The organism is Paenarthrobacter sp. NPDC090520 (assembly GCF_044769205.1).
GTDB lineage: Bacteria > Actinomycetota > Actinomycetes > Actinomycetales > Micrococcaceae > Arthrobacter.
This window is the reverse complement of the sequence record NZ_JBIVXM010000014.1, coordinates 56,334-114,004: the sequence shown is the minus strand read 5'-3', so window position 1 is coordinate 114,004 and position 57,671 is coordinate 56,334. Positions and strand designations below refer to the sequence as shown.

Genomic DNA, 57,671 nt, shown 5'->3' with positions numbered 1-57,671 from the left:
GTCACAAATGCAAGAGAACTTAGGTGCTGGCATAATCACGGCAGAACAAGTTCCAAAGACCCGATGACACGCAGTCCCGTGTCATCATTCACGCGAGGGAGCGTTTTAGTGGCCGATCAGGCAACTGCGCAAGAATTCGACATCCTGGTACTCGGTGGCGGCAGCGGCGGCTACGCCACGGCTTTGCGGGCCGTACAGCTGGGGTTCACCGTTGGCCTTGTGGAAAAGGCAAAGCTCGGCGGAACCTGCCTCCACAACGGCTGTATCCCCACCAAGGCACTCCTGCACTCGGCCGAACTGGCCGACCATGCACGCGATTCCGCCAAGTACGGCGTGAACGTGACCCTGGACAGCATCGACATGTCCGCTGTGAACGCCTACAAGGACGGCATCATCGCCGGTAAGTTCAAGGGACTCCAGGGACTCATCAAGTCCAAGGGCATCACCGTGATCGAAGGTGAAGGCAAGCTCCAGGGCAACAACACCGTCGTGGTGAACGGAACGGCCTACACCGGCAAGAACATCGTCCTGGCCACGGGCTCCTACTCGCGCTCGCTTCCCGGACTGGAAATCGGCGGCAAGGTCATCACCTCGGACCAGGCCCTCACCATGGACTACATCCCCAAGAGCGCGATCGTGCTCGGCGGCGGCGTGATCGGCGTCGAATTCGCTTCCGTGTGGAAGTCCTTCGGCGTGGATGTCACCATCATCGAAGGCCTCCCTTCCTTGGTTCCCAACGAAGACGCCTCGATCGTCAAGAACCTCGAGCGTGCCTTCAAGAAGCGCGGCATCAAGTTCAGCACCGGCATCTTCTTCCAGGGCGTTGAGCAGGACGAGAACGGCGTCAAGGTCACCTTGGTCGACGGACAGACGTTCGAAGCCGACCTCCTTCTTGTCGCCGTTGGCCGTGGCCCCGTCACCGCCAACCTGGGCTACGAAGAAGCAGGCATCACCATCGACCGTGGCTTCGTCATCACCAACGAGCGCCTCCACACCGGCGTCGGCAACATCTACGCCGTCGGCGACATCGTCCCCGGCGTGCAGCTTGCCCACCGTGGCTACCAGCAAGGCATCTTCGTTGCCGAGGAAATCGCAGGTCTGAACCCCGCGATCGTCGAGGACATCAACATCCCCAAGGTCACCTACTGCGAGCCTGAAATCGCAACCGTGGGCTACACCGAGAAGCTCGCCAAGGAAAAGTTCGGCGACGACCAGGTGCAGACCCAGGAGTACAACCTGGCTGGCAACGGCAAGAGCTCCATCCTGGGCACGGGCGGCATCGTCAAGCTCGTCCGCCAGAAGGATGGCCCGGTGGTTGGCATCCACATGATCGGCTCGCGCATTGGTGAGCAGATCGGCGAAGCCCAGCTGATCGTGAACTGGGAAGCCTACCCGGAAGACGTGGCCCAGTTGGTCCACGCCCACCCCACGCAGAACGAAGCTCTGGGCGAAGCCCACCTCGCCCTCGCGGGCAAGCCGCTCCACGGCTAAGTCTTTACCCAAGACAAACGGGCCGGGTGCACGCGGCAGAATCTGCAGCGTGCACCCGCCCGGACCAGCAGCATTCATCCGCACAAAAGATCAATAAGGAGAACGGGGACGACATGTCTGAATCCGTTAACTTGCCCGCCCTCGGTGAGAGTGTCACCGAAGGAACCGTCACCCGCTGGCTCAAGCAGGTTGGTGACCGGGTAGAGATCGACGAGCCGTTGCTCGAGGTTTCCACCGACAAAGTAGACACCGAAATCCCTTCTCCGATCGCAGGCGTCATCGAAGAAATCCTCGTCGCCGAAGACGAGACCGCTGAAGTTGGCGCTCCCCTGGTTCGCATCGGCGATGGTTCCGGCTCCGCCGCTCCGGCCGACGAAGAAGCACCTGCTCCGGCTGCCGAGGCTCCCGCTGAGCAGGCTGCACCGGCACAGGAAGCCCCCGCTGCTGAGGCTCCTGCAGCCCCCGCTACAGAAGCTCCAGCCGCTTCGGGCGGCGAAGGCCACGAAGTAACCCTGCCCGCGCTTGGCGAGAGCGTTACCGAGGGTACCGTGACGCGTTGGCTCAAGGCGATCGGCGACACCGTCGAGGTAGATGAGCCGCTGCTCGAGGTCTCCACGGACAAGGTTGACACCGAGATCCCCTCTCCGGTGGCCGGAACCCTGCAGGAAATCCGGGTCAGCGAAGACGAGACCGCCGAAGTTGGCTCTGTCCTCGCCGTGATCGGATCCGGCGCAGCTGCTCCGGCTGCAGCTCCGGCACCGGCCGCACCCGCAGCGGAAGCACCCGCACCCGCCGCAGCACCCGCACCCGCCGCAGCACCCGCACCCGCCGCAGCACCCGCACCCGCCGCAGCACCCGCTCCTGCGGCAGCACCGGCAGCCGCTGCTCCGGCGGCGGCTCCCGCGGAGACCACCGGTTCCTCCGAGTCCGGCTACGTCACTCCCTTGGTCCGCAAACTCGCCAACCAGCACGGAGTGGACATCTCCGCTGTATCGGGCACCGGTGTTGGCGGCCGCATCCGCAAGCAGGACGTCCTTGCTGCGGCCGAGGCCAAGAAGGCTGCCGCAGCTCCGGCTCCGGCAGCTGCTCCTGCCGCCAAGGCAGCCGCACCCGTAGTTGCTTCCTCGCTCCGTGGAACCACGGAAAAGGCGCCCCGTATCCGTCAGGTCATCGCCCGCCGCATGCGCGAATCCCTTGAGGTCTCCACGCAGCTCACGCAGGTGCACGAAGTGGACATGACCAAGATCGCCAAGCTCCGCCTCAAGGCCAAGAACAATTTCCAGGCCCAGAACGGCGTCAAGCTGACCTTCCTGCCGTTCATCGCCAAGGCTGTTGCCGAGGCACTCAAGCAGCACCCCAAGCTGAACGCTGCCTACGACGAGTCCAAGCAGGAAATCACCTACCACAACGCCGAACACCTGGCGATTGCCGTGGACACCGACAAGGGACTGTTGGTTCCGGTCATCTCCGACGCCGGCAACCTCAACCTTGCCGGCCTTGCCGGCAAGATCGCCGACGTGGCTGGCCGCACACGCGACGGCAAGATCGGCCCGGACGAGCTCTCCGGCGGTACGTTCAGCATCACCAACATTGGATCCGTCGGCGCCCTGTTCGACACCCCGATCATCAACCAGCCGCAGGTGGGCATCCTGGGCACCGGCGCGATCGTCAAGCGCGCCGTGGTTGTTGCAGACGAAAACGGCGACGATTCCATCGCGATCCGCTCCATGATGTACCTGTCGCTGACGTACGACCACCGTTTGGTGGACGGCGCGGACGCCGGACGCTTCCTGCAGACGCTCAAGGCCCGCCTTGAAGAGGGCGCCTTCGAAGCGGACCTGGGTCTCTAGGTTCTTCAAGCAGCCTCTGCTGATAAAGGCGGGGAAGGATTCCGGAAATTGCCGGAATCCTTCCCCGCCTTTCGTCTTGTGTGCGCGCCTTTGCTACGACACGTAGAAACAACTGGATAAGCTGTGTCCATGAGTATTCTCTTCAGCATCCTGGTGTTCTTGCACATCGTCGGCGCAGCCATGATTGTGGGCTACTGGATCGCCACCATCAAGGAACCCACGGTGCACCCGCGCCAGCGTGACGGCGCCTTCCTGCAGCTGCTCACGGGCATCGCCATGATGGGTGTTCTTCCCCTGATGCCCGACGCAGACCCCAACTACTTCAAGCTCGGCATCAAGTTCGCCATCGGTGTGGCCGTGGCCGTCCTTGCCGTGATCGGATCCCGCAAAGTCAAGAAGGGCGAAGCCGTTTCCACTGGCCTTGCACACGGTGTGGGCGGTTTGGCGTTGGTCAACATTGCCATCGCCACGCTCTGGAACTGAATCCACTCCCGCACTCCATTGGAAAACCGCCCTGCGTCTGACGCAGGGCGGTTTTTCGTGGGGCGAAGGTTCAGTCCTGTGCGATGCAGAACTCGTTGCCTTCGGGGTCCAGCATGACGTCCCAATGGAAGTCACCAATGTCATGCCCCTCGACAAAGACCGCCCCGAGCCTCTCCGCCTTCGCACGCAAGGCCGCAGCGTCGTCGTCATGCAGGTCCAGGTGAAGGCGCCGCCTCCCTTCCGTGGGGTGGTCCACCTGCTGGAAGGCCAACTGTGGCACGCCGGGACCGGCGGGTTCCAACCAGATGAAACCCTCATGCTGGGCGGAAACCGGTAAGCCCAGCAGTTCCGACCAGAATCCGGCGAGGCCGTCGGGGTCATTGCTGTTGATGGTGAGCGAGGCAATTCGCGGTCCCCGGCGAGCGTCTGCGGGGTGTTCCTGGTTGTCCATGCCGCCCAGTCTAGGTGTCACAATCCACTAACAGCGGAATGGCCGTGCGTGGCCGTCAGCGAGTCCCTAGGATTGACACGGTGGCAGCCGGCCGGCGCCGGCCGCCGATACACAACTACCCCAAGGAGTGGAAATGGCAGCAGTACGCACCGCACACACGGTTTGGAACGGCAACCTGATCGAGGGTTCCGGCAACACGACGCTGGACAGCTCGGGCCTCGGCACGTTCGATGTCACGTGGAAGGCCCGTACCGAGCAGTCCGGCGGCAAGACCAGCCCCGAGGAACTGATCGCTGCCGCCCACTCCGCATGCTTCTCCATGGCCTTCAGCCACGCCCTGGCAGGGGCCGGCTTCACCCCGGAGGAAGTCAACACCAAGGCTGATGTCACCTTTGTTCCCGGCACCGGCATCACGGGCAGCCACCTGACTCTCACCGCAAAGATCCCGGGCATCTCGGAGGAGGACTTCCGCCGGATCTCCGAAGAAGCCAAGACCGGTTGCCCTGTGTCGGGCGCCCTCGCCAGCATCGACATCACCCTGGATGCAACGCTTCAGGCGTAGTCGCTGCGCATTACCTGAAAGGCCCCGCACCACCACTGGTTTCCAGTACTGGTGCGGGGCCTTTCTACGCCGCTACTGCGACGACTGCCTGCAGACGGGCCTTCAGGTAGCCTGCGGCCGTGAAGGCAAGGGACCTGGACGGACGCTGCGGTAACCTTTCCGGAGCGGGGGGCGGTCCGTTGGGAGCTCCTGGATCATTTCCTTGAGCGCCCCGATGCCGTACTCCAGCTGGGGATCCGTGCCGGCGGCGTAGGCGTGGGGCGGGAACAGCACTTCGATGTCCGGATCCACGCCACGGTTCTCGACGTCCCAACCGATGCCGCCGCCGAACCACGTGGCATAGCGGGGTTGCGTCACCCCGGTGCCGTCTGCCAGGGCGAAGCGGTTGTCGATGCCCACCACGCCGCCCCAGGTCCTGGTCCCGATGACCGGGCCGATTCCCCTGAGCTTGGAGACCTGCGTGATGATGTCTCCATCCGATCCTGCGAACTCATCGGCCAGGATCACCACGGGGCCACGCGGGGCGTGGTGCGGGTACGTCCTGGGCTTCTCGCCGCGGGGCATGCTCCACCCGGTGACTTTTCTGCCAATGAGCTCCGCCACCAGTTGGGACGTGTGGCCACCGCGGTTGCGCCGGACATCCACGATCAACCCGTCCAAGGCCGTTTCCGTGTCCAGGTCCCGGTGGAGTTGAGCCCAGCCGTTGGCCATCATGTCCGGAATATGGAGGTATCCGAACGTCCCTCCGGACGCTTCGCGGACAGTGCGGCGGTTTCCGCGGACCCAGTCCTGGTAGCGCAGCCGTTCCTCGTCACGGATGGGCACCACGGCCACCCTGCGCTGAACTCCAGCGGCTTCTCCGTGCCCGTCGCCGTTGAGCAGGGTCAATTCCACGGTTCGGCCCGCCGCGCCCACCAACTGCATGGCTGGAGTCAGCGCAGCGGAAAGTTCGACGCCGTCAATCGCCAACAGGACGTCGCCCACCTTCGCGTCCGCTCCGGGACGCGTCAACGGGGATGTGGCGAGCGGATCGGAAGATTCGCCGGCGAGGATGGCAGAGATTTCCCAGCCCTCGTCGCCCAGCTGGAACTCGGCTCCCAAGCGGCCTTGGCCGTTCCTTCCGGGCTCGTTGACCGGAGCCGGCCGCACGTAGGCGTGCGACGTACCCAGTTCGCCATGGATTTCCCACAACAGATCCACCAGATCGTCATGTGATCCCAGGCGGTCCACGATGGGCCGGTAACGGTTGTAGACCGACTGCCAGTCCTGCCCTGCCATATCGGAGGCCCAGAAGAAGTCACGCTGCAACCGCCACGCTTCCTCGAAGGCCTGTCCCCACGCCGCAACGGGGTCAAGGACCACCCTGATCCGGTTCAGTTCCACCTTGACCAGTTCCCCGGATTCCTCATCGACCTTGGCATCTGAAGGTACCGAGGTGACCTGCTGCTCCAAGACGTACACAACGCGTTTGAGGTCCGCGGACAAGCGGTAGCGGTCAACGGCCTTGACCAGGGTGCTCTGCGAGCGCTTGGCCAAGTCGTAACGGACCAGGGACGGAGCAACCTTTTTGTCCTGCAGCGTTCCTTTGCCTTCGCCGGTCACACCGGACAGCTCAGTATCGAGCCAGAGGAGCGCCCCGTGTGCCGCCGTGAGCTCGGAGTAGTTTCCCTGCGGCACGGGGACCGCGATGACGCGCTGGGCCAGGTTCTCCGCATCCACGCGCGTGACGGGAGTGCCGCCGTCGTCGGACTTCTCGGCAGTAGCCGTGTCCTCACCCAAGGTGTCAACGGAGGGCCCGAAGGGCGATGGAGTGTCGGCAGCGAGGGCAACCAGGTAGGGCTTGATGGGGCTCGGGAACGACAGGTCGAAGGAGTGGCCGTCGTAGACGGGGTCGAAGCTTCTGTTGGAGAGGAACGCGAGGAATTTTCCGTCCGGGGTGAACCGCGGTGATTCGTCGCAGAAACGGCCGTCGGTGGCGTCGATGACGTGGGCCTCATCTTTGGCGGGCCTGGCCAACCGCAGCTTGCTCCGGGAACCGAAGGACGTGACGGGCTCGGACCAGGCGAGCCACTGCGAATCCACGGACCAGGTGAACTGCTCCACGCTGCCTTCCCCAAGGCTCACGAGGGACTTCAGCGCGCCGGAAACGGTGTCTGCCACAAAGACGTCGCCAAAAGAGGTTCCAATGGCCAGCCAGCGGCCATCGGGGCTGGCTTCCAGGGCACTGGCACGCGTAGGCGCGGGGAAATCCACGCGGACGGTTTCGGACTCCGGAGTCCTGTGTGCCGGCACTGGCTCTTCAACCCCGGCGGCCGTGTCAGGCGAAGGCTCGCCCGCATGGGCCTCAACGGGAGCCTGCGCAACGGCGGCTGGCGGCTGGTGCCCGTGGCCCACGATGTTCGAGGCGGAAACCGGTTTGGGCAGGGGATCCGCTTCTCCGGTTGGCTCAGCAGGCGCTTCCGTGGACTGGGGAGTTTGCGCCGGGACGGCGGGCACCATCCGGGCGGCAATTCGCTTGATGTACACGGCCTCCACGCCACCGTGGTCAGCCACGTAGGCAATCCTCCCGTCGGTCAACGGCCTCGGCAACCGGGCCCGTACCCCTGGAGCAGCTTCCACCACGCGGGACGGGCCATCCTTGTGGCGGATCCAGTGGACAGTACCGTGCGACTCCACGGCGCTGGCAGTTCCCGCTTCGTTCGGGAAGACGTCGCCGAGGTGCGCGGCAACCTTCAAAGGTGCCGGACGACGTGCGGGCGAGGCTGAACCCAGGGTGATGTCGAGCTTGCGGGCAACGGCGTCCGGATCCAGTGACGGCAGGAGCCACAGTTCGCCGGCGGACTCAAAGATGACCCGCTCACCATCCGTGCTCGCGTGCCGCACATAGAAGTCCTCGTGGTCAGTATGCCTCCGAAGACCCGAACCATCCGGCAGGACCGAATAGAGGTTTCCGTAACCCTCGTGGTCCGAGAGGAAGGCAATGCGTCCCTGGATCCACAACGGATCCGTCAGGTTGCCCTCAACCGACGGAAGCAGCCGTTCATACTCGCCGTTGCCGTCTGCGTCGATCCACAACTTTCCGGCCGTGCCGCCCCTGTACCTCTTCCACCATGCCGGTTCCCGGGACAGCACACTGGCCAGCACCACCGGCTTCTCGTCGCCGATTTCAGGGCCGAACGCCACTGCTTCCACCGGCCCGAATGGCAAGGCGACGGCGGCTCCACCGTCCAGCGGCAGGCTGTAGGCATGCGTGTGCCGGCTTTCGGACTGCTGGAAAGCGCTGGTGACCACGATGTTTCCTGCCGGGGTGAAACCCCGGACCTTCGTTGTGCTGTGGCCAAAGTAGCTCAGTTGCTTGTAACCACCGCCGTCGGTCTCCGCTGTCACCACTTCGGGTGAGGTACCCACGACGGCAGTCCACACGAGCCGCTTGCCGTCCGGCGTGAAGCGGGGATTCCTGGCTGGCAACTGCTGGGACGAAACCCGCCAGGCGCGGCCGCCCGCCACGGGGGCGATCCAGATATCGTCTTCAGCCACGAAAGTAACAAGGTCACCGTGGACATGCGGGAAACGGAGGTAGCTGGAGGAGGTCATTGTTCGATCATAGCCAGATGGTTGAGCTGGCCTTTGCCCTTTGGACGGTGTTTCCGGGCCGCGGCGCCGCATGGTGAGATGGGTCATGCGAATCGTGATGTCCGGAGCCTCCGGAATGATTGGAACCGCCCTCACTACGCTGCTCCTGGCGAGCGGCCACGACGTGGTCAAGCTGGTGCGCCGTCCACCGCGCGCCCCCGAGGAGCATTCGTGGGATCCGTCGGCTGGAATCCTCGATGAATCGGTGTTGGACGGAGCGGATGCGGTCGTCAACCTTTCGGGGGCAGGCATCGGGGACCGGCCGTGGACCCGCGCCCGGATCAAGGCGCTCCATGACTCCCGGATCCTGCCGACACGGACCCTTGCAGCGGCCATGGGTCGGGTGGGCCGCCCTCCCCGGGCCTTCATCAGCCAATCGGCGTCCGGCTACTACGGCGCTTCCAGGGACCAAGTACTCACGGAAGACTCGGCTCCCGGCACCGGCGTCCTGGCACCATTGTGCGTGCAATGGGAGGCAGAAGCCCGGAAGGCTCCCGATTCCGTCAGGGTGGTCACACCCCGCACGGGAGTCATCCTCAGTCCTTCCGGCGGAGCTTTGGGGCCTTTGCTGCCCCTGCTTAGGGCAGGACTGGGTGGGCCCTTCGGAAACGGACGCCAGTACTGGCCTTGGATCACCCTGGCAGATGAAGCTGCTGCCCTTGCTTTCCTCATCACTGCCGAACTCGAGGGACCGGTCAATGTGTGCGCACCGGGGTTGGCGGACGTCAACACCATCGTTTCCCGCCTCGCAGGGGCCTTTCACCGCCCGGCGCTTCTTCGGGTGCCCGGACCGGCACTCCGAATGGTTCTGGGCGGCCTGGCTGATGAACTGATCCTGGCAAATCAGGCCATGGATCCCGGCAGGCTGGCCGGAGCGGGATTTCAGTGGAAGCATCCCAGCCTGAGTGAGGCCATGCCCTGGCTGGTGGCCGAAGCCAAACGATGAGTGCAGGTTCCTGGGGCTCATCCCGGCTCCGGCGCCAAAATCTCCGAAATCCGCCATTGGCCGTCCACCTTGGAAAGGACCAGGCGCAGTTGCTGCGGCTGCCCTGGCGGCTGCCAGCGGATGACTTTTCCCTGCGCATCCTGTTCCTCGTAACCGGACAAAACCGCTGCCAACGAGACGACGGCATGGTCTGCCTGCAAAGTATCCACGGCCGCGCCGGTCAGGACTGTCCTCAGGCCGACGAAACGGATCCCCTGTGGTTCCAACTGCTGTGCAAGGACCAGATCAGCTTGTTCGGCGGGTGACCCCGGTGCATTCACCAGCCCAAGCAACTCCCGGCGCCCCTCAGCCAAGGCCTGGTCACGGACCGCGGAAAGGGCTGGAACGGCCACTGCCGGATCGCTGGAGCCAAGTGCCTGGGCCATGGCTGGGAGGGTGTCTGTCCCGCTCCCGCGGCGATCATCCGGCTGTGGCACCGCGGACCCGGAGGGCTCCCCCGGCTGTGACGGGTATCCAGTGCCGGTCCAGGCGATCCACGCCAGCAGGCCCACCAGGCAACCACCCAAAACCAGCGCGGTGGCCCTCGTTCCGCGCCGTTTTCCGGACCGACGGTGGTTGGGTCGGGACGATTCCGCGTTCGACGGCGACCGGTCGGCCCGGCTCGCGCCCGGTCCCCTCGCCGTCCGGTACGGCGTTGCGGGACGGTCGGACGGGAGCGGCATCATTCTGCTGAACGTCAATCCGGCCTTCGTGCGACGGGTGGTGCTGCTTGTGGGAGTGCGTTCAGCCCACGACGTGCACGGAGCCTTGAAGAACCGCCGAAGGGTGCGTCGTTTGGTCGAGAGGGCATCGTCTGGACGCCTCGTCAGGAGCTCCGGTATGACGGATTCGTGCACCGAACCGACCAGGTCCACGGGTTCCGGCGCAGCACTGCGGTAAATGGCCGAACCGAACTCCCTTGCGTTCGGCCGGGTATGTGGGTCCGGGGCCAGGCCGGCTTCCAGGGCACCCACCAATCCTTTGGGTACGTCGGGAACCAGAAGGGAAAGCGGCGGACGGCTCTTTGCGGGCTCCGGGGCAGCGCCCGTGAGGCAATACCACCCCAACGCCGCCAGCGCGAAGACATCACCAGCAAAGTCAAGGTCCGCAGCCTCTTCCGCATTCCGCCCGCCACCGCTTGCGGAGGGCACCGAATCGCCGTCGATGAAACCCGGTGTGCCCGCGTCTTTGGCTTGCTGCAGCTCGCCCAGCAGCCCGGCCATCCCAAGGTCGGCAACCAAGGGCTTCCCATGGGCCGTGAACAGGACATTTCCCGGGGAGATGTCGCCGTGCACGATCCCCTGGCCATGCAGGAACGCCAACGCCTGGGCCAAGGGTGTCAGCACAGTGACAGCTTCGCCAACAGTCAAACAACGACGCCCCCGGACAAGGTTCGCGAGTGAACCCCCGGCGGCATATTCCATCACCAGACCCCAACAGTTCCGGCCCTCCATCTCGGCAGGCACCACGTCGTGAAAGGGAAGCAGGTGCTCGTGCCTGGCGAGTGTGAGTATGTTTGCCTCACGAAGGATGGCGTGGGCGGCGCCATGCGGATGCATCAAATCATCAGGAACCTCTGAATTCTTGACAATCTTGATGGCAAACCGGGCGCCGTCTGCATCCCTGGTGGCCAGCCAGACGGACGCCGATCCGCCCTGCCCAAGGATCCGTTCGGGTGTGTAGCCTGACATGACGGGAGGCAATAGGGCGCCGGAGTCCAGAGTGTCCATGTCAAAGGTCTACCCGAAGTCGGCTTTCGCTGCAGAAGTTATCCACAGGCCCGCCCTCTGCAGCGATATTGGAGCAGCCTCCCGGATGCGACTGAGAGGTTCACCACAAAAGCATGGGCAACGTCCTGCGGGGTCTAAGCTTGAACGCATGACTCTTGAGTTTTCACAACTGGGTCTTGCCCCGGATTTCGTTGATTACATGCAGGGCTGGGACCTTCAACGCGAGATCCACAACAAGGTTGTTGCCGGCGAGAAGAACAGTACCGTCCTGCTTCTTGAGCATGCAGCCGTCTATACGGCAGGCAAGCTCACGGAAGACCACGAACGCCCCTTCGACGGAACCCCCGTGGTACCCGTTGACCGCGGAGGCAAACTGACGTGGCACGGCCCCGGACAACTGATTGCCTACCCAATCCTCAAGCTCAAGAACCGTTCGGGAATCCGGGATTACGTGGAGCGGCTCGAGGCCACCATGATCTCCGTGATGCTGGACTACGGCATCAAAGCCGTCACCGCGAAAGGCCGTGCCGGCGTCTGGGTGCTGGCAGATGACAAGGGCCCGGACCGCAAGATTGCCGCAATCGGTATCCGCGTCCTCGATGGCGTCACCATGCACGGTGTGGCCATCAACTGCAGCAACGACCTGGCGCCCTACGCGCAGATCATCGCCTGCGGCATCACCGACGCCAGCGTTACCACCATGTCGCTGGAGACTGGCCGGACCATCAACCCGGCAGACATCGTTGACCGCTTTGTGGAAGAGTTCCGCAAGCACGAAGAAGCACTCGTTTCCACCCCAGAAGGAGCACTCCAGTGACCCTGGCACCTGAAGGCCGTAAGTTGCTGCGCGTCGAGGCCCGCAACGCCCAAGTCCCTGTTGAGCGTAAGCCTGAGTGGATCAAGGCGAAGGTCCAGATGGGGCCGGAGTTCGTGGGGTTGAAGAACCTGGTGAAGAAGGAAGGCCTGCACACGGTGTGTGAGGAGGCCGGGTGCCCGAACATTTTCGAGTGCTGGGAAGACAAGGAAGCGACGTTCCTGATCGGCGGGTCCGAGTGCACGCGGCGCTGTGATTTCTGCCAGATCGATACCGGCAAGCCCTCCCCGCTGGACCGGTTTGAGCCCACCAAGGTGGCCCGGTCCGTGCAGGCCATGCAGCTGCGGTACGCGACCGTGACCGGGGTGGCCCGTGACGACCTCGAAGACGAGGGCGTGTGGCTGTACGCCGAAACGGTCCGCAAGATCCATGAACTGAACCCCGGCACCGGGGTGGAGTTGCTGATCCCGGACTTCTCCGGCAAACCCGAACACATCGCCGCGATCTGCGAGTCCAAGCCCGAGGTGTTCGCGCACAACGTCGAGACCGTGCCGCGCATCTTCAAGCGGATCCGTCCCGCGTTCCGGTACGAGCGGTCCCTGGATGTCATCACCCAGGGCCGGGACCTGGGCATGGTGACCAAGTCCAACCTGATCCTGGGCATGGGCGAGACCCGGGAAGAGATCTCCGAAGCGCTCCGGGACCTGCACGCCGCGGGGTGTGACCTGATCACGATCACCCAGTACCTGCGCCCGTCCGAGCGGCACCTGCCCGTGGACCGGTGGGTCAAGCCCCAGGAATTCGTGGACCTCCAGCACGAGGCCGAAGAGATCGGCTTCCTCGGGGTCATGTCCGGGCCCCTGGTCCGCTCCTCCTACCGGGCCGGTCGGCTCTGGGCCACCGCGATGCGCAAAAAGGGCTGGGACATCCCCGAAGCCCTCGCCCACATCGAATCCTCCGGCACCACCCGCCAGGAAGCCTCCACCATCCTCGCCGCACACGGCTAAGGACCACGGGCTGTTCCTCGAGGCTACGAAGCAGGCTGGGCCGGCACCACGGAGTGCCAGTGCAGCCTGCTTTTCGTGTAAAGGCTGTCTCTCCTCAGCGGACCAGCCTCTCCTCAGTGGGCCGGCGCCGGAGCCTCCTTCGGAGACCAGGCCATTACCTGTACCTGGTCCCATTCCACGGCACCCAGGGCGGACAGTCCCTCGTCGGCCCCTGTACCGTGCACCACCACTACCAGGCGGGGCACGTCGGCAGCCACGACCAACCGCAGGGCCATGAGGTGCGCCAACTCCCAGCCATCCATCGGCTGGACCACTGCCACGAAGGCGGGGCGCTGGGCTGGATCACGAGGGAATTCGTTCAAGACATCTGCAGCTGCGTCCTGCACGAAGTGCACCTCCATGGACTGGCCAGAGGCGCTTGCGCGGGAGCACCGGTACCGGAACCGTGCATGGCAGTCCCCGTCAAGAATCACATAGTCGGCCGGTGCATGGGCCTCCACATCAAGCGGGATGGCCTGAAATGCCTCGCCCCGGCGTCTGGAGCGGAACCGCCGGGTGGTGTTTTCCGGTTCGTCGGATTGTTCCGGCAGCCTAGCCGTCCACGACAGGCCGTTCGATGCAATCGCATGGAGCGAGTCGATGTGCTCCACGGGATCGTAACGATGGAACATCGCTTGCTCGCCGGAGGTGTACTTGACGAACTTGTAGGAATGGTCGGTCATCAACTGCAAGAATCGCGTCCTGCCGGCCCACCCGCCCACGAACCAGTTCGCCTGTGATATCTCTGAAGCCCGGGCGTCCACGCGTACTTGTAGTTGCCTGGTCTCGGTCGTGTCGAACCACCGCAGCTCTTCGCAGACGAACGTCTCCTGGGCGGGGGCCCCCAGGAATTCCCTGATGATGCCAAGCATGGCCGGCAAGGCTGTGCCGGCCACCGCGGAGTGTTTGCCGTCGATCCGGTACTTCGTGAGATTGGGGACGTCCTGAACGAGCTCAATCAGTGAATGGTTGCTGAGTTCGTCCGAGTTCGTATAGAAGTAGTCAATGGTCCGGCCCTCCGCAAAGTACTGGCGAAGGAGGTCCTCCGGCTGCTCAGCCTCGCGGAAGGCCCGGTTCCGGTACAGGTTGTCCTTGAAGAACGGCTTGCTGAAGTAATACGGCAGGTTCATCTGTGGAACGGCCAGCACCAGCCGCGCGGCAGGAAAGTTCCTGGCGTACCGGATTGCGATGGATGCGCCTTTTGAGGCGCCGAAGAACAGCATGCGGGCGGGATCGATGTTGAATTGGCCTCGCAGTTTTTCTATGGCGGCGTTGATCCGGCCATCAAGCGGCCGGCCAGCGTTGTCCACCATCATGTAGGACCCGGCCGCCAAATAGCGGTCCTGGAAGCAGACCATCAGGGTGTCTTCCAGGTCAGCGTCCGTGATCCCTTTGAGGTAGCTCACCGCAAAAGAGATTCGCGTCGTGGAAGGGCCGAAGCCCGGGAAGGTGAGGAGCATCCTCTTCGGATCAGTGGTGTTTCCCCGGACGGAGTAGTATGCATCGCCATGTTGCTCTACTCCATATTGCTCGTCGTACTTGATTTGCTGCGGCGTAGTGAAGGGTCCTCTGCCGATTCCCAATTCGAAGGGACCCCCCGAGGCGAGCCTGAACCGGGAGGGGTCGTCAGTTCCGACCATGATGTTCCGGTATTCGAGGGGGAAACCGCGGGCCGGCGGCTCAATCAGATTGCCGTAGACCACCTCACCATCCTGCAGCAGCTGGAACGGTTCGCCTTGGTGATCCTCCCAGTCCGGGAGGGTGAGCTTGGCGAAGAAGATCCCCTGCGGCAGGTGCTCGGCGGCCACTTTGCGTACCCGGGCTTCCAGTCCCCTCGCCTTGATGAGCCTGCGGACGGCCGACTCAGGGGCCGATTCCATCAGCGACCTCGCCACTTCCCGGCCCGTCGACGAATAGGCAACGGCTCTTCCCAGATCCGTAGCTTTGCGCTTTAACTCCCCGAACTTCGACGTCACAGTGCCAGCATCCTTTCGACGATCTTCCGGTTGATCCGGTCCGCGTCAACGCCCTTGAAGAAACGGTCACGACGCGCGCGGTACAAGGGTTCCTCAGAGGCAAACCGTTCATTGACGAGGTAGTCAATGAGATCCACGTGCTGATGAAAGACCGGCCCCAAGCCTTCTTCTTCATAGTCCAGCCGCCCCTCGTAAGGCTGCTCGCGGAAGAACTCGGCGTGGTCCCAGTGGTAGTACGCGATGGGGATGTGTACGAATGAAGCATCAAGGACTGCCGAGCTGTAGTCCGTAAACACCATTTCAGCGGAGCTGATGGCTTCCCGGTAGCTGAGTTCCGACAACACCACCCGCTCGGAGAACCGGAAGTGTGCCGTCCGTTTCTCAACATTCGGGTGGAGCTTCACTTCAAGTCTGCGGTCAGTGGCATCGAGGAAGGTCAGCAGCGCAGGATCGGTCAGCACTTGGTCTATGGCCTGGAAGTAGCGTGATTGGAGGAACTGCTCCGTGGACACCTGGTTCAGGTTGAACCGCCACGTAGGCATGAACAGGAGGTGAGCTGAATTCCGGGGTTCACGGGCCAGCGACTCAAGTCTGGGCAGGCCGGAATTGAGGGTCTCAACAGGCGCCAATCCAGCCATGTAGTCTGCCTCCAGCTGTCCGGTGGCAATGAAGACGTCAAAGTACTTGGACAGCACCCAATCGGACATGTCGTTGAGTTGGATGCCATGTTGCAAGTACACAAACCGGGAGTTGGCAAACGACTTTCCGCGGTACCGGATGTTGTAGATCTGGGAAGACACCACAAGATCGGAGATCAGGAACTTCTCATAGAACTCTGGGCTGAAAATGGGGATGAGCTTGAAGCCCTTCTTCTCAAGCCGCTCCCAATCGGGGGATTTTGGGTTGATGGCGAAATAGGACTCCGTGAATTCGGGGTGATTGATCCGGAAGTAGTCGTAGAGATGTTCAGCGTTGTCGTCCGCCTGTAACGGCCTGTCGAAGAAGAGAATGCTGGAGTGGGGGCTGATGGGACGTTGGTAGAAGTTGTAACTGCCCGGACGGGCGTGACCCGGCCGCAAGGTACGCGGCAGGTAGGTCTTGGCGATGGCCAGGACGTCGTCGCCGAACAGCAGTTCATACAGGAGCCGGGCAGGATCCTCCACGGGCTGGTCCTGCAGGAACACGAGATAACTGTCCTTGTCACTGAGCTGTTTGAAGAGGTGTGTGGTGGCACAGGGATCGGCCAGCCAGCGGATCCATGCAGCTTCGAAGGGCTGCAAAGGTTCCACCATGGCGAGCATCTCCGTCATGTTGTGCGCCGTCACGAGTTCCCGCAGGTGTTCGAGGCTCACGGCGGTAGCCTTTTGGGCCCGCATACCACGCAGGAAAAGCGCCATGAAGCGCAGGAGGTACAACCGGAGCTGTTTGGATGATGTGGGAATAACAGGCACCAGGCGTTTGGCTTCCGGGGACAACTGAAGTCCGATTGCGGCTTTGGTTTCCGTGGCCACCGAATAGCCGGCGGGCAGCGGTTTCACCTTTTCGATCGACCAATACAGCCGGTAGCTGGTGTAAAGGCCTGCCCGGTCCACGTCCCCGATCGCCTCCAGCGCGTCTGCGAGTCGTCTGGTGTTGAACACCGAGCCAAAGATGTCGGTATCCCGCGCATAGTGGTAGGCGTCGTCGATCGCCGTTCCCGCAATGTTCCCGGCGATCCTGCCCGTATACATGACAGGTTCCGCCAAGTACACCGTACGGGTCCTCAGGTAACCGATGATGGTGGCCGCATAGTTTGCCGACACCTGGTGCGATGTCCGCATGAACACCACGTATTTGCTGGTGATGTCGGCGCACAGCCGGCCGATGGACCGCGTGGTCAACGGTTCGGTGGCTTGCAGGATGGAGAACTCCGCGTCGAAACGCAGACGTGCCGCCACAAGTCTTCGATACATCGCAGACTCCCGGTCCAGTGTTCCGGGTTCCTCAAGAACGATGGTCAGCAATGATGGCAGCTCGGACATCTTTTCCTTAGACGGGTTGAAAATCAGCGTGGTGTGATGGGTGACCCGTTCCTTCCTCAATTCACGGGCAATTGCCTCCCACGTATGCTGTGCCGGACCCATGTGAATCGTGACGGGAAAGAAAAAAACCGTTGCGGAGATCACCCGTCATCGTGGGTCCGGCCCCCGGGCGTACATCACGTAGAATTAAGGCACTATGGCGAACTCCCCTGATTCCAACAAATCGACCCCTTCGGCCGACTCACCCAAGCGTGGGCTCTTCCAGCGCAAGCCCAAGGAAGCCAAAGCCAAGAAGCCCAGCCAGCTGAAGCAGATCGCCGAGGTCTTCAAAATGACCCGGCGCAACGATCCGCAGGTTGTGCTGATCATGCTGCTGGCGTTCCTTGCCGTGGTCGCTGTCGCCTTCGTTGTTGGCTTCCTTCTGGAAAACTGGATTACCGGCCTGATCATCGGTATCCCCTTGGGCCTGCTCGCCGCCGTCTTCATCCTTTCGCGTCGTGCTGAAAGGGCCGCCTTTGCACAGATTGAAAACCAGCCTGGAGCTTCCGGCGCTGCCTTGGGCACGCTCCGCCGCGGTTGGGTCACCCAGGACCAGCCGGTGGCCGTGAACCCACGCACCCAGGATGCAGTTTTCATGGCCATAGGCCGCCCGGGAGTCGTCCTGGTCACGGAGGGTCCCAGCCACCGGGTCAAGACCTTGGCTGACGCAGAGCGCAAGCGCCTGGGCAGGATCCTGCCCAACGTCACCATCCATGTCCTCGAGTCCGGCCGCGGAGAAGGCCAGGTTCCGCTGAACCAGCTCGCCAAGACCATGGGCAAGATGAAGAATGAACTGACCAAGGTTGAGGTCAATGCTGTCTCCAAGCGCATCAACTCCTTGGGCAACCGTCTCCCGATCCCGAAGGGCATCGATCCCTACAAGGCGCGCCCGGACCGCAAGGCGGCCCGCGGACGCTGACCGCAGAACGAAACATGCGCCCCGGTCCTCGAAAGAGGCCCGGGGCGCATTCTTGTCAGCACGGAAGGAGCGAAGCTACATGCGGATGAGGATCGTGTTCATCGCCTTGTCATGGAGGCCCCGCTGGTCCGGATCGAAGATCACCGCAGGGATCACCAGGCACACAAGCAACGTCCTCACGACGGCCACCAACGGCCCTGGCTGCCCACCGGAGAGACGTACCACGTGGATGCCCGCGATTCTGTGTCCGATGCTGTAGCCAAGGGTTCCAATGAGGAGGATCTGCTCCACGGCGAAGATGGCCAGGGTTGCCCACTGGTTGCCGCCGAAGGCAAAGTTGCTGATGACCAAGGCAATGGTCCAGTCGATGACGATGCCCAGGATGCGGCGTCCTGCACGCGCAATGGAGCCAGGCCCCGATTCAGGGAGCCCCAGCCGCTCGCCGGGGTATTTGGAAATGCCGGAGGTGTCCGGACCGCTCAACCAGGAGCCAATGTCTTTACGATCAACCACCTTTCAAGCTTAACTGCTGGCGGTGCGCCCATCCGACCCGGGCGGACCAGGTACCGGCCGAGCCCGCCCCGGTGTTCGTCCACCGGACGCGCATGGACCGGACACCCGCAAGCCGACTACCGTTTACACAACAGATGATTCTGTAACCTGCCGGAAACAATGCTGACACCCCCGGGAAATCCCGTCTCCCTAAGGTGATAGGAGTTGCCAGCCACCGCGGCAAGGGGAAATTTTTGTGTCTCCAGGTCTTCGGCTTGGGCTGGACCACACGGCCTTCCGGGCCTGTTACTTGATATGCATAAGGAGCATAGATGTTCAAGACTGCGGACGAAGTCCTCAAGTTCATCAAAGAAGAAGACGTCAAATTCGTCGATATCCGCTTCACTGACCTCCCGGGCGTCCAGCAGCACTTCAACGTGCCGGCCAAGAGCGTTGACCTCGACTTCTTCGTGAACGGTCAGCTCTTCGACGGTTCTTCCATCCGCGGCTTCCAGGGCATCGCCGAATCCGACATGCAGCTCATCCCTGATGTTACCTCGGCCTTCGTCGACACCTTCCGCATCGAGAAGACCCTGGCCCTGAACTTCTCCATCGTCAACCCGCGCACGGGCGACCCCTACCACCGCGATCCCCGCGGTGTAGCCGAGAAGGCAGAGGCTTACCTGGCTTCGACCGGAATCGCAGACACTGCGTTCTTCGCTCCCGAGGCCGAGTTCTTCGTCTTCGACAACATCCAGTACGAGTCCTCCCCGCAGGGCAGCTTCTACAAGATCGATTCCGAAGAAGCGCACTGGAACACCGGCCGTAAGGAAGAGGGCGGCAACCTCGGTTACAAGACTCCGGTCAAGGGCGGCTACTTCCCTGTCTCCCCCACCGACAAGCAGGCTGACCTCCGCGACGCCATGTGTGTCGAATTGGACAAGGCCGGCCTTGAGGTTGAGCGCTCCCACCACGAAGTTGGTTCCGCTGGCCAGGCCGAGATCAACTACAAGTTCACCACGCTGACCGCGGCTGCCGATGACCTGCAGAAGTTCAAGTACGTCATCAAGAACACTGCTGACGCTTGGGGCAAGTCCGTGACCTTCATGCCGAAGCCCGTCTTCGGCGACAACGGTTCGGGCATGCACTGCCACCAGTCCCTGTGGAGCAACGGAGAGCCGCTGTTCTACGACGAGAAGGGCTACGCCGGTCTTTCCGACACCGCCCGCTGGTACATCGGCGGCCTGCTGAAGCACTCCTCCGCAGTCCTGGCGTTCACCAACCCGACCGTCAACTCCTACCGCCGTTTGGTCAAGGGCTTCGAAGCTCCGGTCAACATGGTGTACTCGCAGGGCAACCGTTCCGCCGGTATCCGCATCCCGATCACGGGTTCCAACCCGAAGGCCAAGCGCATCGAGTTCCGCGCTCCGGACCCCTCGTCCAACCCGTACCTGGCGTTCGCTGCCCAGCTGATGGCCGGTATCGACGGCATCCGCAACCGCATTGAACCCCCGGCCCCGATCGACAAGGACCTCTACGAGCTCCCCGCCGAGGAAGCCAAGGACATCCCCAAGGCTCCGGGCACGCTGGAAGAAGCCCTCGAGGCCCTGCGTGAGGACAACGAATTCCTGCAGGCCGGCGGTGTCTTCACCCAGGACCTGATCGACACCTGGATCGAGTACAAGTACGAGAACGAGATCCGTCCGCTGTCCCTGCGCCCGAACCCTTACGAGTTCGAGCTCTACTACGGCGTCTAGTCAACTCCGGGGACAGAGCATGCTTTGCCCCGCCGGAGGTTGACCGGCCTCCAACCGCCGAGGGCCGCCAACAGGAAACACTCCTGTTGGCGGCCCTTCGCCGTTAACGCATACGGCCCGGGCCGATTGCTTAGTGTTTGGTGCGGGGTGACTTTCCGGGCTCGTCGGGGGCCGCGCACTCGTCGCAAAAGACCCTCTCGGTTTCCTCACCGCAGCATTGGCAGCGGTGGATCAGTGCTGCTGTTTCAACTACATAGGCTGTCATAGCCTCAATAGTGCCGAGCGGGCCCACGGGGAACACGAGTAGCGTGTACTCGTCTTTTCGCTTCCGCGCCGGAACGACTACTTGGTTTCCTGCAGACTACTTGTTTTCCAGCAAGCCCATGCTGTGGGCAGCCGCCACGCCCATCCCCGGAAGACCGGCGTCGCCCGGCACGGCATCCTCGTCCAGGAAAGTGGCAAAACAGCGCCTGCAGGCGTACTGCCCGGGGGCCGCATGGCGGGAAGCCCAATGTGGGCCCGCCTGCGCGCAGCGGAAGCAGGCAGCATCCGAAAAGGACGCACCCTCCTCGTCCAGCCTCACCGTCACGGGATGAATCTTAGGCTAAACGCGACCCCGCGAACAGAGGTTCAGCGGCGGGGCTACTGCTTACCGTATTTCTTATGCACCGCTTGCTTGGACACTCCCAAGCACAAAGCAATGGCTTCCCAGGACAGGCCGGCTTGCCGGGCCGCCCGCACCAAGGATGATTCTGTCCTTCCGACTTCCTTCTGCAATTCGGCAACGGCGTACAGTGCCTCGGCGGGCCCCATTCCGTCCATCTGCCCAACAAGGGTTTTCATGCGTTCCACCTCCATCCGTCAACCATAGTTGACGTCAGAGACGTTGTCAACCATGGTTGACGAGCGTCCTCAGGCGAATGCCCTGAACATGGTGCGCTGGGGCCCTGAACTCCCGCCGAGGTAGCGTCCCCTGTCCACGAAGCCGGCCCTGGCGTACGCAGCCTTGCCGGCAGGGTTACGTTCGTTGACAGAAAGAACGACGCCGCCCTGGCCGCCATCCAGCCAGGCTGTCAGTTTTCGCGCTTCCTCCACAGCCGCCGCAGCAGCCGACCGGCCAATCCCCTGCCCCTGGCTTGCCGCATCGATCGCGAACCCCCTCAGCAACCACGCCGAATCGTCGTCTTCCCAGCCGGCGAGCCGCGCAGCACCACATTGAAGCGTCAAGACGCCCACAACCGCACCATTGGCCTCAATGGAAAACGGGAACTGCGACGCGTCCTCCAGGCCGGCGAGCATCATTCGGAGAGGGTCGCCAACGAACTCCCGCTGACCGGGTTGCAGGCTGAGCTCCGCAACGTCGCCCAAGTGAATGGCCCTGGCGTCGGCATCGATTGCCTTCAGCGGAATCAGCCACGCAACGCTCGTACCCCTTTGATCTTTATAGCTCATAACTCCAGTCTTTGCGTCATAATCGCGCACAGGTTCGGATTCCCGGCTAGGGTGGGTCCAGCCGCTCCCCTAGAGTTAGGAAACCCCGTAGATGAGCCAGCCGAACGTCATCCTCATCTGTGTGGACGAATGGCGGGGAGACTGCTTGTCTGCCGACGGGCACCCACACCTTGAGACACCCCACCTTGATGAACTTGCCAGGAACGGTGTGCGGTTCTCCAAAGGATACTCGGCCACTCCCTCCTGCGTCCCGGCGCGCGCCGCGCTCTTCACGGGGCAATCACAGGAGCGGCACGGACGCGTGGGCTACGACGACGGAGTGCCCTTCCACGCCGCACATCCGGTCACCGTCCAAGGCGAGTTCCGGAAGGCCGGCTACCACACGCAGGCCATCGGCAAGATGCATGTTTGGCCTGAGCGCTCCAGAGTGGGATTCGACGACGTCGTCCTGCACGACGGCTACCTGCACCACGCCCGGAAGGAACATCGGCAGCACTTTTCCCTGTTTGACGACTATGTGCCCTGGTTACGGAGGCAACCGGGAGTGCCGGCCGACGCCGACTACTTCGACCACGGCGTCAACTGCAACTCCATCGTGGCCAGGACATGGGACAAGGCCGAACACCTGCACCCCAGCCATTGGATTGGAACGCAGGCCATCGAATGGATGCAGCGGCGGGATCCGGTGAAGCCCTTCTTCCTGTACTTGTCCTTCCACCGGCCCCACCCGCCCTACGACCCGCCGTCGTGGGCCTTCGAGCAGTACCTCAACATCCCGCCCTACGAAACCGTGGAAGGCGATTGGGAACATCATTGGGACGACTTCCGGGCAGATGGAAACTACCAGGCAAGCTATGGACACATCCCGGACCGCGTGGTCCATCGGGCCCGGGCTGGCTACTTCGGGCTCATGGCGCAGATCGACCTCCAGGTCAACCGGATCAAGGAATCGTTGGCCGACTTCGGGCTGCTGGATGACACCATCGTCGCTTTCACCAGCGACCACGGCGAGATGATGGGCGACCACCACATGTTCAGGAAAGCCGTGCCCTACGAAGGCTCCGCCCGGGTCCCGTTCATCATTGCGGATGCACCCAGTGCCGGAGGGTCCACGCGCGGCGCCGTGGTAGACCATGTGGTGGAACTCCGCGACCTCATGCCCACTCTTCTGGATCTGGCCGGGCTGCCCATTCCGGACAGCGTGGACGGCAAGTCCTTGGCCGCGCTTGTCCGGGGTGATGGCACGGGCCCGGTCCGCGAGTGGCTCCATGGCGAACATGTCTACTGGGGCCAGAACCTGCACTGGCTCACCGACGGTCATGCCAAATACATTTGGGGCTCGGGCAAAGGCACCGAAGAGTTGTTCAATCTCGACGCCGATCCCCAGGAACGCTGGAACCTCGCCGGGGATCCTGCCCACCAAGGCGACGTGGAACTCTGGCGGCATCGCCTGGTGGAAGCCTTGCGCCACCGCGAAGAAGGCTTCGTGGTTGGCGACAGGCTGGTCCCGGGCGCACCCGTGGTCTCCATTTTGCGGCACACCCGCGAGGCAATAGCTGCGGCTCAGGTCCCGTAGAACTTCTTTTCAAACACGCCCCGGGCACGTCGGCTCAAGCGCAGGTAGTCTTCCTCGAACTTGCCCGCGGTTCCCGGTGCATATCCACACCAGCGAGCCACCGCTTCCAGGTCGCGGCGCGACGACGGCAAGAGGTCCGAAGCCCGACCCGTCACAATCACGTTCGCCGACCGGATACGGCTGGCAAGCTTCCACGCCTGACGCAACAAACCGGCGTCGCCCTTTCCTATGAGGGCAAGCCCTTCAGCTGCGGCAAGTGCCTCCAATGTTGAGGTGCTCCGCAATTCCGGATGCTTTCCAGCATGTTGGAGCTGGATCAACTGCACCAGCCACTCGACGTCGCTCAGGCCACCCCGGCCAAGCTTCACGTGGCGGGCAGGATCGGCCCCTCGAGGCAGTCGCTCGGATTCCACCCTTGCCTTGATGCGCCGAATCTCACGTACATCCTGCTCGGACAATTCGTCAGGGTACCTGATGGGATCGATAAGCCGGACGAAGTCCCGGGCGAGCTCGTCCGATCCGGCCATGGGCCGGGCGCGCAGAAGGGCCTGCGCTTCCCAAATCAATGACCATCGTCGGTAATACTCGGCATAGGAGTCCAGGGACCTGACCATTGCCCCGTTCTTGCCCTCCGGCCGAAGGTCGGCATCCACTTGCAGGACCCTCTCGGCCATGATGGCCGGCTTGAGTGGCTGGGTCAGGAGGCTTGAGATCCTGGCAACGATCGTCGTTGCCTGTTCCTGCGCTTCGGCGTCCGTAAACCCGGGACGTGCCCGATGCACATACATGACGTCCGCATCGGACCCATAGCCGATCTCACGCCCGCCCTGCCGGCCCATGGCCACCACCAGGACGTCGGTCTTCAGCGGTCCGGCATCGGCCACTGCTGCTTCCGCTACGTGCAGGGCACCCAGGACGGCTGCGCGGTCCGCTTCGGCCAGGGCCAGGCCCACAGCATCCTGGTCCAACAGTCCTGCGCTGTCTGCGATGGCCGTTCGAAGGATTTCACGCCGGCGGATCAGCCGGATGAGGCGCATGGCGCCTCCAGGATCCGGATGCCGCGAGAGCTTGGACTGGATTTCCTGCCACTGGGCGTCGAAGGGGATGGGGGCCAAGTCCTTGTCACTGCCCAGCCATGCCACTGACTCGGGCGAGACCTCCAACAGATCCGCAATCAGTCGGGAGTTCGCCAAGACCTGGCACAGGCGTTCGGCTGCAGCCTGTGAATCCCGGAGCAGTCCCAGGTACCAGTGGGTGGTCCCCAACGCCTCACTGACCCGACGGAAGGCCAGCAACCCGGCGTCCGGATCCACGCCCTCGGCCAGCCAGCCGAGAAGGATGGGAAGAAGTTGGCGCTGCAGGGCCGCCCGACGGCTTACTCCGGCTGTCAGGGCCTCGATGTGGCGCATGGCGCCCTGCGGGTCGAGGTAGCCCAGGGCGGCAAGCCTGCCCTGCGCGGCTTCCGGGCTGAGCTTGGCATCTTCGCTGCTGAGTTTCGCCGCCGTGTTCAACAGGGGGCGATAGAAAATGCGTTCGTGCAGGTCCCGAACTGCACGTTTGGTCTTCTGCCAAGCGCCTATCAGCTGGTCCGGATGCGGCCGTTCGAGGGCGAACGGCCCCAGGACGGCTTTGGCCAGGAAACGCTGGGCGTCCTCGGCCACGGGCATGAGGTGGGTGCGGCGGAGCTGGAACAACTGGATCCGGTGTTCAAGGACGCGGAGGTACCGGTACGCGTTATCGAAGGCTGCAGCGTCCACCCGCCCAATGTAGCCACCTGCGGACAAAGCGGCGATCGCCGAAGTGGTGTCGCGGCAGCGGAGGGACTCGTCGGACTTTCCGTGGACGAGTTGCAGGAGTTGGACGGTGAATTCGACGTCCCGCAGCCCACCCCGCCCCAGCTTGATCTGGCGTTGTTCCTCGGCAGCAGGAATGTGGTCGGTCACGCGCCGCCGCATGGCCTGGACGGATTCCACAAATCCTTCGCGGCCGGCGGAAGCCCAGACAAGAGGCTGCACGGCTTCCTCATAGCGTTGGCCCAGGTCCCGGTCTCCCGCGATGGTCCGTGCCTTCAGGAGCGCCTGGAATTCCCAGCTTTCGGCCCATCTCGCGTAATAGCTCAGGTGCGAGGCAAGAGTTCGTACAAGAGGCCCTGACTTGCCTTCCGGACGCAGGTTCGCGTCCACCTCCCACAGCCCGGGTTCCGGTGCAAACGAGGAGATCGCCCTGGAAATACCGGAGGCCAAGGCGGTCCCGATGGTTGCCGCGCGGGCGTCGTCAAGGTCCGCCGCCTCCATCACGTAGATGACGTCGACGTCGGAAATGTAGTTCAGTTCGCGGGCGCCGCATTTGCCCATGCCGATGACGGCCAGCCCGACGCCGGCAACCTCCTCGGCGTCGAACTGTCCTGTCGCTTCGGCCCGGGAGACGGCCAGGGCCGCCTCGATGGCCGCACCGGCCAGGTCAGCCAGTTCGGCCCCGACGGCCGGCATGAAGTCCTGCGGCGAGGCCGCGCACAGGTCCTTGATCGCCAGTTCGGTCAATCCCCGCCGGTACGCAGCGCGCAAGGCCGTATAGGCGGGAAGCCCGGTCAGGCCGGCAATGGGACGCAGCGAGCCAGGATCAGCTTTGACGGACCGCAGTAAGAGGGAACGCAGCTCGTCACTCGATGCGGAGAGGGGTTCCGGGCTGACCTTGGTGTTGAACACATCCAGGTGCTCGGGCCGGCGCATGAGGAACTCCCCCAACGCCTCCGACGCGCCGAGCAGCCGATACAGCGGCTCGCTGGTGTCCGGGTCCGCTGCGGCCAGCGTTTTCAGTCCGGGGTTCTTCTCGATGAGCCTCACCAGCGACTGCAAAGCAGTATCCGGACTGGCGGCCAGGGACAGGCCGCTGAACAAGGCTTCCTGTTCCAAGCCCTCAAGTTCCGGGGCAGCGAGGAACCGCTCCCCCTTCTCCAGGTCGCTGAATCCAGCCGAGATGAGCCGGCGTGCAAGGCTCACAGCGCCGCCTAGAGGATGCCGAGGTTGCGCTGCAGCTCGTAAGGCGTGACCTGCAGACGGTAGTCCTGCCACTCGGCGCGCTTGTTGCGCAGGAAGTGTTCAAAGACCTGCTCTCCCAGGATCTGCGCCACGAGTTCCGACTCTTCCATGGCGCGGATGGCGTCGTGCAGGCTGGCAGGCAGCGGAGCGTGACCCATGGCCTTCCGCTCGGCCGTCGTCAGCGACCAGACATCGTCTTCGGCGGCCGCCGGGAGCTCGTAGCCTTCCTCGATACCCTTCAGACCGGCACCCAGGAGCACCGCGTAAGCGAGGTAGGGGTTGGTGGCAGAGTCGATGCCGCGGTACTCGATGCGCGCCGACTGACCCTTGCCCGGCTTGTAGAGCGGGACGCGGACCAGGGCGGAACGGTTGTTGTGGCCCCAGCTCAAGTAGCTCGGTGCTTCTCCGCCGCCCCACAGCCGCTTGTAGGAGTTCACGAACTGGTTGGTGACTGCCGTGAACTCAGGCGCGTGCCTCAGGATGCCTGCAATGAACTGGCGGGCAGTCTTGGAGAGCTGGAACTCGGCTCCGGCCTCAAAGAAAGCGTTGGTATCGCCCTCGAACAGGGAGAAGTGGGTGTGCATTCCGGAGCCGGGGTGGTCCGTAAACGGCTTGGGCATGAACGTGGCGTAGGTGCCCTGCTGCAGGGCCACTTCCTTGATGACAGTGCGGAAGGTCATGATGTTGTCCGCTGTCTGCAGCGCATCGGCGTACCGAAGGTCGATCTCGTTCTGCCCGGGGCCGCCTTCGTGGTGGCTGAACTCCACCGATATGCCCACCGATTCGAGCATGGTGACGGCCGTGCGCCGGAAATCCTGCGCAACTCCGCCCGGAACGTGGTCGAAGTAGCCGCCCTCATCCACGGGCACCGGAGCCCCGTCCGGGCCAAGGTCCTTGGACTTGAGGAGGTAGAACTCGATCTCCGGGTGCGTGTAGCAGGTGAACCCCATGTCTGCGGCCTTGGCAAGGGTGCGCTTGAGGACGTTGCGGGGATCGGCAGCGGAGGGCTCCCCATCCGGGGTCAGCACATCGCAAAACATCCTGGAGGTCTGTTCGGTTTCGCCGCGCCACGGCAGGATCTGGAACGTCGAGGGGTCGGGTTGGGCCAGCATGTCAGATTCAAAGACACGGGCCAGGCCCTCAATGGCGGAGCCATCGAAGCCGAGTCCTTCCTCGAATGCACCCTCAACCTCTGCTGGCGCCAGGGCCACGGATTTCAGCGAACCCACGACGTCGGTGAACCACAAGCGTACGAAGCGCACGTCACGCTCTTCGATCGTCCGCAGAACGAACTCTTGCTGGCGGTCCATTGGGGCCTCTTTTCCGGTCGGTATCCACGCCGCACGGTTCCGTTCGGAAGGCGCGGCAGCTCAGCCTTCACTCTACTAAGCATTCGTGGCGAATGCCGCCGCAGGGACACCGCGTAACACAGCGTTTACAAATGGTGACGCTTGGCACATTGCTGGCAGCCCCCGCCGGCACGGCTTAGGCTCTATCCATGGCCCCAAGCAACCTTCCTGAGTCCAGCACGCCCGCCGAAGTTCCCGCCCCTTACGGGTCGGGTCCCGCCGCAGCCGCCCAAGCACCCTCCACGGACGCCAGGAAGCCCGTTTCCAAGGTACGGATCCACCACCTGCAGCAGGCCAAGGACAACGGCGGCCGCTTCGCCATGCTGACCGCTTATGAGCAATACACGGCGGAGATTTTCGACCAGGCCGGCATCGAAGTACTGCTGGTGGGCGATTCAGCCTCCAACAATGTCTTCGGCAATGAGACGAGCCTTCCCGTCACGGTGGACGAGCTGCTGCCCTTGTGCCGTGCAGTGAGCCGTTCCGCCAAACGCGCCCTGGTGGTGGCCGACTTACCGTTCGGCAGTTACGAGATATCCCCGGGGCAGGCCGTCGCGACAGGGGTGCGCTTCCTGAAGGAGGGGCTGGCACACGCCGTCAAGATCGAGGGGACCGCCTACTATGCCGAAACAGTCCGCGCCATGGTGCAGGCCGGCATTCCCGTCATGGCCCACATCGGATTCACCCCGCAGAGCGAGCATTCCCTGGGCGGCTACCGTGTCCAGGGACGCGGCGACGATGCCCAACGGTTGATCGATGACGCCGTGGCCCTGCAGGACGCAGGAGCCTTCAGCGTTCTCATGGAGATGGTTCCTGCCGGGACAGCTGCTGCCGTTGACGCCGCCCTGCGGGTTCCCACCGTTGGCATCGGCGCCGGCAAGGACACCACCGGCCAGGTCCTGGTGTGGCAGGACATGGCCGGACTCCGGGGCGGCAAGATGGCCAAGTTCGTCAAGCAGTACGCCGATCTCCGCAGCACCCTGGGCGAAGCCGCCGCTGCCTACGCCGCCGATGTCCGGTCAGGCCACTTCCCGGGACCCGAGCACTCGTTCTAGTCGTCGTCCTGGGCATCCCAGGCTTCGTTGCGCTGCTTCACCTTTTCCAAGGCATGCTCGGCTTCTTCGCGGGTTTTGTAGGGACCAATCAGCTGGGTCCAGTCGGACATGGCGTCCTCCTCGATCTGGTGCGTCTTGACGTTGTACCAGTACTCCGTCACGTCTCCTCCTAGCGTCAGTGGACTCTCCGTCGCGTAACGTTGGCGGGTCCTCTTGGAACCGGCACGCATTGTTACTTGCGTCTCGTGCCCGCCTTATATGATCAATCTATGCCTTCTCCAGTCTCCACCGCACCCATCGGCACGCTGTCCCCAGGAACCATCAGCCCTGAGCTGGCTGTTCCCGGGTCGATTGCCCGTCCTGAGTACGTCGGCAAGAAGGCCCCGGCCAAGTTCACCGGTTCGGAGGTCAAGTCAGCGGAAACCATCGAGAAGATCAGGATTGCGGGCAAGATCGCTGCCCAGGCGATCGTGGAGGTCGGAAAGCACATCCAGCCGGGAGTGACCACGGACCAACTGGACAAGGTGGGGCACGAGTACCTCCTGGACCACCACGCGTACCCGTCCACGCTGGGCTACCGCGGTTTTCCCAAATCACTGTGTTCCTCACTAAACGAGGTGATCTGCCACGGCATCCCCGATTCCACGGTGGTGCAGGACGGCGACATCCTCAACATCGACATCACGGCCTTCATCAACGGCGTGCATGGCGACACGAATTACACTTTCCTGGTTGGCGACGTGGACGAAGAGTCCCGTTTGCTGGTTGAGCGTACGCAGGAGTCGCTCAACCGGGCCATCAAGGCCGTGGCCCCGGGCCGCGAAATCAATGTCATCGGCCGCGCCATCGAATCGTATGCCAAGCGATTCGGCTACGGCGTGGTTCGGGACTTCACCGGTCACGGCGTCGGAGAGGCCTTCCACACGGGCCTCATCATTCCGCACTACGATGCCGCTCCGGCGTACAAGACGGTGATCGAGACCGGCATGGTGTTCACCATCGAGCCCATGCTGACACTCGGCACCATCGAATGGGACATGTGGACCGACGACTGGACCGTCGTCACCAGGGACCACAAACGCACGGCCCAATTCGAACACACCCTGCTGGTCACCGAGGCCGGCGCGGAAATCCTTACCCTTCCCTGAACTTTCCGGAAGGGGCACGCCGCCCCGGTGGCTGCGCCACGTCCAACCCTCCTGCCATGAACGGAATTGAATTGTCCACAAAGGATGAGAAGACCCACAAGAACCGCCCGCTGATCGGAATCGACATCGGCGGCACCGGTATCAAGGGCGGCATTGTCGACCTCAAGAAGGGCAAGTTGATCGGTGACCGCTTCCGCGTTCCGACGCCGCAGCCGGCCACACCCGAGGCAGTCGCCGAGGTGGTGGCCGAAATCGTGGAGGAACTCTCCAACCGTCCCGATGCACCCGCGGCAGACTCTCCCATCGGCGTCACTTTTCCCGGCATCATCCAGCACGGTGTGGTCCACTCGGCCGCCAACGTCGACAAATCCTGGCTGGACGCCGACATTGACAAGAAGTTCACGGAACGGCTTGGCCGTCCCGTCGAGGTCATCAACGACGCCGACGCCGCCGGCCTCGCCGAGGCACGCTACGGCGCAGGCGAAGGCGTTGACGGTACGGTCCTGGTCATCACCCTCGGCACGGGCATCGGCTCGGCCTTCATCTTCAACGGCACATTGGTTCCGAATGCCGAACTTGGGCACCTGGAAGTGGATGGCTTCGACGCCGAAACGAAGGCCTCGGCCGTGGCCCGCGAACGGGACGGCCTGAGCTGGGATGAATACGGGGTGCTCCTCAACCGATACCTGCAGCACGTCGAATTCCTGTTCTCGCCCGAGCTCTTCATCATCGGCGGTGGCATCTCCAAGCGATCCGACGAGTACTTCCCGCATTTGGAACTGCGCACGAAGATTGTCACGGCAAAGTTGAAGAATGACGCCGGGATCGTCGGCGCGGCCCTTGAGGTGGCCCTCCACCACAAGCTGGCCAAATAGCAGGCCGGCGTTCCGACGCCAAGCCGGACCGGTCATGGTCCGGGAAGAGTGCCGGTGGTGGCTGCGGCTTCCCCTCCGCTGCCACCACCGGAGTCAGAGTTGGCTCTTCTCGGAGCCTTTCGTGCCCTTGGCGGAGGACTTCGCGTGTGCCTCTGCTTCATGGCGAAGCAAAGAGATGGCCGATTCGAAGTCTTCCAGTGATTCGAAGGCCTGGTACACGCTGGCGAACCTGAGGTAGGCCACTTCATCCAGCTTGCGCAGCGGTCCCAGAATGGCCAGGCCTACCTCGTGGGCATCGATCTCAGCCGCACCCGACGAGCGGATGTTTTCTTCGACCTCCTGCGCCAGCATGGCGAGGTCGTCCTCCGTGACAGGGCGCCCTTGGCAGGCCTTCCGGACACCGCTGATCACCTTGATGCGGCTGAACGGTTCACCGACTCCCGAACGTTTGATCACGGACAAGCTGGTGGTTTCCACTGTGGTGAAGCGCCGGCCGCATTCCGGACATTGGCGCCTGCGGCGGATTGATGAGCCATCGTCAGCCATGCGGCTGTCCACCACACGGGAATCAGGATTCCGGCAGAACGGACAATACACGTTGGGCCTCCCTGATGGTTTCCGTTGACTGGCACCTGCCGCGCGGGAACGCAAAAGGTGCCGGAAGTTTCACTTCCGGCACCAGTTTACGTACGGTCATGCCCTAATGACAAGCGTGTAATTACTACATGTAGTGGTGGCCACCCGCATATGTAGTGGTAGCGGCCTTAGGCGAAGCGGATCTTCACCGCGTCACCGTGCCCCGGGAGATCCTCCGCGCCGGACAAGCTGACGATGTGGTTGCTGACCTGTTCCAGAGCCGACCGGTCGTAGTTGATGACCTGCACAGCCCGCAGGAAGGTCGTCACATTGAGCCCCGAGGAAAAAGCTGCGGTTCCGCTGGTAGGCAGCACGTGGTTGGAGCCTGCGCAGTAGTCCCCCAGGCTTACAGGGCTGTAGTCGCCCACGAAAATGGCGCCGGCATTGCGGATACGCCCCGCAACAGCGGACGCATCCGCCGTCATGATTTCCAGGTGTTCCGCCGCGTAGGCGTTGCACACGGCGATTCCCTGTTCCAGGTCATCAACCAACACCACACCGGACTGCGGCCCCGAAAGAGCCTCGAACACACGGGCGCTGTGCTTGGTCGCTGCTGCCTGGCGGCCCAGTTCAAGCACGACGGCGTCGGCCAGCTCCGGGGAGTCAGTCACCAAGACGGACGCTGCTTTGGGGTCGTGCTCGGCCTGGCTCAGGAGGTCCGCAGCCACGAGCGGCGCTTGGGCACTGGAATCGGCCAGGATCGCAATTTCCGTGGTGCCGGCCTCGGAATCGATGCCCACCACGCCCTTGACCAGGCGCTTGGCAGTGGCAACGAAGATGTTTCCAGGACCGGTCACAACGTCGACGGGCTCAATCGGTTGTTCCGCGCCGTCGCCCGGGATGCCGTATGCAAATGAAACGATTGCCTGGGCTCCACCGATTGCGTACACCTCCTCAATGCCGAGCAGGGATGCAGCAGCCAGGATGGTGGGGTGCGGGAGGCCGCCGAAGTCCTTCTGGGGCGGCGATGCCAAGGCGATCGACTGCACGCCTGCAGCAACCGCCGGGACGACGTTCATGATCACGGACGAGGCCAGCGGGGCCAACCCGCCCGGCACGTAAAGCCCCACCCTGCCCACCGGAATCCAGTTCTGGCTGACCACCGCGCCATCACCGAGGCTCACGTCCACGTTGGCGGGCCGCTGGCGCTCGGCAAACTGGCGGGCACGGTTGATGGACTCTTCGAGGGCAGCGCGGACAGCGGGATCGAGCTCCGCCAGGGCCCGGGCAATGGCCTCTGCCGGAACCCGCGGGTGCGACTGCTCAACGCCGTCGAAATTCCGTGCGAGATCGCCCAGTGCGGCGAAGCCGCGCCGGCGCACATCCGCGATGATGTCCAGGACCTTGCGCTCCGCGTCTGCCAACGTCTGATGCTGCGCCCGCGGAACGGCGGCCCGCAACTCCGCAAGCGAGAGCCGGCGGCCGCGGAAGTCGATGGTGCGGAAGTTCAGGGAATCAGTGGCGGGGGAAGCAGTATCCGAAGGAGTGGTCACCAGCCTATTTTACGGGCTTCCCGGAAAGAACCCCGAACAAGGCCAGGACGAACGTCATGAAGGCGGTAGCTCCGGGCCACAACAGGAGGACCGCATACGAACGGAGGGTGAAGCCATACTCGGGGCCAAGGGACGGATCCGGCGCCATGCCCCAGAGCATGGCCGCGAGAAGTCCTGCCAACCACGACAGGCACGCGCCGATCACACCACCAACCAAGGCAAAGGCCAAACGTCGGCCGGTCCCGTTTCCTTGAAGTTTGCCGTCCAGCACCAGTCCCACAACGCAGCCCGCGATAAGCATCAGGGCGGCAAGGACGAGGTCCCTCGGCAGCCAGGAATCGGGATTCGAGGGATTGGCCAACGCAGGATTGCCGGACACGATGTTCAAGCCACCAGGGGCCAGTACCCACCACAGGAGCCCCAGGACAAGGCCCGAAAGGCCGGGAACGGCAAGCCACAGCAGCTCCTTGGGCTGCATTGGGCGGCGAAGGGGAACTGCTTCTGTGTCAGCAGGAACATGGACTGCGGGCTCGGTCATGCAACTCACATTAACAAAGGTTCATGCTGGCTCATGAAAAAGGCCACTGCGGCCCTTCCGGGGAATACCCTGATGGAAGATGCCAGCCCAAGCACCCAGCGCAGGAGACCAGACCACCGTGGGAAGTGCAACACCCGGTTTCGAACAGACCTTCAGGGAAATGTTCCGCCGCCACGCCGCCGGAGTGGCCATTATTACGGCAAATCTCGACGGAAAGCCGTTCGGCTTCACGGCCACTTCCGTGGCGTCGTTGTCTGCCGAACCGCCGCGCTTCACGTTCAACATGGCCCGAAGCTCCAGCTCATGGCCAGCGGTGGCAAACGCCAATTACATCGGCGTCCATATGCTGGGCCTGGAAAACCAGGCTCTGGCCGACCGCTTCGCCCGCACCCGGGACCGGTTCGAAGGCGACCACTGGGAACCGGGCCCCCACGAAGTCCCCATCCTCAAGGACGTCACGGGATGGCTTGTTGGAAAGATCCAGATGCGGCTCTCCTTCGAGAACAACGCCGTGGTGGTTGTGGAGGTGGTGGACGGCCAGGTGGGCGACGACGGCACTCCCCTGCTCTACCACAGCGGCAGCTACAGCAAGCCAGCCCCCCTGGACTACGAAATCTAACCCCCGGCCATGCCTAGTTGTCCAAGCAGGCGGGCCCCAGGAGGACCTTCAGGTCCCCAAAAAGGGATGGACTGGGGTTGACCCGCAAGTGAACCGGGAGTCCCATGACTTCCACCTTGGTGTCACCCATCAGCTTGAGCCTGACTTCCGAGTTCCCCCTGTGGGTCCTGAGGACATCACGCAGGTCCGTCACCACCGTCTCCGTAGCCTTGAACGTCGGAATGGTGATGACCACGGGTCCGTTGACGCTCTCGCTCAGGTCCGGCACGGAGAGTTCCATGCAGTTCAGTGTGACCGCGCCGTCGTCACGGCGCTGCAGCCTTCCCTTGACCACCACGATCAAGTCTTCGGCCAGCACCGAAGCAATGGGTCCGTAGACCTGCCCGAAGAACATCACTTCCATCGAGCCGCCAAGGTCCTCGATTTCCGCCCGGGCATACGCATTGCCACTGGCTTTTGCAATGCGCCGGCTGAGTGAGGTGATCATGCCCGCGATGGTGACAATGGCACCGTCATGCGGTCCGTCCTCGGCGATGATCGACGTTATGGACATTTCAGCGTGCTGGCTCAGAACGCCTTCCAGGCCCTGCAACGGGTGGTCCGAAACGTAAAGTCCCAGCATGTCGCGTTCGAAGGAGAGCTTGTCCTTCTTCTCCCATTCGGGAAGATCCGGAATCTCCGTGCTGAGCGAAGCTTCAGGCTCCTGGTCCTCGAACCCGGCAAAAAGGTCGAATTGGCCGATCGCTTCGTTGCGTTTGAGCGTGATGACGGAGTCGATGGCCTCTTCATGGATCATGGCCAGGGCGCGACGGTGGTGTCCAAGGGAGTCGAACGCCCCGGCTTTGATCAGGGATTCAATGGTCCGCTTGTTGCACACAATCGCGGGGACCTTCATCAGGAAGTCCTTGAACGAGGTGTACGCACCCTCCGTGGCCCGGGCCGAAACCATGGCGTCCACGACGTTCACGCCCACGTTGCGGATGGCGCCCATTCCGAAGCGGATGTCCTGGCCCACCGGGGTGAAGTTCAGCGACGACTCGTTGACGTCCGGCGGCAGCACGGTGATGCCCATTCGGCGGCATTCGTTGAGGTAGATGGCCGACTTGTCCTTGTCGTCGCCCACGGACGTCAACAGGGCGGCCATGTACTCGGGCGCGTAATGGGCCTTCAGGTACGCCGTCCAGTAGGAGATGACACCGTACGCGGCCGAGTGGGCCTTGTTGAAGGCATAGTCCGAGAAGGGAAGGAGGATGTCCCAAAGAGTCTTGACGGCCTCCTGCGAATAGCCGTTGTCCTGCATGCCTTGCGAGAAGCCGGCGAACTGCTTGTCCAGTTCGGACTTCTTCTTCTTGCCCATGGCACGGCGCAGGATGTCTGCTTGGCCCAGGGAGTAGCCTGCCAGCTTCTGGGCCACGGCCATGACCTGCTCCTGGTAGACAATCAGGCCGAAGGTGCCACCAAGGATGTCCTGCAGCGGCTCTGCCAGTTCCGGGTGGATCGGGATGACATCCTGGATGCCGTTCTTGCGCAACGCATAGTCCGTGTGGGCGTTGGCGCCCATGGGACCAGGCCGATACAGCGCGAGCACGGCGGAGATGTCTTCGAAGTTGTCAGGCTTCATCAGCTTGAGCAGCGACCGCATGGGACCGCCGTCGAGCTGGAACACGCCCAAGGTATCGCCGCGTGCCAGGAGCTCGTAGGACGCCGCGTCGTCGAGTTCGAGGTTTTCGAGGTCCAGGTCGATGTCCCGGTTCATCTTGATGTTCTCGAGGGCATCCGAAATGATCGTCAGGTTTCGAAGACCCAGAAAGTCCATCTTGATGAGGCCAAGGCCTTCGGACGTCGGATAGTCGAACTGGGTAATGACCTGGCCGTCCTGGAAACGGCGCATGATGGGGATCACGTCGATGATCGGGTCCGAGGACATGATGACGCCCGCTGCGTGAACGCCCCACTGACGCTTCAGCCCTTCAATGCCCAAGGCCGTTTCGAAGACCTTGGCGGCCTCGGGATCGGTGGCAACGAGCTGGCGGAAATCGCCCGCTTCACCGTACCGCTTGGCCTCAGGGTTCTGGATGTCGGCCAGCGGGATGTCCTTGGCCATGACGGCAGGCGGAAGCGCCTTGGTCAACTGCTCACCCATGCTGAAGGGGTATCCGAGCACGCGCGATGAGTCCTTCAACGCCTGCTTGGTCTTGATGGTGCCGTAGGTGACGATCATGGCCACACGCTCGTCGCCATACTTCCTGGTCACATAATCGATGACTTCCGAACGGCGCCGATCGTCGAAGTCGACGTCGAAGTCGGGCATGGACACACGGTCAGGGTTGAGGAACCGTTCGAAGATCAGGCCGTGCCGCAGCGGGTCCAGGTCCGTGATGCGCATGGCGTAGGCCACCATGGAACCGGCACCCGAACCACGGCCGGGACCCACGCGGATTCCGTTGTTCTTGGCCCAGTTGATGAAGTCGGCAACCACCAGGAAGTAACCCGGGAAGCCCATGGACGTGATGACTTCGAGCTCGTAGTCGGCCTGCTTGCGGACGTTGTCCGGAATACCTTGCGGGTACCGGTATGCAAGCCCCTTGTCCACTTCCTTCACCAGCCAGGACGTCTCGTCTTCGCCCGGCGGGCAGGGGAACCGCGGCATGAAGTTGGCGTCCGTGTTGAAGGACACCTCGCACCGCTCGGCGATCAGAAGGGTGTTGTCGCACGCATCGGGGTGGTCGCGGAAGAGCTCGCGCATTTCCTGCGGCGACTTCAGGTAGTAGCCGCTCCCGGAAAAAGCGAACCTGGAGCCGCCGTTGTCATAAGTGGGCTCAAGGAGTGTGGAACCTGACTGGATGGCGAGCAGTGCCTCGTGGGCCTTGGCATCATGCTCGTGCGTGTAGTGAAGGTCGTTGGTGGCAACCAGCGGGAGGTTCAGGTCCTTGGCCAGGCGGAGGAGGTCACCGGTGACCCGCCGTTCGATGTCCAGGCCATGGTCCATCAGCTCGCAAAAGTAGTTCTCGGCCCCGAAAATGTCACGGAACTCTGCGGCGGCCTCAACCGCTTCACGGTACTGGCCCAGGCGCAGGCGGGTCTGGACTTCACCTGACGGGCAACCCGTCGTGGCAATGAGTCCTTCGGAATAGGTGTTCAGGAGTTCGCGATCCAGCCGCGGCCACTTGCCGAACACGGAATCCAGCGAGGCGATGGAGGAGGCCCGGAACAAGTTCCGCATGCCCACGTTGTTGTAGCTCAGCAGGGTCATGTGCGTATAGGAGCCACCACCGGAGACATCGTCCTTGCGCTGGCTCTCCTCGCCCCAACGGACGCGTTCCTTGTCCCCGCGCGCAGTTCCCGGTGTCACATAAGCTTCAACGCCGATGATCGGCTTAATGCCCTTGTCCGTGGCTTTGCGCCAAAAATCGAAGGCCCCGAAGAGGTAACCGTGGTCCGTCGTCGCCAGGGCAGGCATGCCCAACCGTTCCGTTTCATCGAACAGCTCACCCAGCCGGGCTGCTCCATCCAGCATGGAGTATTCGGTATGGGTATGCAGGTGGACGAACGAATCATTGCTGGAAGTCACCCGGACAGTCTACCGTCCAAGCACGGAGATCACCCGGAGGTACGGCCGGACCGGGCGGGCAGCCTGATGCTCAGGCAGCACCGCTGGCCAGAAGTTCCAGGGCGTATTGCAGGTCCGCGGGATAGTCGCTGGTAACCACTGTCCATTCCCCCGTGCGGGGATGCGTGAAACCCAATTGACGCGCGTGCAGCCATTGCCTGGTCAGGCCAAGGGTGGCAGCCAGCCGCGGATCTGCTCCGTAGGTGAGGTCGCCCGCGCAAGGATGCCGGAGAGCGGAAAAGTGCACGCGGATCTGGTGGGTCCGGCCCGTTTCCAGGTGGACTTCCACCAGCGTGGCTTTGCCGAACGCTTCAAGCACCTCGTAATGGGTCACGGAGGGCCGTCCATCCTCCACCACGGCAAAACGCCAATCGTGCCCCGGGTGCCGGCCGATCGGAGCATCGATGGTCCCTTCAAGCGGATCCGGAAGACCCTGGACCACGGCGTGATAGACCTTGTCCACGGTCCGTTCCTTGAAGGCACGCTTCAGCAGCGTGTAGGCGTGCTCTGTCTTGGCGACGACCATGACGCCGGAAGTACCGACGTCGAGCCTGTGAACGATGCCCGCCCGTTCCGGTGCCCCCGACGTGGAAATCCGATAGCCGGCGCCGGCCAGTCCCCCTACCACTGTGGGGCCCACCCACCCGGGTGAGGGGTGCGCAGCAACCCCCACCGGCTTGTCGATGACGACGAAATCGTCGTCATCCAGCAGGATCTTCAGGCCTTCCACAACTTCCTCCACCACTTCCAGGGGATCCCGACGCTCCGGAACCACTACATCCAGCACGGCACCGGCAACCAGCTTGGCGGACTTGCCCAGCGCCGTTCCGCCGCTGGAGACATGCCCCTCGGCAATCAGGAGGGCGGCGGCGGACCGGGAAATATCCAACAACCTTGCCAAGCCGGCGTCCGCCCGGGCGCCCGCCAGCTCTTCCGGTACAACCACCGAGTCACTCACCGGCAGGTTCCCCCGTCCCACCCTTGGCGGGCTTTGGCTCGGCAACGTGCCGCTTGCCATCCATGCCGATGCCCCGCAGGGTCAGGAGGCAGATAATCACCACTCCGGAGACCACCGCGGAGTCGGCAATATTGAAGATCGCAAAATTCGGCAGTTGGATGAAGTCCACCACGTGGCCCATGGCGAACGACGGTTCACGGAAGAGGCGGTCGGTGAGGTTCCCCAACGCGCCGCCAAGGAGCAGTCCGAGGGACAGCGCCCACCACGCCGAGCCCAGCTTGCGAAGCTGGAACAGGATGGCCACGGACACCGCGGCCATGACGATCGTGAAGATCCAGGTGACGTGCTCGCCAATGGAGAAGGCGGCTCCCGAGTTCCTGATGTAGTACCAGTGCAGGAGGGGCGGAAGCACGGGAATCCGCTCGCCTTCGGTCATGGTGCTGGTGACCCAGAGCTTGGTGAGCTGGTCGAAGGTGTAGGCAAACACGGCAAAGCCCGCAAAGAGCCAGAGCATGGCGGGGCGCCACTTGCGCTGGACAGGAGGAGCCGGCTGGGATGCGCCGTCAGTGATGTCGTCGGTCATAAGGCTTTCATTCGTGAACCATGCGGGAGCTGCCAAGGCCTTAACAGCAAAAGCCGGTGGCCGAGGAGTCCTCAGCCACCGGCTTTCAGAATACTTGCTAAACGTCAGCGGTAGCTTCGCCAACCTCGGGGGCGGCAACGGAACCACGGGCGTCGAGGTCGCGCAACTGGCCCTCGATGTAAGCCTTCAGGCGGGAGCGGTAGTCGCGCTCGAAGCCACGGAGCTGCTCAACCTTGCGTTCAAGGACAGAACGCTGCTGCTCGAGGGCACCGAGGATCTTGCGGGACTTCTCCTGTGCATCGTTGACCAAGCTGGAGGCCTCGATCTGGGCCTCGGCAATGATCTTGTCCTTCTGCTGGGCACCGTCCGCCACGTGCTTGTCGTGCATCTGCTGTGCCATGGCCAGCAGGCCTGCAGCAGACTCGGCCGAGGCCGTGTGGGTGTTGGCGGCGGGAGCCGGGGCCTTGGCAGCTTCAGCGGCCGCAGCGGCGGCGGCGGCCTGCTCTGCTTCCTTCTTCTTGGCGGCTTCGGCAGCCTTGGCTTCCGCTTCAGCCTTGGCTTCTGCTTCCTTGTCCGCCTTGGCCGGAGCCGGAACCTTCTCGACGACCGGGGCCGCTGCAGTTGCCGCAGGCGTGGCCGAACCAGCTTCGCCGAGCTTCTTGCGGAGCTCGTCGTTCTCCTGGTTCAGGCGACGCAGTTCAACCACGATCTCGTCGAGGAAGTCATCCACCTCGTCCTGGTCGTAGCCTTCGCGGAACTTAGTCGGCTGAAAGCGCTTGTTGACAACGTCTTCTGGCGTCAAAGCCATCTGGTCACCTCGTTGGTCTAGTTAGTCAGTAGGCCTTCCGGCCGTTCAAAACTACGGTACCTAAATATCATCTTGTTCCTCCAATTCAACACCATCGTGTTGATTTGGCGAATTTACGGGCCTCGTCCATTAGGACATACGGCTCCGCTCCCTGCTAAGCGAGGCCGTTGGTCACCGCCATGGCGATGCTAACGGCAATTATCAGGATCAGGAACCCCAGGTCCAGCGAGATTCCGCCCAGTTGCAAGGGAGGGATGAGCCTCCTCAAGCGCTTCAGTGGCGGATCCGTCACTGAATACACCACGTGCGCTGTTACCAAAGCCACACCACGGGGCCGCCACTGACGGGCGAACATCTGCACCCATTCAAAGATCAACCTGATGATCAGAGCAATGAAAAACAGCAACAACACAATATAGATAAGGCCGAAAACAATGCCCACGAGTTAGCTCAGATCTCCCACTTGTTCCGGAATGCCGATCGGTCCCTACTATTGCAACACAGATGCCAGGCGGGATGACCCGCCTGGCATCTAAAAATAAAGATCGTTCTCAGCTCTGGTTGAAGAAGCTCGCCTGCGATTCGCTGGCCTTCTTGTCATCGCCGATGACTTCCACATACGACGGCGAGAGGAGGAACACCTTGTTGGTGACCCGCTCGATGCTGCCGTGCAGGCCAAACACCAGGCCAGCGGAGAAGTCGACCAGCCGTTTGGCGTCCGCCTCCCCCATGTCAGTGACGTTCATGATGACGGGGATGCCGTCCCTGAAGCTCTCACCAATGAGCTTGGCGTCATTGTAGGAACGGGGATGGACGGTGGTGATCTGCCTCAAGCCGGAGGCATCTTCGCGGCTGGAGGCCGCACGCTTGATGGGTGTCACGGGTGCGCGGTATTCCTCTTCGGCGTCAACTGTGGGCATTTCACGGACAACTTCCCGGACCGGGGCAGGAGCTCGGCGCTCTTCCCGTTCCTGCGGCTGGGGGCGTTCTTCTTCGTGGTGCGCGACGGCCTGCTCAGATTCGTAGTGTTCATCGCCGTCGGCGAGCCCAAGATAGATCATTGTCTTGCGCAGAGCGCCAGCCATGTTGCACTCCTATCGTTTCTGCAGTAGGCGGGCCGCCATGACCTGACGTAGTTGGAACCCCGGCCCGTCATTCCAATACTTTGACGCTACCCCACGGCTGGACGTGAACCGAGAATATCGGAGCCTATTCTCAGGTGTGTCGCTCCGAATTTGATGGCGGATTCCAGATCCTGGCTCATCCCCGCCGAGATCGCCGCCGCGTCCGGATGCTGGACCCTCAGCTGGGCCGAGACCGCCGCCAACCTTTCGAAGGCCGATTCGGGTTCCGCCCCCAGGGGTGCGACAGCCATCAGGCCGGCGAGCCTCAGCCCCGCGGACCGGCCAATGGCTTCCGCGATGGCCTCCACGTCGCTTGGCCGCGCGCCACCACGGTGGGCTCCGGCGTCGTCCTCAAGGCTGACTTGGATAAAGCACTCAAGGTCAGCCCGACCGGTAGCCTCCCGCTCCCTGGCAACCGCTTTTTCGAGGGCGGACACCAACTGGATCCGGTCAATGGACTGGACGGAGCTTGCGTACTTGGCGACCGACTTGGCTTTATTGCTTTGGAGTTGGCCAATAAAATGCCAGTCAAGGTCCAGGTCAGTCAACTCCGCGGCCTTGGCAGAAGCTTCCTGGTCCCGGTTCTCGCCAACATCCCGGACGCCCAGCGCCGCCAGCCTCCGGACATCCGCCGCCGGATGGAACTTGGTGACCACAATCAACCGGGGCCGGTCTGTGCGTCCGGCTGCGGCGGTGGCTGCATCAATCCGTTGCGCCACCGACTCCAGGCGCCGGGCGAGGACCAAACTGCGGTCGTCAGACGCGGAAGGTGGAACAGCGGCGGCGGGTTCAAAGCTTGTCATGCGTCCACACCAAACCTGCGAATCGACCGGTTCGGGAATCCCGCCGGTATGAGAAGAGGGCCTCGTTCTCCAAAGTGCACCCGCCCGAGTACCTGACCACCACTCCAAGGTCCGCCAATTGCGCCCGGACAGCAGCAGGAAGGTCCAGGGCAGGGGTCCCCCAGGACGTCTCCGACCAACTTGCCGGCGCAAGCCGCCCAACGTCGGCGCGGAGGTCCTCCGGGACTTCGTAGCATTTCCCACAAATCGACGGCCCCAACCAGGCTTCGATGGCGCGGGCACCGTTGCGGCGCATGTGCTCGACAGTGGCAGGCACAACGGCCGCGGCAACCCCGGGTCGACCCGCGTGGGCAACAGCAAGCACAGGATCATGCGAGTCCGACTCACCCAGGAGAACGACCGGTACGCAGTCGGCAACCATGACCGCCAAAGGCTGTGCCGGCCCAGTCCCGGCTACCGATACCATGGCATCGGCCGTGGGGCCGGGACCATAGCCGGAAACCACGGCGACGTGGTTCCCGTGCACCTGGTTCATGTACTGGAAGCGCGGTCCGCCCGGATTGGCTGCTGCCTCCAGGCGGATCCGACGCTCTTCCACGTCTCCCGGGTCATCCCCTACATGGAGCGCCAGGTTCCCGGCACCCATGTCCGTGAAGGCGACGGAGACACCGGGACGTACTTCATTGCGCCACCAAAACACCTGGCGTTGACTCCCGATGCTTACTTAAGGAAGTCGGGAACGTCGAGGTCGTCCGAACGGTTGCCGGACAGATCCGGTTCGACGACGGCCGGAAGGTCCACGTCGAAGCCCGAGTCGGCAGGCAAGGCCGCGGGACGCTGCTGTCCCCAGTTGCTGAGGCTCGCAGCGCCGACTCCGGCCGTGGCGTGCTGCGGTGCTGCCGCGCTGGCCGGGGCCGCCGAAGGTGCAGCCGGACGGTCGGCCTGAACCGGGTTTTGCGCGGGCCGCGACTGGTCCATGGACGGCGACGTCGCCTTCACGTCGTCAAAGCCTGCAGCAATGACCGTAACCCGGGCTTCGTCGCCCAGGGCGTCGTCGATCACGGCACCGAAGATGATGTTGGCTTCCGGGTGGGCCACTTCCTGGACCAACCGGGCGGCCTCGTTGATTTCGAACAGACCAAGGTCCGAGCCGCCCTGGATGGACAGCAGGACACCGTGGGCACCGTCGATGGAGGCCTCCAGGAGCGGCGAGGCGATGGCAAGCTCCGCTGCCTTGACTGCCCGGTCTTCGCCGCGGGCGGAGCCAATGCCCATGAGGGCCGATCCCGCACCCTGCATCACGGACTTCACGTCGGCGAAGTCAAGGTTGATCAGGCCGGGAGTCGTGATGAGGTCAGTGATGCCCTGTACACCCGAAAGGAGCACTTGGTCAGCCGAGCGGAAAGCGTCCAGGACGGAGACGTTACGGTCGCTGATGGAGAGGAGCCGGTCGTTGGGGATGACGATCAGGGTGTCGACTTCATCGCGCAACGCATCGATGCCGGCCTCGGCGGAACCTGCGCGGCGCCGGCCTTCGAAGGTGAACGGACGGGTTACCACGCCGATGGTCAGGGCGCCAAGCGAGCGGGCGATGCGGGCAACCACGGGGGCGCCGCCAGTGCCGGTCCCACCGCCTTCGCCCGCCGTGACGAAGACCATGTCTGCGCCGCGAAGGACCTCCTCGATCTCGTCGGCGTGATCCTCGGCGGCCTGCTTGCCAACCTCCGGGTTGGCACCTGCGCCGAGGCCACGGGTGAGTTCGCGTCCAACGTCAAGCTTGACGTCGGCATCGCTCATGAGCAGCGCCTGCGCGTCAGTGTTGATGGCGATGAACTCGACCCCGCGAAGGCCCACTTCGATCATCCGGTTGACTGCATTCACGCCACCGCCGCCGATGCCGACGACCTTGATGACGGCCAAGTAATTCTGCGGTGCTGCCACGTTTCGTGCCCCTTGCTTGTGTCCTATTGCGAAACTGATCGAGTCCAACGTGAATCCTTGGACCTTAACCCTCTAGTTGAAGGTTATAGTTATGTCAAGTAACTCTACAGCGACGGTATTTGCTCTGCTTCACTCATGCAATGACCGCTTGCGCGTGTCGCTTGATTGAGCAGAAATAAGGCCCATCTCCGCCGGCCGGGTTACCTTGTGAAACAGCTATTTTGTGAACGGATGCCGCGGCACGCTGACGTCGTAGACGCTCACGGCCACCTTGGGATCGGGCGGCATCTTCAACAATGCCTCAAGCGCCTTCGCCTTCAGTTCCCTGTCCTCGGCATTGCCCCACACTACCGTCTTTCCGTCCACCAATTTTAGCTCCACCGCGTCCGGCGAAGCAGCCGATGCCGTGGACATTTTGGCCAACACATCCGCCGGCAAGGTGTTCAGGACGGCAGCGATCGACTTAAAGAGTGCGGTGTTGCCGGCTCCGGCACCCGCGTCAATCAGGGGCAACGCGACGGCGGACTGGTCCTGCGTGGCTCCGAGCTGCACGCCATCCACGTCGACCATGACGAAAGAGTCCCCTTGTTTCAACAACGCCACCGGTACACGCTCCTCCACATGCACCAGGAGTTCGGACGGAGGCCGGGCCTCGATGGTGGCCGAGCGCACCTGCACCAACGGCTTGAGCAATTCACCCACTTCCTGCTCCGTCACCTGGGGAAGCGGTTTGCCCTGGACCTTGGCCAGTGCAGTCCGGACCGCATCCGGCGTCAGGAGCTTGGTCCCGTCCACCGTGATGGTCCGGACCGCCAAGGCCGGCGAAAAGACAGCGCCGCCAACCACCAGGGCAACAACGGCCAGGACCCCCAGGAGGGTCCAGAGGACGTGGCGCCTGACCCGCCGTCGCTTCGGTTCCGGAAAGGCAATGACGTTGCCCGGGTCGGTCATCTCGCCGGATGCCGGGCTTGCCGCTTTGCCTCCGCGCTTGCTGCTCCGAACGGCCTTGCCCTTCGGGGAGGTCTTCGGGGCCGGCGCGGCTCTTCCGGTGGCAGCACTCACCGCAGGCTCCACGGCGCGCTCGGCACTGATGACGCCCGGGTCCTGCCGCCCGGTAGCCGGAGATCCCGGTGCAGCGCGCTGGGCGTCGCTTCCGGGTTTGAAGGTTGGCCTGCGGGTACTAGCCATCCAGTGCCTCCACGATTGCGGGTCCGTAGGCGGTAACGTCCCCCGCCCCTACGGTGAGGACAACGTCCCCGTCCCTCGCGCCCGAAACGAGGGCAGAGACGGCATCGGCCGCCGACACCAGGCAGCCGCGCGAGAGCTTGTCCGCGATGAGCGCGCTCGTCACACCGGGAATCGGATCTTCGCGGGCAGGGTAGATGTCCAGCACCAGGGCGGTGTCCGCCAGGTCCAGGGCTCCGGCAAACTCGGCGGCGAATTCCCGGGTCCTGGAGAACAAATGCGGTTGGAAGAGGACGTGCACTTTGTTGTCACCGGCTACCGACTTTGCAGCCGAGAGGGCCGCGCGGACCTCGGTGGGGTGGTGTGCATAGTCATCGTAGACCCGCACTCCCCTGCCCTCTCCTTTGAATTCGAAGCGCCGCGAGGCACCCGTGAAGTGTCCCAAGGCAGCGGCAGCTGCGACCGGATCCACGCCCAGTTCGAGCGCAACGCCAAAGGCTGCGGCCGCATTCAGGGCATTGTGCCGGCCAGGCACCTGCAGGTGCACTGCGTGGCTGGCACCGTCGACGGCGATCGAAACGTTTCCGGTTCCGTCGTCTTCAAGGCGGATACCGGCGTTGTTCGTGGTTCCGTAGGTGAGTACCCGGGTGGTTCCGCTGGCGGCGGTACGTTCGGCAAGTGCCCTGGCGCCGGCATCGTCCGCGCAGGCCAGCAGGAGGCCTTCCCGTGGCAAGAGCGCGGCAAAGGCGTCGAAGGACGCAAAGACAGCCTCCGCCGTTCCGTAGTGGTCCAGGTGGTCCGCCTCGACGTTGGTCACGACGGCGATCAGGGGGCGATAGTTCAGGAAGGAACCATCCGATTCATCGGCCTCGGCCACGAAGATGTCCGAAGAACCACGGGCGGCGTTGACCCCGAGGGACGGCACGTTCGCGCCGATGGCAAACGTGGGATCGAAACCAGCTTCCTTCAGCAGCACGGCAACCATGGAGGTGGTTGTCGATTTTCCGTGGGTTCCTGCGACAGTGACCACCTTGTGGCCCGCCATGGTGGCAGCCAGCGCTTCCGAACGGTGGAGGACGGGAAGGCCTGCCTGCCGGGCAGCGGCGAGCTCCGCGTTGTCGTCGCGGATCGCGGAGCCGGCTACGACTGTCTGGGCATCTCCCAGGTGGCCGGCGTCGTAGCCGACGTTGATGCGTGCACCCGCTGCCGCAAGGTCATGCATGACCGGGAGGTCCTTGGCATCGCTGCCGCTCACGGGCACGCCACTGGCCACCATGATCCGGGCCACGGCAGACATGCCTACCCCGCCTATCCCGATGAAATGGACACGGCCAAGGGACTCGAGTGCGTGGACAGAGTGGGTCATGCGGTTACCGCTTCCAGGACAAGATCAGCCATGCGCTGATCGGCGTTTCTAATACCAAGGTGCTCCGTGGTCCGGGCCATGGTTTCCAGGCGCTGCCGGTCGGACAACAGAGGCACCAGCCGGGTCTCCAACCAGTCGGGAGTCAGTGCTTTGTCCTCGACGAGGAGCGCACCGCCTGCTTCCACCAAAGCCGCAGCGTTCAAGGCCTGCTCCCCATTGCCGATCGGCAAGGGAACAAAGACAGCGGGTACTCCCACCGCAGCCACTTCGCTGACGGTCGCGGCTCCGGCACGCGCCAGGAGCACGTCAGCGGCGGCGTAGACATGCTCCATGCCATCCACGTACTCGACTTGCCGGTATCCCTCGGCGGCGAGCAGGCCGCCGTCGGCGTTGTGGATGGCCTTCCCTGTTCCGGTGATATGCAGCGTCTGGATTCCCGCCGCGGCGAGTGCGGGCAGGGCGGCCGCCACTGAACGGTTGATACTGGCCGCGCCCGACGATCCACCAGTAACGATGAGTGCCGGCCGGTCGGCATCCAAACCGAGCAATGCCTTGGCGGCAGGGGCCGCCGAGGCACGGTCCAATCCTGAAATGGCCCAGCGCATGGGCATGCCCACGTGGCGGGCGCCCCGCAGCTTGGTTCCGGCGAACGCCACGGCCACATGGTCGCTGAAACGGGCACCGACCCGGTTGGCGAGCCCGGCCTTCATGTTGGCCTCGTGGATCACGATCGGGATGCTGCGTTTGCGGGCGGCCAAGTACATGGGTGTGCACACATAACCGCCGACCCCCACAAGCACGTCCGCCTTCGCGTCGTCGAGTATTCGGCCGGCCTGCCCGACGGCACCGGACAACCGCCCGGGCAGCTTCAGCAAGTCAAGGGAGGGGCGTCGGGGAAACGGCACCCGGTCAATGGTGGCCAACTCGTAGCCCGCCGCCGGGATCAGCCTGGTTTCCATGCCCGACGGCGTCCCTACCGCCAGGATGGCCGCGTCCTCACGCTTGGCCTTGATGGCGTCCGCGATGGCAAGGAGCGGACTGATGTGTCCGGCTGTACCGCCACCGGCGAGGACGACGGACAACGGCCTGCTTGGCCGGGGCGAGTCAGGAGTCATGAAGTACGGGTACGCTTTCGTGCGGATTTGGGTGTTCGTCGTGGCAGGAGGCGGGGCCTCTGCTGCGGCGGTAACTGGCCCCGGGCCAAGGACAACACTACGCCCACGCCACACAGGGACATGACCAGCGCGGAGCCACCCGCGGAGATGAACGGCAGCGGGACTCCGATCACCGGAAGGAGCTGCGTGACCACCGCCATGTTCATGCTGGCCTGGCCGAGCAGCCACACCATGATGCCGCCCGCGAGCGTGCGCTGGAACGGGTCCGTCTGGCGCACCACCACGCGGAAGATCGCGACGCCCAGGATAGCGAAAAGGACCAGCACCACAATGGTGCCCACCAACCCCAGCTCTTCGCCGATGATGGCAAAAATAAAGTCGTTGTGTGCTTCGGGGAGCCAGTTGTACTTCTGCCGGCTCTGGCCCAGGCCCAGCCCTGTCCAACTGCCCTGCGCCAGTCCGTACATGCCGTTGGTGGATTGGTAGCTGAAGTCCGAGTCCGCCGTACAGGAGTCCCCCGCGACTCCCAGCCAAGCGGTCACGCGGCACATGCGGTTGGGGCTGATCACGGTCATCGCAGTGGCGCCGAGGGCACCGACGGCGCCCGCAATCGCCAGCATCCTGCCAGGAACGCCGCCGAAGTAGAGTCCAGCCGCGATGATGGCCATGACCACTATCGCCGTGCCGAGGTCATTGCCGATGAGGATCAAGCCCAGAACCAAACCGGCCCCCGGAACAACCGGGATGATGACGTGCAGCCAGCGGTCCAGGTACTTTTCCTTGCGCGCCAGAACCGCCGCGATCCACACGCAGAGCACCAGTTTGGAAATTTCCGAGGGCTGGATGCTGATGCCACCGATGTCCAGCCAGTTCTGGTTACCCAGGGCGCTGCGTCCAAACACCTGCACGGCGATCAGCAGGACCACGACAGCGCCGAGTCCCCACCAAGACAGCTTCTTCATCCAGCTCACGTTGGTCCGCGAAATGACGTACATGGCAACGAGCCCCACTACGCCGAACATCGCCTGCTTCAGGGCGTCGGCATACGGAGACTTGCCTTCCGAGATGGCTTCGACGCTGGAGGCCGACAACACCATCATCACGCCAATTGCCGTCAACGCCATGGCGCAGCCGAGAATGAGGTAATACGTGGAACTGTTGGGGGCCTTGCTCTTGCCTTCCAGGCCCTCCCAAAATTTCCGGAGGTGTCCGCGGAGTCCCTTGGGCTGATTGCCGGGAGCCCCGGGGGTCTTGGCTTTCCCGGTACCGCCGGCGTCGCCGCGGCTACGGGTGGGCGTGCTGACCATTGCTACTCCTCGGTGGTCTGTGCCTGCCCTTCCACGAGCTCGCGGACTGCCTGGATGAAAGCATCGCCACGGTGAGCGTAGGAAGAGAACTGATCCATGGAGGCTGCAGCAGGTGCCATGAGGACGGTGTCCCCCGGCTGTGCCACACCCGCTGCCGATGCCACGGCCTGGGCCATGATGGTCTCACCAAAAATCGGTGAGGCAGCTGCGGTCTCCACCTTTTCAGTTTCGCTCTTCGGTTGCGCTATTACGGGGACATTGGGTGCGTGTCGCCTGAGGGACCCCTCCAAGGCCTCGGTATCGATCCCGATGAGCACCACGGCCTTGAGCCGCGCAGCCTGTTCCTTCACGAGGTCGTCATAGTTGACTCCCTTGGACAGGCCACCGGCAATCCAGACCACGTTGTGGAAAGCGGAGAGGGCCGCAGCCGCGGCATGGGGGTTGGTGGCCTTGGAGTCGTTGATCCACAGGACGTCGTTGTGTTTGGCAACGGCCTGGATCCGGTGGGCACCTGGAAGGAAGTTGACCAGGCCTTGCTTGACCGCGGACGGCTCAACGCCGTAAGCACGGACCAGCGCGGCGGCCGCCAACGCATTGGCCACCATGTGGCGCGGAGCCACCGGGCCGAGGTCCGACATGGCAGCGAGTTCCGCGGCCGAGTCCTTCCGTTCCGGGATGAAGGCCCGGTCCACGAGAAGGCCCTCCACCACGCCCACCATGCTGATGGACGGCGTGTTGGTGGTGAAGGCGACCGCCCGGCACCCCTCCACGACGTCGGCATTCTCCACCATGCGCTCGGTTTCAATTTGCTCGGCGTTGTAGATGGCTGCAATCCGGGTGTTCTCATACACCTTGGCTTTGTCCGCAAGGTAGGACTCGTAGGAACCATGCCAATCCACATGGTCCTCGGCGACGTTGAGGCAAACACTGGCCACAGGTGAGAGGGAGTGGCTCCAGTGCAGCTGGAAACTGGACAGTTCCACGGCAAAGGCATCGTACTCCACGGGATCGCGCAGGGCGTCCAGAATTGGCGTGCCTACGTTCCCCACGGCGATGGCCTTGAGCCCCGCGGCCTGCAGCATGGACTCGGTCATTCCCACCGTGGTGGTTTTGCCGTTGGTTCCCGTGATCGCCAGCCAGTCCGCCGTTTTCCGGCCCTCGCGCACACGGAGGCGCCACGCCAGTTCCACATCGCCCCAGACCGGGATGTGTTTGCGTTTGGCTGCAGCCAACAAGGCTTGGTCGGGCCGCCATCCCGGAGAGGTGACGACGAGTTCGGGTTTTTCACCGTCGATCAACGGCAGGACGCCGACGGCGTCTTCGCCGAGGAGCACGTCCACGGCCCCCACGATCTTCAGGGTGTCGGCCTGTGCCTTGGCCTTCGCCGAAGTGGCGGCATCCACCACCACTACCCGGGCACCGAGTTCAATCAGCGTATCCGCCGCGGCGAATCCCGACACGCCGATGCCGGTAACTACGACGCGAAGTCCGCTCCAGGCCGAATCCCAGGTGGTGAGGTCCTTGAGCCTCTCGTTGTCCGCTTGCGTTGTTTCGGGGCCGTGGTTCACAGCAGCACCACCCATTCAGCGTAGAAAATACCCAGGCCTGCAGCGACGAACAGGCCGGCCAGGATCCAGAACCTGACCACCACCGTCACTTCCGCCCAGCCCTTGAGTTCAAAGTGGTGTTGCAGCGGTGCCATCTTGAAGACGCGTTTGCCACCGGACAACCTGAAGAAACCCACCTGGATGATCACGGACAGCGTGATCAGCACGAAGAGGCCGCCGATGAAAGCCAGGAGCAGTTCCGTCCGGGAAAGGATGGCGAAGCCGGCTACGGCACCACCGATCGCCAGTGAGCCGGTGTCCCCCATGAAGATCTTGGCGGGCGAGGTGTTCCACCACAGGAAACCCACCAGGGCCGCACTGAGGATCGCGGCAAGGAGGGCGAGGTCCATGGGGTCGCGCACCTGGTAGCACCCGCTCCCGGCTTCCCGGGGGGACCCGCAGGCCTGGTTGTTCTGCCAGATACCCATGATGGTATAGGCGCCAAAGACCATGATGGAGGCGCCCGCCGCGAGGCCATCGAGCCCATCGGTGAGGTTCACGCCGTTGGTAGCGGCGGTGATGATCAGGTTGGACCAGATGATGAAGAGGATTGCACCTACCACTGTCCCCGCAAAGGCAAGGTCCAGCCAGGGTATGTCGCGCACCAGTGAAATCTGGGTGGAGGCCGGCCGCAGCCCGTCTTCGTTCGGGAACTGAAGCACCAGGATCGCGAAGATGATGCCGACGGCGGCCTGCAGGATCAGCTTGGCCCGGGCGTTCAGTCCGAGGCTGCGTTTGTTGGAGATCTTGATGAAGTCGTCCAGGAATCCTACAAAACCCATGCCCACCATGAGGAACAGCAGAAGCAATCCCGAAGCGGACGGTCCCGGTGACCGCGGGTTCATCAACCACATGATGAGGTGCGTGACGAAGTAGCTCACCAGGACTGCCGCCACCACCACGGTGCCACCCATGGTGGGCGTACCGCGCTTTGTATGGTGCGAGGTGGGTCCGTCGTCGCGGATGAACTGGCCATAGCTCTTGGCCACGAGGAACCGGATGAAGAGGGGCGTGCCTATGAGGGCCACCAAAAGGGCGACGCCGGCGCCGATCAAAAGTGCAATCACAGCAGCTCGTTCCCTTCGCTTGCGGCTTTGTTCGCCGCGTCTTCCCCGGTGGGCTCGGCCCGTGGGGGTAATGCTATCCGATCGCCCAAGTGCCGCAGCCCAACGCCGTTGGAGGACTTGAACAGGACGAGGTCGCCGGGTTGGAGTTCCCGTTGCAGCAGTTCGTAGGCTTCATCCGCGGTTTCCGTGAACGAGCATTCGTCTCCCCAGGATCCTTCCTGGATGGCGGAGACGTACAGGGCGCGGGCTTCGCGGCCTACCACCACCAGACGGGAGATGTTCAGCCGGACTACCTGCGTGCCCACCGCTGTGTGCTCGCGGATGGAGTCCTCCCCCAACTCGAGCATGGCACCCAGGACCGCCCACGTACGGCGTCCCTGGCCCAAGTCAGCGAGCGTCCGCAGGGCGGCACGCATGGATTCCGGGTTGGCGTTGTAGGCGTCGTTGATGATGGTGACGCCATCGGGCCGTTCCGTCCGCTCCATCCGCCACCGGCTGGCAGCCGACTGTGAGCTGAGTGACGCCGCAATGTCAGCGGCAGGAATGCCCGCCGCAAATGCCGCGGACGCAGCGGCGAGGAGGTTGGTGATGTGGTGTCCACCGATGAGCTTGCTCCGCACCTCGACGGCCGGACCGCCGTCGGGCAGTACCAGCTGGAAGTCCGGGTGCCCCTCGGAATTCACCACCACGTTGCGGGCTTCCACTTCTTCCGTTGTGGCCGGCGAGGAGGTAAATCCGAGGACGTGGGCTGTGGTCCGTGAACGCATGGCGGCCACGCGGCCGTCGTCGAGGTTGATGACGGCAGTGCCGTTCCCGCCGAGCGCCTCGACCAGTTCCCCCTTGGTCTTGGCGATGTTGTCGACGCCGCCGAACTCGCCGGCGTGTGCGGTACCCACTACCAGCACCACCCCGATGTCCGGCTTCACCATGTCAGCGAGGTACTTGATGTGGCCCAGGCCCGTGGCCCCCATCTCGATGACCAGGAACCGCGTGTCTGCCGTTGCGGTGAAGACAGTGAGCGGAACGCCTACCTCTCCGTTATAGGAGCCTTGCGGAGCTACCGTGGGCCCGGCGTGGGACAGGATGCCGGCCAGAAGGTCCTTGGTGGTGGTTTTTCCAGCTGACCCGGTGATTCCGATGACCGTAAAGTCCTCACCGCGCCCGGCGCGTTCGGCCCGGATGCGGCAGACGGCTTCGGCAGCCAAGGCGCCCATGGCGAGCACGGCATCGTGAACCACGACGGCGGGGTACGGCGTGCCGTCGGGTCCGGTGACTTCGCGTTCGCCCAGGACCAGGACGGCGCCGCGCTCAAACGCCGCGTTGACGAAGTCGTGGCCGTCTGCGTGCTCTCCGGGCTTGGCAACATAGAGCGAACCCTGGGTTGCTTCCCTTGAATCGGTGACCACGGAAACGGGCACGATGTCCCCGCTTCCGGTCAAGCGGCCATGGGTGATGTCGGCGATCTCCGCCGCAGTAAATGCAATCATCTCGGTTTAGGACTCTATCCGCTGGTCCGTTGAAACGCTGAATCCCTTGGATGTCAAGGCGTTCCGCAGTTCCACCCTGTCGTCGAGCGCCAGGTTGACACCCTTCACCTCTTGCCAGACCTCATGTCCCCGGCCCGCGACGAGAATGGTGTCCCGGGCCGTGGCAAGATCCACTGCCCGCCGGATGGCGGCGTCGCGGGGGTAGGATTCGACGATCTCGCAGCTCAGGGCGTCTTTGTCCCGTGCTGCCTTGGCGCCGGCAAGGACCTCGGCGCGGATGGCCGCCGGGTCTTCGTCGTGGGGATCATCGTCGCTGATGATCACGATGTCAGCGAGTTGTGCCGCGATGGCGCCCATGGTGGGGCGCTTGCCCTGGTCGCGTTGTCCTGTGGCTCCAAACACCACGATCACCCGCGATCCTTCTTCCGCCGACCGTACTGCCTTCAGGGCGCGGGCCAAAGCATCGGGGTTGTGGGCAAAATCGACGACGGAAGCGGGCTCCGTTGCCACCAACTGCATGCGGCCCGGTACCGCCACGGTCAACGGATCCTGCTGGTCCAAGGCCTTTTGCAGGGTTTCCGTGTCCACTCCGGAAGCGGCGACCATGGCCGTGGCAAGGGCCGCGTTGGCCACGTTGAAATCGCCAGGGAGCCCCGTGTGGACCTGCAGGACACGGCCGTCGCGATGACGGAGCTCGAAGTCGCTCCCCAAGCCGCGGGCCTTCACGGACGAAACGCGCCAATCGGCGTCGAAGTCGTCCGAAGCCGCCGCGAGGGTGGTCACCGGGATGTCCGCCAACTCCGCGAGCCGGCGGCCCCACGCATCGTCCACCGTCACGACGGCCTGGCGTGCGCGAGCTGCGGTAAACAACTCGGCTTTGGTCCGGAAATACTCCTCCATGCTGCCGTGGAGGTCCAGGTGGTCCTGAGTGAGGTTGGTGAAGCCCGCCACGTCAAACATCACGCCATCCACCCGCTGATAGGAGATCGCATGCGACGAGACCTCCATGGAAGCGGCGTCGAGGCCCCTTTCACGCATGAGCGAAAGCAGGCCGTGGACGTCCGTGGACTCCGGTGTGGTCAGGAGGCTGGGGATGGGTTCCCCGCCCGCCAGGATCTCGATGGTGCCAATGAGGCCCGGGACCTTGCCCAAAGCCCGCAGCAACGAATTGATGAAATACGTCGTGGTGGTCTTGCCATTGGTGCCCGTGACGCCGAACAAGGTGGGGTGCCCGCCCTCGTCCGGCTGGCTGCGGTAAATCAGGGCGGCCAAACGTCCGACGGCGGCCCTCGGCTGGTCGACCACCAGGACAGGAACGGGCTGCTCGCCCGCCAGCGCGAGTTGGCGCGCACCGGCGTCGTCCGTCACCACCGCAACAGCACCTGCTTGAACCGCCTGGTCCACGAAGTCGGCACCATGGCGGCTGGCCCCCGGGAGCGCCATGTACAGGTCTCCCGCTTCGATCGCACGGGAGTTCAGGGATATGCCTGTCACTCCCCCACCTTCGGTGGCCTCCGGCGCCGTGATACCAAGAGCTTCGGCAATGACCTCGAGGGGCACGGAAGCAACGGATGCGGGGCGGAACGCGGACCCGGCCTCCGGCGTGGCGGTGGAAGCTGCCTCATTTTGCTCTGACACGTGGTTCTCCATTGGTGCTCAGTGGAACGACCGGCCGGCTGCCAAGGGCACTGGACCGGTCGTGCTGGATCGAAACTTGGGGCCGAAACAGGCGCCCAAGAAGCTTACTTGACGAACTGCGGCAAGTGCGCGGGCGTTCCTGTGGACGGAGCCACGTTGTAGGTCCTCAGCACCTGCGACATGACGGACCGGAAGACCGGCCCGTTGGTGATGCCGTAGATGCTGCCCTTGGGGCGTTGGAGGACAACCTCCACGATGAACCGTGGGTCATCCATGGGAGCCATGCCTACCATCGAGGCCGTATAGCCATCAAAGCCCGGCAGTCCGTCCTCGCGCGGCGCCTGCGACGTTCCCGTCTTGGCTCCCACGCGGTAGCCATCGATCGCTGCGTCCTTGATCTGGCCCTCGGTGACTGCGCTCTCGAGGATGTCCCGGACCTGTTGCGCCGTTTCCTTGGTCACAACTTGCCGTGTGTCCTTGGCGGGAACCTTCTGTTCCACTCCGTCCGGGCTGACATAGCTGTCAATGAGCCGTGGCTGCAGCATCACGCCGTTGTTGGCGATGCTTTGGTACGCGCGGACCGTTTGGAGCGTCGATTGCGAGACGCCCTGGCCGAAGAGCACCGTGTACTGCTGGCGATCGTCCCACTGCTCCGGTTTGGCAAGGATACCCGTGGCCTCGGCGGGCAAGCCGATGTCCGTTTGTTCACCGATGCCGAACTTCTTCAGCCAGTCGTATCTCTGTTCCTTGCTCAGCCTGCTGCCGGCCATGACGGTGCCGGTATTCATGGACCAGCCAAGGATGCCGGCCAGCGTCCGTTCCTCGGTGCCGTGTTCGAAAGCGTCCGTGAAGGTTTGCCCATCTATCGTGTAGGACGGCGGGATGGTGAAGTGGTCCAGCGGATTGGATTTGCCTTCCTCGATCACGGCCGCCGCAGTAATCATCTTCTCCACCGAGCCCGGCTCGTAGGCCGCCGTCACGGCGCGCACGCCGCGGTCCTTGGCATCCACCTTGCCGGGGTCGTTGGGATCCGGTGCGTTCGTGTCCGCCAGGGCGATCAGGTTGCCGGTCTTGGTGTCCATCACCACAATCACGCCCCACTCGGCATTGAGCTTGTTGACCTGGCTTTGGATGGCCTGCTGGGCGAAGTACTGGATATCCGTGTTGATGGTCAGCTTGACGTCACTGCCATCCACCGCGGGTGTCAATTCGTCCGTGGCAACGGGGATGCGCAGGCCGTCAGCGCCGATCTCAAAGACGCGTTTGCCTTCCGTGCCCCGCAGCACCTCGTCCTGGGTCTGCTCAATGCCGGCCTGGCCCGTGGTTCCGTCCTGGAGGAAACCGACCACCCCACCCGCCACGCTTCCGTTGGGGTACACGCGTTTGCTGACGCCTTCCGCGGCAACACCCGGAACGTGGAGCTTGGAAATCCTGTCCTCGAGTTCTGGTTTGACGTCCTTGGCAACAACGAAGTATTTCTTGTCGCCCGTCACTGACTCGCGGACCTTTGCCGCATCGGTGCCAAGCAAGGTGGCCAATTCCGTGATCCCCTGGTCCCGGGAGATGGTCTCTACGGCCTCAGTCTGCTGGTTGTACCTCTTGAACTCGGTGGTTGCCGTGTTCAGGACCTGGTCCACCACGATGTTGTAGCGGATGACGCTGCTGGCCAGAACGGTCCCGTTGGCATCGACGATCTTCCCACGCTCTGCAGGCAGCACCTGGGGCGTCAGCCGGTTGGCGAGGGCAGCCTCGGCCATACCGCCCACGTCCAGGCCCTGGACCATAAACAGCTTGCCACCCACCACCAGCAGCAAGGTGAGCATGATGCCCAAACCAACCCGCAGGCGTTTCCTCGCCGCCGGCACTTTCGTCTTCTTCGATTTGCCGGGGTTTTGCGCCACGTTGATTCCTTGCTGCTGGCCTTGGCTCAGTGGTCGGTTTGTTTACTGCCCTGGAGTCTTCTGCTGGGGAGCCGGGACGGACCCGCCGTGCAGTTCAGCCGGCGCAACCGTTCCGGTTGCCGGTGCTGCCGGAGTTGTTGCCTGCGCCGGGTTTTCCGGGGCTGCGGGGGTTGCCGGCTTGAGGTTCTCCAACGGATCCTTGGTTGTCACCGACGGAACCACGTCGAGCTGTCCGGCAATCGCCGGAGGGGCAATGAGGGCCGAGGGATTGTCTCCCTTCACGGCCGGCGTTGCCTTTCCGGTGACCGTCATGGTGTTGACATCAATCTGGCCCTTGACGGTGGACTGTACCATTCCCAATTCTGCCGCTTTCGCTGCCAGATTCTGCGGAGCCTCGTAGTTCTGCTTCTTCTGTGTCAGATCCTGGTTTTCCTTGGTGAGCGTTGCGGCTTCAGCCTTCAACTGCACCAAGCGGTACTGGGCAGTGGACACGGAAATGTTCAGTACCAGCACGGTCAAAAGGGCAGCCGCCAAGGCAACCAGGCAAAGCACAACAACGGGCGTTCGACGTTTCCGGGGCGCGTTGCGGACCACCGAGAGTGGCGTCCGTTGCTTGCGTCCCTCCCCAGGCTTTCCCGCCGGGAACGGAAGTGCCCGGGCCGTGTTGCCCACCGTGGAGGGCAATGACTTCGCTGCGGCGTTGCTCATACGGCTCTCCTTGGCTTGATGCGCTCCACGGCCCGCAACCGGGCTGACGCCGCGCGTGGGTTCTCGGCAATTTCTTCTGCGGTTGGCACCTCGGTGCCCTTGGTCAGTGTCTTCAACTCGGGCTTGTGTTCTTCCAGTTCAACGGGGAAGCCCAAGGGTGCCGAAGATTTGGATCCTGCCTGGAAGACGGACTTGACGATCTTGTCTTCCAGGGAGTGGTAGGACATGACCACCACCCGACCGCCCAGGGCCGTGGAAGCCACGGCGGCAGGGACCGCGCGTTCCAGAACGTCCAATTCCTCATTGACTTCGATCCGCAGGGCCTGGAACGTACGTTTGGCAGGGTGCCCGCCGCTCTTTGCAGCCGCTGCGGGAACCACGGCCCGGATCTGTTCCACGAGTTCCCCCGTGGTAGCGAACGGCTTCTGCGCACGG

General features: G+C 63.4%; 49 protein-coding genes (1 of these 49 only partly in view). 14 read left to right on the top strand and 35 right to left on the bottom strand.

The features are described from left to right. Positions 1–108 precede the first annotated feature (108 nt). The 3 genes from lpdA (at position 109) to ACIQTZ_RS16870 (ending at position 3,824) form a co-directional block, all read left to right on the top strand. Positions 109–1,491, top strand: coding sequence for a dihydrolipoyl dehydrogenase (lpdA, locus tag ACIQTZ_RS16880; protein ID WP_400334589.1), 1,383 nt, complete (start codon positions 109–111; stop codon positions 1,489–1,491). A gap of 113 nt (positions 1,492–1,604) precedes the next feature. Continuing rightward, positions 1,605–3,341 carry a 2-oxoglutarate dehydrogenase, E2 component, dihydrolipoamide succinyltransferase gene (sucB, locus tag ACIQTZ_RS16875; RefSeq protein ID WP_402982391.1) on the top strand — a complete coding sequence of 579 codons (1,737 nt, stop codon included), beginning with the start codon at positions 1,605–1,607 and terminating at the stop codon, positions 3,339–3,341. A gap of 129 nt (positions 3,342–3,470) precedes the next feature. After that, complete coding sequence (locus ACIQTZ_RS16870) at positions 3,471–3,824, top strand: hypothetical protein (protein WP_397322838.1); 354 nt, start codon at positions 3,471–3,473, stop codon at positions 3,822–3,824. 70 nt (positions 3,825–3,894) lie between these two features. Here the strand turns inward: ACIQTZ_RS16870 and ACIQTZ_RS16865 are convergent, their stop codons facing one another. Further along, positions 3,895–4,275, bottom strand: coding sequence for a VOC family protein (locus ACIQTZ_RS16865; RefSeq protein ID WP_402945829.1), 381 nt, complete (start codon positions 4,273–4,275; stop codon positions 3,895–3,897). Positions 4,276–4,408: 133 nt separating this feature from the next. On the opposite strand from ACIQTZ_RS16865, the gene ACIQTZ_RS16860 reads away from it, so the two are divergent. Then, positions 4,409–4,837 carry an OsmC family protein gene (locus ACIQTZ_RS16860; protein WP_402945827.1) on the top strand — a complete coding sequence of 143 codons (429 nt, stop codon included), beginning with the start codon at positions 4,409–4,411 and terminating at the stop codon, positions 4,835–4,837. A gap of 102 nt (positions 4,838–4,939) precedes the next feature. On the opposite strand, the gene ACIQTZ_RS16855 is transcribed toward ACIQTZ_RS16860, so the two are convergent. Next, the gene (locus ACIQTZ_RS16855; RefSeq protein ID WP_402982389.1) at positions 4,940–8,431 is read right to left on the bottom strand and encodes a S41 family peptidase; all 3,492 of its coding nucleotides are present in this window, start codon (positions 8,429–8,431) and stop codon (positions 4,940–4,942) included. A gap of 85 nt (positions 8,432–8,516) precedes the next feature. Here ACIQTZ_RS16855 and ACIQTZ_RS16850 point away from each other — a divergent pair, with 85 nt between their 5' ends. After that, positions 8,517–9,416: a TIGR01777 family oxidoreductase gene (locus ACIQTZ_RS16850; RefSeq protein ID WP_400334599.1), complete on the top strand. Its 900-nt coding sequence runs from the start codon at positions 8,517–8,519 to the stop codon at positions 9,414–9,416. 17 nt (positions 9,417–9,433) lie between these two features. Here ACIQTZ_RS16850 and ACIQTZ_RS16845 read toward each other — a convergent pair whose 3' ends face one another. Then, on the bottom strand, positions 9,434–11,185 hold the full coding sequence (locus ACIQTZ_RS16845; protein WP_402982387.1) for a serine/threonine-protein kinase: 1,752 nt from the start codon (positions 11,183–11,185) through the stop codon (positions 9,434–9,436). Positions 11,186–11,333: 148 nt separating this feature from the next. On the opposite strand from ACIQTZ_RS16845, the gene lipB reads away from it, so the two are divergent. Continuing rightward, the gene (lipB, locus tag ACIQTZ_RS16840; protein ID WP_402982386.1) at positions 11,334–12,002 is read left to right on the top strand and encodes a lipoyl(octanoyl) transferase LipB; all 669 of its coding nucleotides are present in this window, start codon (positions 11,334–11,336) and stop codon (positions 12,000–12,002) included. Continuing rightward, positions 11,999–13,006, top strand: a complete 1,008-nt coding sequence (gene lipA / locus ACIQTZ_RS16835; RefSeq protein WP_402982384.1) for a lipoyl synthase — start codon at positions 11,999–12,001, stop codon at positions 13,004–13,006. Before lipB ends, lipA begins: the two co-directional genes overlap by 4 nt. Positions 13,007–13,119: 113 nt before the next feature. Here lipA and ACIQTZ_RS16830 read toward each other — a convergent pair whose 3' ends face one another. Together ACIQTZ_RS16830 and ACIQTZ_RS16825 are read right to left on the bottom strand one after the other, a co-directional pair. Then, on the bottom strand, positions 13,120–15,021 hold the full coding sequence (locus tag ACIQTZ_RS16830) for a hypothetical protein (protein WP_402982382.1): 1,902 nt from the start codon (positions 15,019–15,021) through the stop codon (positions 13,120–13,122). Continuing rightward, positions 15,018–17,042 carry a CDP-glycerol glycerophosphotransferase family protein gene (locus ACIQTZ_RS16825; RefSeq protein ID WP_402982380.1) on the bottom strand — a complete coding sequence of 675 codons (2,025 nt, stop codon included), beginning with the start codon at positions 17,040–17,042 and terminating at the stop codon, positions 15,018–15,020. The genes ACIQTZ_RS16830 and ACIQTZ_RS16825 overlap by 4 nt, the downstream gene beginning before the upstream one ends. A gap of 196 nt (positions 17,043–17,238) precedes the next feature. Here ACIQTZ_RS16825 and ACIQTZ_RS16820 point away from each other — a divergent pair, with 196 nt between their 5' ends. Next, positions 17,239–18,000 (top strand): DUF4191 domain-containing protein, encoded by a 762-nt coding sequence (locus ACIQTZ_RS16820; RefSeq protein WP_400334610.1) that lies wholly within the window; start codon positions 17,239–17,241, stop codon positions 17,998–18,000. Between the two features lie 75 nt (positions 18,001–18,075). Here ACIQTZ_RS16820 and ACIQTZ_RS16815 read toward each other — a convergent pair whose 3' ends face one another. Then, complete coding sequence (locus tag ACIQTZ_RS16815; protein ID WP_402982378.1) at positions 18,076–18,513, bottom strand: RDD family protein; 438 nt, start codon at positions 18,511–18,513, stop codon at positions 18,076–18,078. Between the two features lie 311 nt (positions 18,514–18,824). On the opposite strand from ACIQTZ_RS16815, the gene glnA (ACIQTZ_RS16810) reads away from it, so the two are divergent. Beyond that, entirely contained in the window at positions 18,825–20,249 is a 1,425-nt protein-coding gene (gene glnA / locus ACIQTZ_RS16810; protein ID WP_397322857.1) for a type I glutamate--ammonia ligase, read from the top strand. A 361-nt stretch (positions 20,250–20,610) separates the two neighbouring features. On the opposite strand, the gene ACIQTZ_RS16805 is transcribed toward glnA (ACIQTZ_RS16810), so the two are convergent. Genes ACIQTZ_RS16805 through ACIQTZ_RS16795 form a run of 3 tightly spaced genes read right to left on the bottom strand, consistent with a single transcriptional unit; the run spans position 20,611 to position 21,701 of the window. Beyond that, positions 20,611–20,838 carry a hypothetical protein gene (locus tag ACIQTZ_RS16805; protein WP_400334614.1) on the bottom strand — a complete coding sequence of 76 codons (228 nt, stop codon included), beginning with the start codon at positions 20,836–20,838 and terminating at the stop codon, positions 20,611–20,613. 53 nt (positions 20,839–20,891) lie between these two features. Continuing rightward, positions 20,892–21,107, bottom strand: a complete 216-nt coding sequence (locus ACIQTZ_RS16800; RefSeq protein ID WP_397322859.1) for an AsnC family protein — start codon at positions 21,105–21,107, stop codon at positions 20,892–20,894. Positions 21,108–21,161: 54 nt separating this feature from the next. Then, on the bottom strand, positions 21,162–21,701 hold the full coding sequence (locus ACIQTZ_RS16795) for a GNAT family N-acetyltransferase (protein ID WP_400334616.1): 540 nt from the start codon (positions 21,699–21,701) through the stop codon (positions 21,162–21,164). 91 nt (positions 21,702–21,792) lie between these two features. Between ACIQTZ_RS16795 and ACIQTZ_RS16790 the strand changes: the two genes are divergently transcribed. After that, positions 21,793–23,277, top strand: a complete 1,485-nt coding sequence (locus ACIQTZ_RS16790) for an arylsulfatase (protein ID WP_402982376.1) — start codon at positions 21,793–21,795, stop codon at positions 23,275–23,277. On the opposite strand, the gene ACIQTZ_RS16785 is transcribed toward ACIQTZ_RS16790, so the two are convergent. After that, positions 23,265–26,276: a bifunctional [glutamine synthetase] adenylyltransferase/[glutamine synthetase]-adenylyl-L-tyrosine phosphorylase gene (locus tag ACIQTZ_RS16785; RefSeq protein ID WP_402982374.1), complete on the bottom strand. Its 3,012-nt coding sequence runs from the start codon at positions 26,274–26,276 to the stop codon at positions 23,265–23,267. The two genes, ACIQTZ_RS16790 and ACIQTZ_RS16785, sit on opposite strands and share 13 nt — an antisense overlap. An 8-nt stretch (positions 26,277–26,284) precedes the next feature. Further along, entirely contained in the window at positions 26,285–27,625 is a 1,341-nt protein-coding gene (gene glnA / locus ACIQTZ_RS16780; RefSeq protein WP_397322864.1) for a type I glutamate--ammonia ligase, read from the bottom strand. A gap of 188 nt (positions 27,626–27,813) precedes the next feature. On the opposite strand from glnA (ACIQTZ_RS16780), the gene panB reads away from it, so the two are divergent. Then, positions 27,814–28,719, top strand: a complete 906-nt coding sequence (gene panB, locus ACIQTZ_RS16775) for a 3-methyl-2-oxobutanoate hydroxymethyltransferase (protein WP_402982372.1) — start codon at positions 27,814–27,816, stop codon at positions 28,717–28,719. On the opposite strand, the gene ACIQTZ_RS16770 is transcribed toward panB, so the two are convergent. Then, a complete protein-coding gene (locus ACIQTZ_RS16770; protein WP_387438536.1) occupies positions 28,716–28,880 on the bottom strand; it encodes an SPOR domain-containing protein in 165 nt (54 codons plus the stop codon). The genes panB and ACIQTZ_RS16770 overlap by 4 nt on opposite strands. A gap of 108 nt (positions 28,881–28,988) precedes the next feature. Here ACIQTZ_RS16770 and map point away from each other — a divergent pair, with 108 nt between their 5' ends. Together map and ppgK are read left to right on the top strand one after the other, a co-directional pair. Continuing rightward, positions 28,989–29,867, top strand: a complete 879-nt coding sequence (map, locus tag ACIQTZ_RS16765) for a type I methionyl aminopeptidase (RefSeq protein WP_402982370.1) — start codon at positions 28,989–28,991, stop codon at positions 29,865–29,867. 56 nt (positions 29,868–29,923) lie between these two features. Then, on the top strand, positions 29,924–30,742 hold the full coding sequence (gene ppgK / locus ACIQTZ_RS16760) for a polyphosphate--glucose phosphotransferase (protein ID WP_400334624.1): 819 nt from the start codon (positions 29,924–29,926) through the stop codon (positions 30,740–30,742). Positions 30,743–30,835: 93 nt separating this feature from the next. Here ppgK and nrdR read toward each other — a convergent pair whose 3' ends face one another. The 3 genes from nrdR to ACIQTZ_RS16745 form a co-directional block, all read right to left on the bottom strand. Beyond that, a complete protein-coding gene (gene nrdR, locus ACIQTZ_RS16755) occupies positions 30,836–31,339 on the bottom strand; it encodes a transcriptional regulator NrdR (protein ID WP_400334626.1) in 504 nt (167 codons plus the stop codon). Positions 31,340–31,506: 167 nt separating this feature from the next. Further along, positions 31,507–32,871 (bottom strand): histidinol dehydrogenase, encoded by a 1,365-nt coding sequence (gene hisD / locus ACIQTZ_RS16750; RefSeq protein ID WP_402982368.1) that lies wholly within the window; start codon positions 32,869–32,871, stop codon positions 31,507–31,509. Positions 32,872–32,875: 4 nt separating this feature from the next. Beyond that, positions 32,876–33,409, bottom strand: a complete 534-nt coding sequence (locus ACIQTZ_RS16745; protein WP_402982366.1) for a hypothetical protein — start codon at positions 33,407–33,409, stop codon at positions 32,876–32,878. 79 nt (positions 33,410–33,488) lie between these two features. Between ACIQTZ_RS16745 and ACIQTZ_RS16740 the strand changes: the two genes are divergently transcribed. Next, positions 33,489–34,028 (top strand): flavin reductase family protein, encoded by a 540-nt coding sequence (locus ACIQTZ_RS16740; protein WP_402982364.1) that lies wholly within the window; start codon positions 33,489–33,491, stop codon positions 34,026–34,028. Positions 34,029–34,041: 13 nt separating this feature from the next. On the opposite strand, the gene dnaE is transcribed toward ACIQTZ_RS16740, so the two are convergent. The 20 genes from dnaE to rsmH all read right to left on the bottom strand — a co-directional run. Next, the gene (gene dnaE / locus ACIQTZ_RS16735) at positions 34,042–37,599 is read right to left on the bottom strand and encodes a DNA polymerase III subunit alpha (protein ID WP_400334634.1); all 3,558 of its coding nucleotides are present in this window, start codon (positions 37,597–37,599) and stop codon (positions 34,042–34,044) included. A 70-nt stretch (positions 37,600–37,669) separates the two neighbouring features. After that, the gene (locus ACIQTZ_RS16730) at positions 37,670–38,596 is read right to left on the bottom strand and encodes an RluA family pseudouridine synthase (RefSeq protein WP_402982362.1); all 927 of its coding nucleotides are present in this window, start codon (positions 38,594–38,596) and stop codon (positions 37,670–37,672) included. Continuing rightward, positions 38,589–39,179, bottom strand: coding sequence for a signal peptidase II (gene lspA / locus ACIQTZ_RS16725; RefSeq protein ID WP_402982360.1), 591 nt, complete (start codon positions 39,177–39,179; stop codon positions 38,589–38,591). Before lspA ends, ACIQTZ_RS16730 begins: the two co-directional genes overlap by 8 nt. 97 nt (positions 39,180–39,276) lie before the next feature. Further along, positions 39,277–39,987: a DivIVA domain-containing protein gene (locus tag ACIQTZ_RS16720; RefSeq protein WP_397322877.1), complete on the bottom strand. Its 711-nt coding sequence runs from the start codon at positions 39,985–39,987 to the stop codon at positions 39,277–39,279. A gap of 154 nt (positions 39,988–40,141) precedes the next feature. Beyond that, positions 40,142–40,429: a YggT family protein gene (locus ACIQTZ_RS16715; RefSeq protein WP_397322878.1), complete on the bottom strand. Its 288-nt coding sequence runs from the start codon at positions 40,427–40,429 to the stop codon at positions 40,142–40,144. Positions 40,430–40,538: 109 nt separating this feature from the next. Next, positions 40,539–41,072, bottom strand: coding sequence for a cell division protein SepF (locus tag ACIQTZ_RS16710; protein ID WP_397322879.1), 534 nt, complete (start codon positions 41,070–41,072; stop codon positions 40,539–40,541). An 86-nt stretch (positions 41,073–41,158) separates the two neighbouring features. Continuing rightward, the gene (locus ACIQTZ_RS16705) at positions 41,159–41,914 is read right to left on the bottom strand and encodes a YggS family pyridoxal phosphate-dependent enzyme (RefSeq protein WP_402982358.1); all 756 of its coding nucleotides are present in this window, start codon (positions 41,912–41,914) and stop codon (positions 41,159–41,161) included. After that, entirely contained in the window at positions 41,901–42,614 is a 714-nt protein-coding gene (locus ACIQTZ_RS16700) for a polyphenol oxidase family protein (protein ID WP_400334642.1), read from the bottom strand. Before ACIQTZ_RS16700 ends, ACIQTZ_RS16705 begins: the two co-directional genes overlap by 14 nt. Before the next feature lie 20 nt (positions 42,615–42,634). After that, positions 42,635–43,855: a cell division protein FtsZ gene (gene ftsZ, locus ACIQTZ_RS16695; RefSeq protein ID WP_400271631.1), complete on the bottom strand. Its 1,221-nt coding sequence runs from the start codon at positions 43,853–43,855 to the stop codon at positions 42,635–42,637. A gap of 216 nt (positions 43,856–44,071) precedes the next feature. Further along, complete coding sequence (locus tag ACIQTZ_RS16690; RefSeq protein ID WP_402982356.1) at positions 44,072–45,043, bottom strand: FtsQ-type POTRA domain-containing protein; 972 nt, start codon at positions 45,041–45,043, stop codon at positions 44,072–44,074. Continuing rightward, positions 45,036–46,406: a UDP-N-acetylmuramate--L-alanine ligase gene (gene murC, locus ACIQTZ_RS16685; RefSeq protein WP_402982354.1), complete on the bottom strand. Its 1,371-nt coding sequence runs from the start codon at positions 46,404–46,406 to the stop codon at positions 45,036–45,038. Before murC ends, ACIQTZ_RS16690 begins: the two co-directional genes overlap by 8 nt. Further along, entirely contained in the window at positions 46,403–47,521 is a 1,119-nt protein-coding gene (murG, locus tag ACIQTZ_RS16680) for an undecaprenyldiphospho-muramoylpentapeptide beta-N-acetylglucosaminyltransferase (protein ID WP_402982352.1), read from the bottom strand. The genes murC and murG overlap by 4 nt, the downstream gene beginning before the upstream one ends. After that, positions 47,518–48,828, bottom strand: a complete 1,311-nt coding sequence (gene ftsW, locus ACIQTZ_RS16675; RefSeq protein WP_402982350.1) for a putative lipid II flippase FtsW — start codon at positions 48,826–48,828, stop codon at positions 47,518–47,520. Before ftsW ends, murG begins: the two co-directional genes overlap by 4 nt. Before the next feature lie 2 nt (positions 48,829–48,830). Then, positions 48,831–50,411, bottom strand: coding sequence for a UDP-N-acetylmuramoyl-L-alanine--D-glutamate ligase (murD, locus tag ACIQTZ_RS16670; RefSeq protein WP_402982348.1), 1,581 nt, complete (start codon positions 50,409–50,411; stop codon positions 48,831–48,833). Further along, the gene (mraY, locus tag ACIQTZ_RS16665; RefSeq protein WP_400334654.1) at positions 50,393–51,502 is read right to left on the bottom strand and encodes a phospho-N-acetylmuramoyl-pentapeptide-transferase; all 1,110 of its coding nucleotides are present in this window, start codon (positions 51,500–51,502) and stop codon (positions 50,393–50,395) included. Before mraY ends, murD begins: the two co-directional genes overlap by 19 nt. Then, positions 51,499–52,989, bottom strand: a complete 1,491-nt coding sequence (gene murF, locus ACIQTZ_RS16660; RefSeq protein ID WP_402982346.1) for a UDP-N-acetylmuramoyl-tripeptide--D-alanyl-D-alanine ligase — start codon at positions 52,987–52,989, stop codon at positions 51,499–51,501. Before murF ends, mraY begins: the two co-directional genes overlap by 4 nt. 6 nt (positions 52,990–52,995) lie before the next feature. Further along, a complete protein-coding gene (locus tag ACIQTZ_RS16655) occupies positions 52,996–54,627 on the bottom strand; it encodes a UDP-N-acetylmuramoyl-L-alanyl-D-glutamate--2,6-diaminopimelate ligase (protein ID WP_402982344.1) in 1,632 nt (543 codons plus the stop codon). 104 nt (positions 54,628–54,731) lie between these two features. Further along, positions 54,732–56,528 (bottom strand): peptidoglycan D,D-transpeptidase FtsI family protein, encoded by a 1,797-nt coding sequence (locus tag ACIQTZ_RS16650; protein ID WP_400334660.1) that lies wholly within the window; start codon positions 56,526–56,528, stop codon positions 54,732–54,734. Positions 56,529–56,570: 42 nt separating this feature from the next. Next, positions 56,571–57,236 carry a hypothetical protein gene (locus ACIQTZ_RS16645; RefSeq protein WP_402982342.1) on the bottom strand — a complete coding sequence of 222 codons (666 nt, stop codon included), beginning with the start codon at positions 57,234–57,236 and terminating at the stop codon, positions 56,571–56,573. After that, positions 57,233–57,671 carry the end of a 16S rRNA (cytosine(1402)-N(4))-methyltransferase RsmH gene (gene rsmH / locus ACIQTZ_RS16640; protein WP_400334663.1) on the bottom strand. It continues 560 nt past the right edge of the window, so 439 of the gene's 999 nt are visible here — the last part of the coding sequence; its start codon lies off the right edge, out of view; it ends in the stop codon at positions 57,233–57,235. Before rsmH ends, ACIQTZ_RS16645 begins: the two co-directional genes overlap by 4 nt.

What these genes read in the sequence shown, in the direction of transcription:
- sucB (WP_402982391.1), top strand. Translation starts at nt 1,605, where the DNA reads ATGTCTGAATCCGTTAACTTGCCCGCCCTCGGTGAGAGTGTCACCGAA.
- ACIQTZ_RS16870 (WP_397322838.1), top strand. Translation starts at nt 3,471, where the DNA reads ATGAGTATTCTCTTCAGCATCCTGGTGTTCTTGCACATCGTCGGCGCA.
- ACIQTZ_RS16865 (WP_402945829.1), bottom strand. Translation starts at nt 4,275, where the DNA reads ATGGACAACCAGGAACACCCCGCAGACGCTCGCCGGGGACCGCGAATT.
- ACIQTZ_RS16860 (WP_402945827.1), top strand. Translation starts at nt 4,409, where the DNA reads ATGGCAGCAGTACGCACCGCACACACGGTTTGGAACGGCAACCTGATC.
- ACIQTZ_RS16855 (WP_402982389.1), bottom strand. Translation starts at nt 8,431, where the DNA reads ATGACCTCCTCCAGCTACCTCCGTTTCCCGCATGTCCACGGTGACCTT.
- ACIQTZ_RS16850 (WP_400334599.1), top strand. Translation starts at nt 8,517, where the DNA reads ATGCGAATCGTGATGTCCGGAGCCTCCGGAATGATTGGAACCGCCCTC.
- ACIQTZ_RS16845 (WP_402982387.1), bottom strand. Translation starts at nt 11,185, where the DNA reads ATGGACACTCTGGACTCCGGCGCCCTATTGCCTCCCGTCATGTCAGGC.
- lipB (WP_402982386.1), top strand. Translation starts at nt 11,334, where the DNA reads ATGACTCTTGAGTTTTCACAACTGGGTCTTGCCCCGGATTTCGTTGAT.
- ACIQTZ_RS16825 (WP_402982380.1), bottom strand. Translation starts at nt 17,042, where the DNA reads ATGTCCGAGCTGCCATCATTGCTGACCATCGTTCTTGAGGAACCCGGA.
- ACIQTZ_RS16820 (WP_400334610.1), top strand. Translation starts at nt 17,239, where the DNA reads ATGGCGAACTCCCCTGATTCCAACAAATCGACCCCTTCGGCCGACTCA.
- glnA (WP_397322857.1), top strand. Translation starts at nt 18,825, where the DNA reads ATGTTCAAGACTGCGGACGAAGTCCTCAAGTTCATCAAAGAAGAAGAC.
- ACIQTZ_RS16800 (WP_397322859.1), bottom strand. Translation starts at nt 21,107, where the DNA reads ATGGAGGTGGAACGCATGAAAACCCTTGTTGGGCAGATGGACGGAATG.
- ACIQTZ_RS16795 (WP_400334616.1), bottom strand. Translation starts at nt 21,701, where the DNA reads ATGAGCTATAAAGATCAAAGGGGTACGAGCGTTGCGTGGCTGATTCCG.
- ACIQTZ_RS16790 (WP_402982376.1), top strand. Translation starts at nt 21,793, where the DNA reads ATGAGCCAGCCGAACGTCATCCTCATCTGTGTGGACGAATGGCGGGGA.
- glnA (WP_397322864.1), bottom strand. Translation starts at nt 27,625, where the DNA reads ATGGACCGCCAGCAAGAGTTCGTTCTGCGGACGATCGAAGAGCGTGAC.
- panB (WP_402982372.1), top strand. Translation starts at nt 27,814, where the DNA reads ATGGCCCCAAGCAACCTTCCTGAGTCCAGCACGCCCGCCGAAGTTCCC.
- map (WP_402982370.1), top strand. Translation starts at nt 28,989, where the DNA reads ATGCCTTCTCCAGTCTCCACCGCACCCATCGGCACGCTGTCCCCAGGA.
- ppgK (WP_400334624.1), top strand. Translation starts at nt 29,924, where the DNA reads ATGAACGGAATTGAATTGTCCACAAAGGATGAGAAGACCCACAAGAAC.
- ACIQTZ_RS16745 (WP_402982366.1), bottom strand. Translation starts at nt 33,409, where the DNA reads ATGACCGAGCCCGCAGTCCATGTTCCTGCTGACACAGAAGCAGTTCCC.
- ACIQTZ_RS16740 (WP_402982364.1), top strand. Translation starts at nt 33,489, where the DNA reads ATGCCAGCCCAAGCACCCAGCGCAGGAGACCAGACCACCGTGGGAAGT.
- lspA (WP_402982360.1), bottom strand. Translation starts at nt 39,179, where the DNA reads ATGACCGACGACATCACTGACGGCGCATCCCAGCCGGCTCCTCCTGTC.
- ACIQTZ_RS16720 (WP_397322877.1), bottom strand. Translation starts at nt 39,987, where the DNA reads ATGGCTTTGACGCCAGAAGACGTTGTCAACAAGCGCTTTCAGCCGACT.
- ACIQTZ_RS16710 (WP_397322879.1), bottom strand. Translation starts at nt 41,072, where the DNA reads ATGGCTGGCGCTCTGCGCAAGACAATGATCTATCTTGGGCTCGCCGAC.
- ACIQTZ_RS16705 (WP_402982358.1), bottom strand. Translation starts at nt 41,914, where the DNA reads ATGACAAGCTTTGAACCCGCCGCCGCTGTTCCACCTTCCGCGTCTGAC.
- ACIQTZ_RS16690 (WP_402982356.1), bottom strand. Translation starts at nt 45,043, where the DNA reads ATGGCTAGTACCCGCAGGCCAACCTTCAAACCCGGAAGCGACGCCCAG.
- murC (WP_402982354.1), bottom strand. Translation starts at nt 46,406, where the DNA reads ATGACCCACTCTGTCCACGCACTCGAGTCCCTTGGCCGTGTCCATTTC.
- murG (WP_402982352.1), bottom strand. Translation starts at nt 47,521, where the DNA reads ATGACTCCTGACTCGCCCCGGCCAAGCAGGCCGTTGTCCGTCGTCCTC.
- ftsW (WP_402982350.1), bottom strand. Translation starts at nt 48,828, where the DNA reads ATGGTCAGCACGCCCACCCGTAGCCGCGGCGACGCCGGCGGTACCGGG.
- murD (WP_402982348.1), bottom strand. Translation starts at nt 50,411, where the DNA reads ATGGGTGGTGCTGCTGTGAACCACGGCCCCGAAACAACGCAAGCGGAC.
- murF (WP_402982346.1), bottom strand. Translation starts at nt 52,989, where the DNA reads ATGATTGCATTTACTGCGGCGGAGATCGCCGACATCACCCATGGCCGC.
- ACIQTZ_RS16645 (WP_402982342.1), bottom strand. Translation starts at nt 57,236, where the DNA reads ATGAGCAACGCCGCAGCGAAGTCATTGCCCTCCACGGTGGGCAACACG.